The 57,671-nt window shown below is 64.7% G+C and carries 48 protein-coding genes, 1 tRNA gene and 8 pseudogenes (2 of these 57 only partly in view); 18 read left to right on the top strand and 39 right to left on the bottom strand.

Going from position 1 to position 57,671, the window contains the following annotated elements:
* The 4 genes in view from motB to IPK20_12590 are tightly spaced (at most 2 nt apart) and all read left to right on the top strand, a layout consistent with a single transcriptional unit that may run on beyond the window.
* Positions 1-207: the end of a flagellar motor protein MotB gene (gene motB / locus IPK20_12575; GenBank protein ID MBK8017458.1), read on the top strand. 792 nt of this gene lie to the left of the window's left edge; 207 of the gene's 999 nt are visible here — the last part of the coding sequence; its start codon lies off the left edge, out of view; the stop codon is at positions 205-207.
* Complete coding sequence (locus IPK20_12580) at positions 179-976, top strand: class I SAM-dependent methyltransferase (protein MBK8017459.1); 798 nt, start codon at positions 179-181, stop codon at positions 974-976. The genes motB and IPK20_12580 overlap by 29 nt, the downstream gene beginning before the upstream one ends.
* 2 nt (positions 977-978) lie before the next feature.
* Positions 979-2,406: an HDOD domain-containing protein gene (locus IPK20_12585; protein ID MBK8017460.1), complete on the top strand. Its 1,428-nt coding sequence runs from the start codon at positions 979-981 to the stop codon at positions 2,404-2,406.
* Positions 2,403-2,972, top strand: coding sequence for a hypothetical protein (locus IPK20_12590; protein MBK8017461.1), 570 nt, complete (start codon positions 2,403-2,405; stop codon positions 2,970-2,972). Before IPK20_12585 ends, IPK20_12590 begins: the two co-directional genes overlap by 4 nt.
* A 22-nt stretch (positions 2,973-2,994) precedes the next feature.
* On the opposite strand, the gene IPK20_12595 is transcribed toward IPK20_12590, so the two are convergent.
* From IPK20_12595 to IPK20_12660, 14 genes and pseudogenes are all read right to left on the bottom strand, one after another.
* Positions 2,995-3,789, bottom strand: a complete 795-nt coding sequence (locus tag IPK20_12595) for an RNA methyltransferase (protein MBK8017462.1) — start codon at positions 3,787-3,789, stop codon at positions 2,995-2,997.
* Positions 3,790-3,891: 102 nt separating this feature from the next.
* Complete coding sequence (locus tag IPK20_12600) at positions 3,892-4,665, bottom strand: TatD family hydrolase (protein MBK8017463.1); 774 nt, start codon at positions 4,663-4,665, stop codon at positions 3,892-3,894.
* A gap of 4 nt (positions 4,666-4,669) precedes the next feature.
* Positions 4,670-4,948 (bottom strand): PilZ domain-containing protein, encoded by a 279-nt coding sequence (locus IPK20_12605; GenBank protein ID MBK8017464.1) that lies wholly within the window; start codon positions 4,946-4,948, stop codon positions 4,670-4,672.
* 96 nt (positions 4,949-5,044) lie between these two features.
* Positions 5,045-6,079: a hypothetical protein gene (locus tag IPK20_12610; protein MBK8017465.1), complete on the bottom strand. Its 1,035-nt coding sequence runs from the start codon at positions 6,077-6,079 to the stop codon at positions 5,045-5,047.
* Positions 6,080-6,088: 9 nt separating this feature from the next.
* Entirely contained in the window at positions 6,089-6,712 is a 624-nt protein-coding gene (locus IPK20_12615; GenBank protein MBK8017466.1) for a dTMP kinase, read from the bottom strand.
* The gene (gene mltG / locus IPK20_12620) at positions 6,709-7,710 is read right to left on the bottom strand and encodes an endolytic transglycosylase MltG (protein MBK8017467.1); all 1,002 of its coding nucleotides are present in this window, start codon (positions 7,708-7,710) and stop codon (positions 6,709-6,711) included. The genes IPK20_12615 and mltG overlap by 4 nt, the downstream gene beginning before the upstream one ends.
* A gap of 104 nt (positions 7,711-7,814) precedes the next feature.
* Positions 7,815-9,052: pseudogene (gene fabF, locus IPK20_12625) on the bottom strand (beta-ketoacyl-ACP synthase II).
* A gap of 42 nt (positions 9,053-9,094) precedes the next feature.
* Positions 9,095-9,331, bottom strand: coding sequence for an acyl carrier protein (acpP, locus tag IPK20_12630; GenBank protein ID MBK8017468.1), 237 nt, complete (start codon positions 9,329-9,331; stop codon positions 9,095-9,097).
* 213 nt (positions 9,332-9,544) lie between these two features.
* A complete protein-coding gene (gene fabG / locus IPK20_12635; GenBank protein MBK8017469.1) occupies positions 9,545-10,282 on the bottom strand; it encodes a 3-oxoacyl-ACP reductase FabG in 738 nt (245 codons plus the stop codon).
* A complete protein-coding gene (gene fabD, locus IPK20_12640) occupies positions 10,279-11,226 on the bottom strand; it encodes an ACP S-malonyltransferase (protein ID MBK8017470.1) in 948 nt (315 codons plus the stop codon). Before fabD ends, fabG begins: the two co-directional genes overlap by 4 nt.
* A 21-nt stretch (positions 11,227-11,247) precedes the next feature.
* Positions 11,248-12,207 (bottom strand): ketoacyl-ACP synthase III, encoded by a 960-nt coding sequence (locus IPK20_12645; GenBank protein ID MBK8017471.1) that lies wholly within the window; start codon positions 12,205-12,207, stop codon positions 11,248-11,250.
* Positions 12,204-13,225 (bottom strand): annotated as a pseudogene (plsX, locus tag IPK20_12650) (phosphate acyltransferase PlsX). Before plsX ends, IPK20_12645 begins: the two are co-directional and overlap by 4 nt.
* A gap of 141 nt (positions 13,226-13,366) precedes the next feature.
* Positions 13,367-13,546: a 50S ribosomal protein L32 gene (rpmF, locus tag IPK20_12655; protein ID MBK8017472.1), complete on the bottom strand. Its 180-nt coding sequence runs from the start codon at positions 13,544-13,546 to the stop codon at positions 13,367-13,369.
* Positions 13,547-13,621: 75 nt separating this feature from the next.
* Positions 13,622-13,996, bottom strand: coding sequence for a DUF177 domain-containing protein (locus IPK20_12660; GenBank protein ID MBK8017473.1), 375 nt, complete (start codon positions 13,994-13,996; stop codon positions 13,622-13,624).
* Between the two features lie 119 nt (positions 13,997-14,115).
* Between IPK20_12660 and maf the strand changes: the two genes are divergently transcribed.
* Both maf and IPK20_12670 read left to right on the top strand, forming a co-directional pair.
* A complete protein-coding gene (gene maf, locus IPK20_12665) occupies positions 14,116-14,697 on the top strand; it encodes a septum formation protein Maf (protein ID MBK8017474.1) in 582 nt (193 codons plus the stop codon).
* 70 nt (positions 14,698-14,767) lie between these two features.
* Positions 14,768-15,475, top strand: coding sequence for an SAM-dependent methyltransferase (locus tag IPK20_12670; GenBank protein ID MBK8017475.1), 708 nt, complete (start codon positions 14,768-14,770; stop codon positions 15,473-15,475).
* Here the strand turns inward: IPK20_12670 and IPK20_12675 are convergent.
* From IPK20_12675 to IPK20_12690, 4 genes are read right to left on the bottom strand one after another with little or no spacing between them, the layout of a single operon-like run.
* Positions 15,444-16,397: a S49 family peptidase gene (locus IPK20_12675; GenBank protein ID MBK8017476.1), complete on the bottom strand. Its 954-nt coding sequence runs from the start codon at positions 16,395-16,397 to the stop codon at positions 15,444-15,446. The two genes, IPK20_12670 and IPK20_12675, sit on opposite strands and share 32 nt — an antisense overlap.
* Entirely contained in the window at positions 16,390-16,758 is a 369-nt protein-coding gene (locus IPK20_12680; GenBank protein ID MBK8017477.1) for a Rieske (2Fe-2S) protein, read from the bottom strand. Before IPK20_12680 ends, IPK20_12675 begins: the two co-directional genes overlap by 8 nt.
* A complete protein-coding gene (locus tag IPK20_12685) occupies positions 16,731-17,384 on the bottom strand; it encodes an HAD-IA family hydrolase (GenBank protein ID MBK8017478.1) in 654 nt (217 codons plus the stop codon). Before IPK20_12685 ends, IPK20_12680 begins: the two co-directional genes overlap by 28 nt.
* A complete protein-coding gene (locus IPK20_12690; protein ID MBK8017479.1) occupies positions 17,381-18,343 on the bottom strand; it encodes an RluA family pseudouridine synthase in 963 nt (320 codons plus the stop codon). Before IPK20_12690 ends, IPK20_12685 begins: the two co-directional genes overlap by 4 nt.
* A gap of 353 nt (positions 18,344-18,696) precedes the next feature.
* Here IPK20_12690 and IPK20_12695 point away from each other — a divergent pair.
* Positions 18,697-19,284: pseudogene (locus IPK20_12695) on the top strand (ribonuclease E/G).
* Positions 19,285-21,719: 2,435 nt separating this feature from the next.
* Here the strand turns inward: IPK20_12695 and IPK20_12700 are convergent.
* Both IPK20_12700 and uvrB read right to left on the bottom strand, forming a co-directional pair.
* Positions 21,720-22,226 (bottom strand): low molecular weight phosphotyrosine protein phosphatase, encoded by a 507-nt coding sequence (locus IPK20_12700; GenBank protein ID MBK8017480.1) that lies wholly within the window; start codon positions 22,224-22,226, stop codon positions 21,720-21,722.
* Complete coding sequence (gene uvrB, locus IPK20_12705) at positions 22,226-24,310, bottom strand: excinuclease ABC subunit UvrB (GenBank protein ID MBK8017481.1); 2,085 nt, start codon at positions 24,308-24,310, stop codon at positions 22,226-22,228. Before uvrB ends, IPK20_12700 begins: the two co-directional genes overlap by 1 nt.
* 127 nt (positions 24,311-24,437) lie before the next feature.
* On the opposite strand from uvrB, the gene IPK20_12710 reads away from it, so the two are divergent.
* The 4 genes from IPK20_12710 (at position 24,438) to IPK20_12725 (ending at position 29,326) form a co-directional block, all read left to right on the top strand.
* On the top strand, positions 24,438-25,634 hold the full coding sequence (locus tag IPK20_12710) for an aspartate/tyrosine/aromatic aminotransferase (protein ID MBK8017482.1): 1,197 nt from the start codon (positions 24,438-24,440) through the stop codon (positions 25,632-25,634).
* An 88-nt stretch (positions 25,635-25,722) separates the two neighbouring features.
* A tRNA-Asn gene (locus IPK20_12715) sits at positions 25,723-25,798 on the top strand.
* A gap of 122 nt (positions 25,799-25,920) precedes the next feature.
* Positions 25,921-26,715 (top strand): type I methionyl aminopeptidase, encoded by a 795-nt coding sequence (gene map, locus IPK20_12720; protein MBK8017483.1) that lies wholly within the window; start codon positions 25,921-25,923, stop codon positions 26,713-26,715.
* A 31-nt stretch (positions 26,716-26,746) separates the two neighbouring features.
* Positions 26,747-29,326 (top strand): [protein-PII] uridylyltransferase, encoded by a 2,580-nt coding sequence (locus IPK20_12725; GenBank protein MBK8017484.1) that lies wholly within the window; start codon positions 26,747-26,749, stop codon positions 29,324-29,326.
* On the opposite strand, the gene IPK20_12730 is transcribed toward IPK20_12725, so the two are convergent.
* The 12 genes and pseudogenes from IPK20_12730 to IPK20_12785 all read right to left on the bottom strand — a co-directional run bounded on the left by IPK20_12730 (position 29,283) and on the right by IPK20_12785 (position 42,576).
* Positions 29,283-29,588, bottom strand: a complete 306-nt coding sequence (locus IPK20_12730; GenBank protein ID MBK8017485.1) for an EscU/YscU/HrcU family type III secretion system export apparatus switch protein — start codon at positions 29,586-29,588, stop codon at positions 29,283-29,285. The genes IPK20_12725 and IPK20_12730 overlap by 44 nt on opposite strands.
* Positions 29,578-30,630, bottom strand: coding sequence for a flagellar hook-length control protein FliK (locus tag IPK20_12735; GenBank protein ID MBK8017486.1), 1,053 nt, complete (start codon positions 30,628-30,630; stop codon positions 29,578-29,580). The genes IPK20_12730 and IPK20_12735 overlap by 11 nt, the downstream gene beginning before the upstream one ends.
* A 21-nt stretch (positions 30,631-30,651) precedes the next feature.
* On the bottom strand, positions 30,652-31,035 hold the full coding sequence (locus IPK20_12740) for a DUF2802 domain-containing protein (protein ID MBK8017487.1): 384 nt from the start codon (positions 31,033-31,035) through the stop codon (positions 30,652-30,654).
* Between the two features lie 99 nt (positions 31,036-31,134).
* Positions 31,135-31,461 carry a flagellar protein FliT gene (locus IPK20_12745; protein ID MBK8017488.1) on the bottom strand — a complete coding sequence of 109 codons (327 nt, stop codon included), beginning with the start codon at positions 31,459-31,461 and terminating at the stop codon, positions 31,135-31,137.
* 40 nt (positions 31,462-31,501) lie between these two features.
* Positions 31,502-31,963 carry a flagellar export chaperone FliS gene (gene fliS / locus IPK20_12750; GenBank protein ID MBK8017489.1) on the bottom strand — a complete coding sequence of 154 codons (462 nt, stop codon included), beginning with the start codon at positions 31,961-31,963 and terminating at the stop codon, positions 31,502-31,504.
* Positions 31,964-32,050: 87 nt separating this feature from the next.
* Positions 32,051-34,045: a flagellar filament capping protein FliD gene (fliD, locus tag IPK20_12755; protein ID MBK8017490.1), complete on the bottom strand. Its 1,995-nt coding sequence runs from the start codon at positions 34,043-34,045 to the stop codon at positions 32,051-32,053.
* A 71-nt stretch (positions 34,046-34,116) separates the two neighbouring features.
* Positions 34,117-34,479 (bottom strand): flagellar protein FlaG, encoded by a 363-nt coding sequence (locus IPK20_12760; GenBank protein MBK8017491.1) that lies wholly within the window; start codon positions 34,477-34,479, stop codon positions 34,117-34,119.
* A gap of 84 nt (positions 34,480-34,563) precedes the next feature.
* Positions 34,564-36,006 carry a flagellin gene (locus IPK20_12765; protein MBK8017492.1) on the bottom strand — a complete coding sequence of 481 codons (1,443 nt, stop codon included), beginning with the start codon at positions 36,004-36,006 and terminating at the stop codon, positions 34,564-34,566.
* A gap of 374 nt (positions 36,007-36,380) precedes the next feature.
* A complete protein-coding gene (locus tag IPK20_12770) occupies positions 36,381-37,799 on the bottom strand; it encodes a beta-lactamase family protein (GenBank protein MBK8017493.1) in 1,419 nt (472 codons plus the stop codon).
* Positions 37,800-37,857: 58 nt separating this feature from the next.
* A pseudogene (locus IPK20_12775) lies at positions 37,858-38,912 on the bottom strand (2-oxoacid:ferredoxin oxidoreductase subunit beta).
* A gap of 1 nt (position 38,913) precedes the next feature.
* Positions 38,914-40,786 (bottom strand): annotated as a pseudogene (locus IPK20_12780) (2-oxoacid:acceptor oxidoreductase subunit alpha).
* A complete protein-coding gene (locus IPK20_12785; GenBank protein MBK8017494.1) occupies positions 40,750-42,576 on the bottom strand; it encodes an FAD-dependent oxidoreductase in 1,827 nt (608 codons plus the stop codon). The pseudogene IPK20_12780 and the gene IPK20_12785 overlap by 37 nt, the downstream one beginning before the upstream one ends.
* A 282-nt stretch (positions 42,577-42,858) precedes the next feature.
* On the opposite strand from IPK20_12785, the pseudogene IPK20_12790 reads away from it, so the two are divergent.
* The 4 genes and pseudogenes from IPK20_12790 to IPK20_12805 all read left to right on the top strand — a co-directional run bounded on the left by IPK20_12790 (position 42,859) and on the right by IPK20_12805 (position 47,021).
* Positions 42,859-43,917, top strand: a pseudogene (locus IPK20_12790) (aldo/keto reductase).
* Between the two features lie 106 nt (positions 43,918-44,023).
* Positions 44,024-45,568, top strand: coding sequence for an EAL domain-containing protein (locus IPK20_12795; protein MBK8017495.1), 1,545 nt, complete (start codon positions 44,024-44,026; stop codon positions 45,566-45,568).
* A gap of 420 nt (positions 45,569-45,988) precedes the next feature.
* A complete protein-coding gene (locus IPK20_12800) occupies positions 45,989-46,429 on the top strand; it encodes a (2Fe-2S)-binding protein (protein MBK8017496.1) in 441 nt (146 codons plus the stop codon).
* Between the two features lie 61 nt (positions 46,430-46,490).
* Positions 46,491-47,021 (top strand): annotated as a pseudogene (locus IPK20_12805) (molybdopterin-dependent oxidoreductase).
* 140 nt (positions 47,022-47,161) lie between these two features.
* Here IPK20_12805 and IPK20_12810 read toward each other — a convergent pair.
* Positions 47,162-47,329, bottom strand: a complete 168-nt coding sequence (locus IPK20_12810) for a hypothetical protein (GenBank protein MBK8017497.1) — start codon at positions 47,327-47,329, stop codon at positions 47,162-47,164.
* A gap of 71 nt (positions 47,330-47,400) precedes the next feature.
* On the opposite strand from IPK20_12810, the gene IPK20_12815 reads away from it, so the two are divergent.
* The gene (locus IPK20_12815; GenBank protein MBK8017498.1) at positions 47,401-48,735 is read left to right on the top strand and encodes a xanthine dehydrogenase family protein molybdopterin-binding subunit; all 1,335 of its coding nucleotides are present in this window, start codon (positions 47,401-47,403) and stop codon (positions 48,733-48,735) included.
* 63 nt (positions 48,736-48,798) lie between these two features.
* Here IPK20_12815 and IPK20_12820 read toward each other — a convergent pair whose 3' ends face one another.
* From IPK20_12820 to IPK20_12830, 3 genes and pseudogenes are all read right to left on the bottom strand, one after another.
* Complete coding sequence (locus IPK20_12820) at positions 48,799-49,029, bottom strand: hypothetical protein (protein MBK8017499.1); 231 nt, start codon at positions 49,027-49,029, stop codon at positions 48,799-48,801.
* 220 nt (positions 49,030-49,249) lie between these two features.
* Positions 49,250-50,903, bottom strand: a pseudogene (locus IPK20_12825) (ATP-binding domain-containing protein).
* A gap of 15 nt (positions 50,904-50,918) precedes the next feature.
* Positions 50,919-52,160 carry an ExeM/NucH family extracellular endonuclease gene (locus tag IPK20_12830; GenBank protein ID MBK8017500.1) on the bottom strand — a complete coding sequence of 414 codons (1,242 nt, stop codon included), beginning with the start codon at positions 52,158-52,160 and terminating at the stop codon, positions 50,919-50,921.
* An 894-nt stretch (positions 52,161-53,054) separates the two neighbouring features.
* Here IPK20_12830 and IPK20_12835 point away from each other — a divergent pair.
* Together IPK20_12835 and IPK20_12840 are read left to right on the top strand one after the other, a co-directional pair.
* A complete protein-coding gene (locus IPK20_12835; GenBank protein ID MBK8017501.1) occupies positions 53,055-53,969 on the top strand; it encodes an SMP-30/gluconolactonase/LRE family protein in 915 nt (304 codons plus the stop codon).
* Positions 53,970-53,982: 13 nt separating this feature from the next.
* A complete protein-coding gene (locus tag IPK20_12840; GenBank protein MBK8017502.1) occupies positions 53,983-54,654 on the top strand; it encodes an RraA family protein in 672 nt (223 codons plus the stop codon).
* Between the two features lie 668 nt (positions 54,655-55,322).
* Here IPK20_12840 and IPK20_12845 read toward each other — a convergent pair.
* The 3 genes from IPK20_12845 to IPK20_12855 form a co-directional block, all read right to left on the bottom strand.
* Complete coding sequence (locus tag IPK20_12845; protein ID MBK8017503.1) at positions 55,323-56,057, bottom strand: enoyl-CoA hydratase/isomerase family protein; 735 nt, start codon at positions 56,055-56,057, stop codon at positions 55,323-55,325.
* 36 nt (positions 56,058-56,093) lie between these two features.
* Positions 56,094-56,876, bottom strand: a complete 783-nt coding sequence (locus IPK20_12850) for a SapC family protein (GenBank protein ID MBK8017504.1) — start codon at positions 56,874-56,876, stop codon at positions 56,094-56,096.
* A 176-nt stretch (positions 56,877-57,052) separates the two neighbouring features.
* A protein-coding gene (locus IPK20_12855; GenBank protein ID MBK8017505.1) for a 2-oxo acid dehydrogenase subunit E2 crosses the window boundary here: on the bottom strand, positions 57,053-57,671 show its 3' portion. The gene runs 530 nt beyond the window's last position; 619 of the gene's 1,149 nt are visible here — the last part of the coding sequence; its start codon lies off the right edge, out of view; its stop codon occupies positions 57,053-57,055.

The raw sequence follows: 57,671 nt of genomic DNA on the forward strand, positions 1-57,671 counted from the left end.
TTCAACCCGACCAACCGGCGGGTGAGCATCATCGTCATGAACCGGCGCGCGGAGGAAGCTGCATTGAAGGATGGCGGCACCATCGAAGTCGACGAACTCGCGAACAAGAGCGCGGAGGGCGCTCCGGCATCTCCCGAGTCAAAACCCACACATTCCGAGCCCGCCAAGGAGGCGGTCCATGACGACGGGAGCGCAAAGCACCACTGACCTGCCGCTGCCGCCCGGCCGCATGCGCGTTCCTCCCGTTGTGAGAGCCGGCGCAGCGCAGTTGGGCGCGTGGCTGATCGTCTCCTCGGTCCTGCCGGCCGGCGCACTGCACGGCGGGCTCGTGCTGCTCCTGCAAGGCTTGCTCGCCGCCGGATCCGGCCGTGCGCTTCGCCTGGCACCGTGGTGGGCGATCGTGAATCTCGTCTTTCCGCTGGCCGTGTCCTTCGCACAGACGATAGCGGTGCCTCCGACCGTCTATCTGGTGACGTTCTTGGTGCTGGCCGGCATCTATGGTTCGACCTTCCGCACGCAGGTTCCGCTCTATCTTTCCAATGCTCGCGCGCTGGATGCGCTGGAGACGTTGCTCCCGTCCGACCGGCCTTACCGTTTGCTGGACATCGGATGTGGCATGGGGACAGTGTTGCTCCGTCTGGCGCGAAAATTTCATGCCGCCCACTTTCATGGAGTGGAACTGGCCCTGGTTCCCTTCGTCATTGCCCGCCTCAGAGCCCGGCTCCGATCTGATCGAATCCACGTCGAACGAAGCGACTACTGGAAGGAAGACCTCGCGAACTACGACGTGGTGTACGCCTTCCTGTCGCCTGTCCCCATGGTGGATCTCTGGCGCAAGGTGAGTTCGGAAATGCGGGCGGGAACCCTGTTCGTCAGCAACACCTTCGAGGTACCCGGAGTCAAACCCGACTTCACGATCCACGTCGGCCCCGGCACCCGGTCACTGCACGTCTGGCGAATCGGAGAGCGCGCCTGACCATGGACATGAACGATCTCGTCCAGGCGCTCGGCCAGAAGGAGACGCCGGTGCTCGCGAGCACGGCGGAAGCCATGTCGGCGCTTCGCCGCGATGAGGACAAGATCAGCGCGCGCGACATCTCGCGCGTGGTACTGCGCGACCCGCTCATGACGCTGCGAGTGCTGCGCTTCGCCGAAGCCAAGCGGGGAGCCAAGCAGCTCGCCGACATCACGACAGTGGAGCACGCGGTGATGATGCACGGCATCACCACCTTCATGCGCGCGCACGCACAGACCACGCCCCTCGAGGTCTCACTTGCGAAGGACCGCCTGGCGCTCGACGGTGCCTTGCGGGTGATCAGCCGAGCTCAGCACGCCAGCGCATTTGCTCGTGCCATCGCATTCCAGCGTCACGACATCGAATCGGACGAGGTGATCATCAGCGCGCTCCTGCACGATCTAGCAGAGTTGCTGCTGTGGTGCCACATGCCACGGGAAGAAAGCGAGATCCGCTACATCGTGGACAACGCGCGCGGCGTTCGAAGCACCTCTGCGCAGCGCCTGATCCTGGGTTTCACGCACACGGATCTGCAGCTTGCCCTGGCGCGCATGTGGAATCTGCCCGAACTGCTGTGCCGTCTCATGGACGACGATCATGCGGATCATCCGCGAGTGATCAATGTGGTCACGGCGGCAGCGCTGGCAAGGCATCTCGACCACGGTTGGAACGACCCGGCGTTGCCCGACGACTACGCCAGGGTGCAGAAGATGTGCGGAATGTCCTTGGACGCATCCCAGCGACTGGTGACCTCCGCGGCGCTGACCGCAGCACGTCACTGGCGCAGCACCAGAATCGTGCCGGTCGCGACCTGGCTGCCGCTCGAGCAGGGCAGCGTGCCTCCGGTCAATCTGGGCATGAAGCCTCCGGAGGCGATCGATCTCAACGCCCTGAAGCGTGGTTTGCACGTGCTGCAGCACGCTCCGGCAAGTCTCGACGAAGACGTGCTCGTGGCGTGGACACTGTACTGCCTGAAATTCGGCCTAGGCCTGCATCGCGTGATGTATGCAGCGGTGTCGCCCGGTGGAAAGAATCTCTCGGTGCGTTTCGTCCTCGATGGCGAAATCGGGGCGGTGTCACGACTGGAAAGCATGCCGATGCCGTTGGGCGGCACGGATTTCTTTCCGCGGCTGATGACGAAGCCGCAAGGAATCTGGGCCGGCGGCGGGAATCGCGCCAAGATCGCCGGACTCCTACTTCCCGAGCAGCGGGCGGCTCTGGGGGAGGGCGAATTCCTTCTGATGTCGGTCTTCGCCGGCACTTCTCCAAAGGGCCTCGTCTACGCGGACTTCAATGGGCAGCACCGCCCCATACCGGACAGCCTCTACGCGCCGTTCAAGGCGTTGTGCCTGACGCTGTCGCAACGGCTCTCCGCACAGGCGGCGGCATGAGCGAACCGGAACAGGTCCCCGGTGCCGAGAGGGCGGAACGATCCTTTGCCCTGTATCTGCGGCAGGACGGAGAGGTATCCGGACCTTACCCGCGGGGGCTGCTCGAACGCTACCTCGAACTGGGACGGATTCGTCCGGACGACGAACTGAGCGCGGACGGTGTCGAGTGGCAGACAGCGGAAATGCATCTGCCAGGGATTTCCGCTCTGGAACAGCTGCTGCGGACGCACTCGGCACAGGAGGACTCGGACGAACGCAATTGGGCGCACGAGCGGCATCGCGCCCGGCTTCGATGGATCAACGAACGAGACTCCGAGGATCGACGCCGTGCACAAGGGACCAGCGCGCTCGAGAATCAGCGCTCCGGACGGGACCGTCGCGAAGTCCCATTGCCGGTGGATGGACGCCCGCATTTCATTCCTGCCGGTCCCGAGGAAAGGCCCTGGGTCCACACCTGCGGCGTGAGCATCGTCGCCATCCTGATCCTCGCCATCCTCGGGGTGGGAGTGTGTCTGTGGATGTTCGTGCCGCGATTCGTGCCTCACATCCGCTTGCTGGGCGGTTAGAACCGACGATGACGCATCTGGCCTATTTCGATGGGCCGACAGGCGTCCGACGGCGCCACTCGTAGAACAACATCGTCGCGGCGGCCGTCACATTCAACGATTCGATGCCGCGAGCCATGGGAATGCGTACGACCACATGGGCGCAGGAGCGCAGGGCAGGGGAAACACCTCGCCCTTCCGCTCCGATCACGAACGCGCAATGACGCGGCAGTTCGGCGTCGAAGAGACATGTGTCGCCATCGGCATCCGCCACGACCACGGCACCGGAGAATTCTCGAGCTTGCTGAACGAGATCGACATCTTCCCCAATCCGGATCACAAACTGCCCTCCCATGCCCCCTCTGAGGGAACGAGGAGACCAGGGATCCGCGCACCCGGACGACAGAACCACTTCATGACCGCCCGCCGCTGCGGCCGATCGGATCAGGGCGCCGAGATTGCCGGGATCCTGAAGACCATCTGCCAGCACCGAGAAGCCCGATGACCCCTCCGTGACCGGAATCGAAGGAATGGGTGCAAAGGCGAGCAGACCCGAAGGCGTTGTGACCGGAGAAAGCGCGTCGAACAGGTTCTGGCTGAAGATCACCGGGGCTTCGTCCCAACCGCGCTCCAGCCAGCCCATGGTGACCGGGCGGTTTTCCATACCCTCCCGAACGATCAGTTCCATCCCGCCGGGACCAAACGCGGTGAAGTAGGCTTCGATCAAATGCTCTCCGTCGAGCACTATTGTGCCGTGTTCGCGCCGGTATCTCGGCGAGTCGGCCAGCTTGCTCAAGTGCCGGAAAAGGGGATTGTCGCGGGACAGGATGCGCTTCATCGAAGCGCCAGAGGGCTCAGGAGATGCGCAGGGAACAGTAATTCAAGTCCCCACCACACATTTAACATAATATGCATTATGCGTATTCATGAAAGTGCGCCATCAGGCAACGGCCGTGCTGAAGAGCGCAAAGAAATTGGCAGTCGTCGCCTCGGCCAGCGCGTCCGGACTCATTCCTCGCACTTCCGCAATGCATGCTGCCACGTGTTGGACGAATGCAGGTTCGTTCGTCTTTCCGCGATGGGGAACCGGGGCCAGATAAGGCGAGTCGGTTTCGACGAGCAATCTGTCGAGAGGCACCTTCTGCGCGACGTCCCGCAGATCCTGCGCATTCCTGAATGTGACGATTCCCGAGAACGAGATGTGGAACCCCAGATCAAGCGCCCCCTTGGCGACGTCCCAGGTCTCAGTAAAACAATGCATCACCCCTCCTGGCTCGGCGGCTCGTTCGCTTCGCATCAATTCAAGGGTGTCGGCCGCGGCAGCACGCGTGTGAACGATGAGGGGCTTGTTCGTCGCTCGAGCTGCAGCGATGTGGGTCGCGAATCTCTCACGCTGGACGTCCCGGCGCTCCGGATGCCGGTAGTAGTCCAGGCCGGTTTCACCGATCGCTACGACTCTTGGATGCCGGGATGCGGACACGAGGTCGTCCAACGACGGTTCGGCACCCTCTTCATGATCGGGATGAACGCCCACCGATGCGAAGACGTTGGGAAACCGCTCGGCGACGCTCAGTACTCGCGGAAAGTCTTCCATGTTCACGCAGACACACAAGGCGTGCGAAACGCCTGCCGCCGGCAGCGCGCCCACAACATCATCGATTCGGGCCAGGAGTTCCGGAAAATCGATATGGCAGTGCGAGTCGACCAGCGCCATGCGGTTACATCGTGTGCGTGGGCTGGTTCGCCTTGCCGTACCCGGCGAGCAGCGCTTCGATCCGGTCCTTGGCCTGTCGCCCTGTGTCGTCTTCCTTGAACTGGACGCCGACGCCGTGAGCCTTGTTGCCTTGGGCCCCCGGTGGGGTTACCCACACCACCTTGCCGGCTACAGGCAGGCGGGCGGCATCGCCAGGCAACGCAATGAGCATGAAGATCTCGTCACCGAGGCGATAGGGCTTGTTCGTGGGAATGAACATCCCACCGTGCCGAATGTAAGGCATATAGGCCGCATGAAGGATCGCCAAGTCCTTGATGTTCAGGGACAATGCCGTCGTTCGTGCACCAGCTTCCGCCTTGTCGGGGGTTTGGCTCAAACCTCATCCTCGGTCGAACATGGAAAAGTAGCCAAGAAGAAGTTCTTCAACGGCCAACTTTGGATTCATCGGGTGATCCAGACGTCTCCTTGAGGTCTTCAGGCAGTCCATGTACGCATGAAGCGCCATCGAGTCCACCCGAGCCCCACACCGGGCAATGTCCTTCCGGTAATCCGGATGATACCGAACCGGTTCCCTCCAGCAGCTTCCGGCCATATCGATGCACCAGGTTTGCAGGAGGTGCACCACATGCGGAAGCTCCGGCGCTTCCGCACTGTCCAGCCAAGCGCTCCGGTTTCCCCTTGCCCCCGCCGCACTGGCGAGCTTTGGCAGCAACCTTTCTCTCGCCTGCCAGTATGCTGCCGGCAAATCGCGGGCGGCAAGCGGTGCGTATCCTGTCTGGGCCAGGGCAAGGTCGGGCTGTTCGATCCCTTCTTCCCTTGCCCACTCGACCGACTGTTCCGTTGACGGCGAAGAGAGGCGAACCTGGCTGCAGCGGCTGCGGACGGTCGCCGGCAACCGCGATGGCGACCTCGCGACCAGAATCAAATGCGAACGCGCGGGCGGCTCTTCCAGCAGCTTCAGCAGCGCATTGGAGGCCGCAAGATTCATGGCGTCGGCGGGCTGCAGCATGGCGACCCGTGCGCGCTCACGGTTGGGCGTCACTTGCATGAACCCGATCAGTCTTCGCACGTCATCGACCGAGATCCTGATCTTTTCACCGGCCCGTTCCTCCTTGGGAGCGTCGGACGCAGCCGTGTCTTCGTCCGGTTCGGGCGCGTCGGCGCCCAGGACCATGAGATCGGGATGGCGCATTCCGATGGACCACTCGCATTCCTTGCAGACACCGCAGGCGAATCCGGTCGGATCAGGCTGCGCACACAGGGCTCGCAATGCAATCGCCCATCCGAACTCGCGCAGGCCTGCACCCACCGCTCCGGAAATCAGTAAGGACTGTGGCACGGCGGTACCGAACCCCGCCTGTCGCCACGCCTGGTCGTGCCACGGAAACGAATGGTGCGAAATCTCGAGCGGCATCCTCGGCATTCAGCGCAGGAGTTCTTCCAGGACAGGCCTCAATCGCTCCTGCACCTCTTCGACCGATGCCGTCGAATCCACGATCCGTATGCGGGCAGGTGAACGCGCCGCCAGTTCCAGATACGCCCCCCTGACACGTTCGTGAAACTGCCTCGCCTCCCGTTCGAATCTGTCCGCTTCGCCTCCCCTGCCCTCCAGGCGCTTCGAAGCTATGCCGGGGTCGACATCCACGAGAACCGTGAGATCGGGTTCCAGACCCTGCTGCACCCAGTCGCGCAGAGTATCGAGCCGATCGAACGCAATGCCGCGTCCTCCACCCTGATACGCGTAGGTCGCATCCGTGAATCGATCACAGAGAACCCAGGACGCCTGCGATAGCGCGGGACGTACCACAACCTCCAGATGTTCCGCCCTTGCCGCAAACATCAACAGCGCCTCCGTATCTGCGCAGATCCGCGTGTTCTTGTCGAGCAGCAACCGCCGGATGGCTTCCCCCGCTGCGGTACCTCCCGGCTCGCGTGTCGTGACGAGGGATAGCCCTCGCTCTTGCAACCACGCCCGGACGAATTCGAGGCAGGTGCTCTTCCCTGCGCCATCGATACCTTCGAACGTGATGAATCGGCCCCTCGTCACGGTGAGCGCCTCTGGAATCTGTCGACGGCACGATTGTGATCGGAAAGCGACTCGGAGAATTCGGAGGATCCGTCGCCTCGCGCGACAAAGTACAGCGCCCGTGATGCGGGAGGGCGCATCACTGCCTCCAATGCCGCGGCACCCGGCGACGCTATGGGCGTGGGGGGAAGTCCCGGCCGAATATACGTGTTGTAGGGCGTATCCTGCTCGAGATCGGCGCGCCGCAAGTTGCCGTCGAAGGATGCGCCCATGCCATAGATCACCGTGGGATCGCTCTGCAGGCGCATGCCGATGCGCAGACGATTCGAGAAGACTGCCGCGATCTGCGGACGGTCCGACGGACTGCCAGTTTCCTTTTCGACGATGGAGGCCAGAATGAGCGCCTCGTAGGGGGTGGCCACGGGGATGCCCGGCTGCCGCTCGCGCCAGGTGCGCTCGATCATGCTGCGCATCTGTGCGTAAGCCTGACGCCAAACGACCAGATCGCTCGACCCGGAGGCGAACTGGTAGGAATCCGGAAAGAACAGCCCTTCAGGCCCCTTCTCGATGGCACCGATGCGCTCGAGCAAGGCGGAAACAGTCCATTGCCGGCTGTCGTGCTTGAGTCCGGGATGGGCATCCACGGCCGCGCGGATCTGCTTGAACGTCCAACCTTCGATGAAGCGGATCTGCTCCCGGATGGAATCGCCCCGCGCCATCGCTTCCATGAAACTTCGAGCGCTCATCCCCGGCCTGATCTCGTAGACGCCGGCCTTGAGCCGGTCCGCCTTTCCATGCCACCGCGCGACGCCCACGAACAGCAGCGGGTGCGCCACGAGTCCCTGGCGATGAAGCTGACGAGCGATGGCACGAAGCCCCATGCCCTGATCGATGGTGATGCGAATCGGAGCACCCGCCTCCATGAGCGGCTGCGTCCCGAGCCAGCGCAAGCCGTAGACGCACCCACCGGCGAGGATGCCGGTTGCAGCCACAAAAAAGAGGAGCCAGCGAAGCCGCATTCGCTTTCCGAGACCCGGTGCGACAGCCCCCGGCCCGGCAAGTTACCGGCCCCGGCGCCATACAGCCCGTTCAATGCCGGCGGATACTTCTCGCCGGCAACCTTTCAAAGTGCGCGAAACACCAGGGACCCGTTGGTGCCGCCGAAACCGAAGGAATTCGACAGCGCAGCCCGGATCTTCATGTTCCGTGCAGCATTCGGGACATAATCCAGATCGCACTCCGGACTGGGGCGATGCAGATTGATGGTCGGCGGCGCAGTCTGATCGCGAATGGCGAGCACAATGAACACGGCCTCCACACCCCCCGCAGCACCCAGCAGGTGACCGGTCGCGGACTTGGTGGAACTCACTGCAACCTTGGCTGCGTGATCGCCCATGCAACGCTTCACCGCCACAGTTTCGGCGATGTCCCCCAGGGGAGTCGACGTCCCGTGGGCGTTGATGTAATCGATCTCGTCAGGATTCATGCGCGCGGCACGCAAAGCATTGCGCATGCACCGTACCGCACCGTCACCATCTTCACAGGGAGCCGTCATGTGATGTGCGTCGGCACTCATGCCGTATCCCGCGAGTTCACAATAGATGCGGGCACCGCGAGCCTTGGCGAACTCGTACTCCTCCAGCACCAGCACGCCAGCCCCTCTCCCAGCACGAAACCATCCTGATCGGCATCCCAGGGTCGGCTCGCCGCCTCGGGGTCGTCGTTGCGGGTCGACAGTGCACGCATTGCGGAAAAGCCGCCGACGCCCAAGGGACTGATCGCGCCTTCGGCACCGCCGGCGACGACGACATCGGCATCACCGTACTCGATCAACCGTCCCGCCTCGCCGATGCAGTGTGTCGACGTCGTGCAGGCGGTGACAATTGCGAGATTGGGACCCTTGAAGCCGTGATTGATCGACAGAGTGCCGGCAATCATGTTGATGATGCTGCCAGGAATGAAGAAGGGAGAGATCTTCTTTGCGCCACCATCCATCAAGGCACGATGCGTGTCCTCGATCAACGGCAGCCCCCCGATTCCCGAGCCGATCACGACACCGATCCGTTCCGCCGTCTCCGGCGTGGACACGATACCGGCATCGCGAATCGCTTCGTTGGCCGCCACCAATCCGAAATGGATGAAGGTGTCCAGACGCCTGGCTTCCTTTGCCGGCAGATGCTGCGTCACATCGAAGTTCCTCACTTCACCTGCGATCTGGGAAGCGAACGGCGACGCATCGAAGCGCGTAATCCTGCCGATCCCGGAGTGGCCAGCCACAATGTTGGCCCACGCGTCCGGCACACCAACACCGGTCGGGCACACGATGCCCAGCCCGGTCACTACGACCCTGCGCTTGCTCAATGCAACTCCAGAAGATTTGGCAGCGCGGCGGCCCGCGCCGACTTAATTGAGATGAGCGTTGACGTAGTCGATGGCCTGCTGCACCGACGTGATCTTCTCTGCTTCTTCATCGGGGATGTCGCACTCGAACTCTTCTTCCAGTGCCATCACCAGTTCGACCGTGTCCAGAGAATCGGCGCCCAGGTCGTCCACGAAGGTGGATTCGTTCTTGATGTCCCCTTCGTTCACGCCCAGCTGTTCGGCAACGATCCGCTTGACGCGTTGTTCAACGCTTTCCATTTTGTACCCTTCCCTTCAGTTGAATCCGGTATCAACGAGAGCGCGTCTTCCGTTTCGAAGGCGACGCGGATACACCCCCCCTCGCGACTCGCTTTGCTGCAAGCCGGGGCGGCATTCTACCAAAACAACGTCCTATTGGAGACTGCCGCCACGGCTTTCGCCAGGACGTTCTCACGCCACAGGCATGGTCCATCGCCAACGCCGGCCGATGTCCTAATCCATCAGCATCCCGCCATTCACGTGAATCGTGCTACCGGTGACGTAACCTGCATGATCCGAGGCGAGAAAGGCAACGGCGGCAGCCACTTCCTCGACGAGACCGAATCGGCCGAGGGGGACCTGCCCGATCAGCGCGGTTCGCTGTGCTTCGTTGAGTGTCCGAGTCATGTCAGTGTCGATGAAACCGGGGGCAACGCAGTTGACCGTGATGTTTCGACTTCCCACCTCGCGGGCCAGTGATTTCGCGAAGCCCGTCAATCCAGCCTTCGCAGCCGCATAGTTCGTCTGACCTCCGTTGCCGGAGTGTCCCACGACGGACGTCACGTTGATGATCCGGCCCCAGCGCGCTTTCATCATGGGCCGGATTGCCAGCTTGGAAAGCTGAAAGACCGAGCGGAGATTGGTGTTCATCACCGAATCCCAGTCGTCGTCCTTCAAGCGCAAGAGAAGGTTGTCCCGGGTGATGCCCGCATTGTTCACGAGGACCGAAATCTCGCCCTGCTCCTTCTGGATGCGCTCGAAGACATCATCGATCATCACGGAACTGGACACATCCAGTTCGTAGCCCTGACCGGAAAGACCATCCGTTGCGAAGCTGGCGGTGATGCCCTGGGCACCCGCTGCCGTGGTCGCGGTGCCCGCCACACTGAAACCTGCGGCCCCAAGGGCGCGCGCAATGGCCTGACCAATTCCCCGGGATGCGCCCGTCACAAGCGCCACCTTGCCCGTCATTTCGCCCCCTCCTGGGTCAATGTCGTCACAGTATCCGAGATCGCCTGCGAGGACGACAGCGAAAACGAGGCCGCCTGACTGACGATGCGACGCACCATTCCGTGCAACACCTTGCCGGGACCGCACTCCACGATGTGAGTCGCGCCTTCCCTGACTTCCAACACACGCACGGACTCGATCCAGCGCACGGGGCTGTAGAGCTGGCGCACAAGTGCGGATCGGATGCCCTCGGGAGAGACAGCGACGGTCACATCGACGTTATGAATGACAGGGATGCAGGGCGACGCGATGTCGCATTGCGACAACGCCTGCGAAAGCACCTCTGACGCCGGTCGCATCAGTTCGCAGTGAGCGGGAACGCTCATCGGCAACATCACGGCGCGCTTCGCTCCACGCTGCTTGCAGGCTTCGATTGCACGTTCCACTGCTGCTCGAGCGCCCGAGATCACGATCTGCCCAGGGGCATTGAGATTCGCCGCTGCCACGACCTGGCCCTGGGCAGCCTCGAGGCAGGCGGCCTCGATCTGGTCTGATTCCAGCCCCAGGATGGCGGCAATTCCGCCTTCCCCTGCCGGTACAGCGGCCTGCATCGCCTCGCCGCGCGCACGAACGATTCGCATGGCGTCCCCGAATTGCAGAGCGCCTGCGACCACCAGAGCCGCGTACTCGCCCAGGCTGTGTCCCGCCACCACCGAGGGAGCCTGGCCGCCTGCATCCAGCCAGGCCCGATAGACGGCGACGTCGGCCGCAAGCATGACCGGTTGGGTGTTCGCGGTCTGATTGAGATCGGTTTCCGGACCGTTGTCGATCAGGCTCCACAGATCCTGATCGAGGCTAGCCGAGGCCTCGTCTATCGTCGCGCGCACCACGGCATGATTGCCGTAGTCACGCAGCATGCCCACCGATTGCGATCCCTGACCGGGAAAGACGAACGCTGCTTTCATTTGGCTCCGAATATCGAAGAACTACCAGCGCAGCAAGGCCGCGCCCCAGGTGAAGCCCCCGCCCACCCCTTCCAGCAGGACATGCTGGCCGGGAAGGATGCGGCCGGCTCGCACCGCCTCGTCCAATGCGAGAGGCACCGATGCGGCCGAGGTATTGCCGTGTCGATCCACCGTCGAAATCACGCGCTCCATGGGAAGACCCAGTTTCCTGGCCGTGGCTTCGATGATTCGAATGTTGGCCTGATGCGGAATGAACCAGTCAATGGCGGTCGACGGCAGCCCCGCGGCACACAACACTTCGTCCGCGACATCCGCCAGCGCCCGCACAGCCAATTTGAAGACGGTGTTGCCGTCCATTCGCACGAACGGATGGCCGGTCGCCTTGCCGTCCGCCACGGTTCCCGGGACGCAAAGGACGCCCGCGTGCGTTCCGTCCGCATGCAGGCGCGTCGCAAGGATCCCGGGCTGATCCGACGCCTTCAGAACCACTGCTCCCGCGCCGTCACCGAACAGCACGCAGGTGGACCGGTCGGACCAGTCGAGGAGCCGCGAGAACACCTCCGCACCGACGACCAGGGCCGACTTTGCCTGACCGTCCCGGATGAACAGGTCGGCCATCGAAAGCGCGTAGACGAAGCCGCTGCAAACGGCCTGCACGTCGAAGGCGGGAAAGCCGCCGACGCCGAGCTTTCCCTGCAGGATGCACGCCGTGCTGGGAAACACCATGTCCGGTGTGGTGGTCGCGACGACGATCAGATCCAGGTCTCCCGGCTCGAGCCCGGCCGCCTCCAGCGCCCTCCGTGAAGCCTCCAGGGCAAGATCGCTCGCAGTCTGCTCGGGAGCCGCGATATGCCGTTGCCGGATGCCTGTCCGACTGAAGATCCACTCGTCCGAAGTATCGATCGTGCGGGCAAGATCGTCATTCGTGACCACCTTCTCCGGCAGGCTCGAGCCTGTCCCGGCGATGCGGGCATGAATCACGAAACCCCAGCCTCGGAGACGGATGTACCCATGCGGGCCGAAATCAGGTCGAGCAGTCCATTGCGCACCTCGTGGTACGCACGCTCGATGGCAAAGCCGAAGGCGAACGCATCCGCCGATCCATGGCTCTTGACAACGATGCCGCGCAATCCCAGAAGACTCGCACCGTTGTAACGACGGTGATCGACCCGGGACTTGAACCGGTTGATGACCGGCATGGCCAGCACCGCGGCAAACTTGGTGAAGAAACTGCGTTTGAATTCTTCGCGCAAATACGCAGCCAGCATCTGGGCCAGACCCTCGGATGTCTTGAGCGCCACGTTGCCTACGAATCCGTCGCACACCACGATGTCGGTCGTGCCCTTGTAGATATCGTCGCCTTCCACGTTACCGTAGAAATTCAAACCACTCCCGCGTAGCAGGTCGGCGGCGATCTCTCGTCACCTCATTGCCCTTGATGTCTTCCTCCCCGATGTTCAGCAGGCCCACGCTTGGACGCTCGGTCCGGTCGATGGCACCGACCAGAGCGCTGCCCATGAACGCAAACTGGAGCAGATGCTCCGGTGTGCAGTTGACGTTGGCCCCCAGGTCCAGCATGACGGTGCGTCCCCGCTGACTTGGAAGGAAGGAAGCGATCGCCGGACGTTCGACACCCGGCAGCATCTTGAGTACGAACCGTGACATCGCCATGAGCGCCCCGGTGTTTCCGGCGCTCACGCAGCAGTCTGCTTCACCAGCTTTCACGAGATCGATGGCGACGCGCATCGATGAATCCCGTTTGTTGCGAAGCGCGTTTGCGGGCGGCTCGTCCATGTGGACGACCTCAGGGGCGTGCCGGATCTGCAATCGCGGGAAGCACCCGTCCGCAAGCAGCCAGTTCAGCCTGGACGGCCTCCTCACGCCCCACCAGAAGCATCGTCGCCTCGGGAAAGCGATCGAGGAACTCTATGGCGGCGGGCACGGTGACGTGCGGACCGTGGTCACCGCCCATGCAGTCGATGGCAATACGAACGGTCAAGTTCGGCAACCCTCAGGGGCAGGACCCGCCGGAGATCCGCCTGCCGCCAGACGCCGGCAGGCATTCACGGGACCGGAGTTTTTCACCCGGACCATCCCTGACGCGCCTGCAGCGCGGCAGTCGGCCCGGAATGCTGGAAACTCAGTCGGTCTTGGTCTTGAGCACCTTGCGGCCACGATAGTAGCCTGAGGGGCTGATGTGGTGACGCAAGTGCACCTCGCCGGTAGTGGGCTCGACGGCCAGCGGCGGGTTGGTGAGGAAGTCGTGCGAGCGGTGCATGCCGCGCTTCGACGGGGACTTCTTGTTCTGCTGAACTGCCATCTCGTTCTCCTTAGCATCCCGAAGGGACGCACATCATTGCCTGTCTGTTCAATCTGGCCGGCCCGCTCCCTGGCGCTACGCTCCCGGAGTCGCGACCGGACATTCGTCCTCGGCGTGCCGTGGCGACATGGGAAGCGCCAGCAGCACTTCCTCTTCCACCAGACTGTGAGCTTCCACCACCTCGTCCAGAGGAAGATAATCCGCGTCGTCTTCCTCGTCGTCGAACGAAGTCAGACGGCCCGGCGCAACGAACACGAGTTCCCTATGCGCATCGACCGAAACGGTCAGAGGCCCCAGACACCGCTGACAGACCAAGGTCACCGTGCCACGTACCGACAGGGAAATCGCCGGTTTCTCGTCCTTTCGCACGTACCCGCTCAGCCGATATTCGAGTTGCCCTTCGTCCCCCCCCAGAAAGGAGCCAAGGCGCTCGAACGCCGCAGGCACCACGCTCGCACGGACCTCTTTTTCCAGCCGCGCGAATTCGGTAGCCTTGAAGCTCTCTGTGCCGCACATAAGCCCGCCATGTTACGACGATTTCCCTGCACGGTCAAAAGGCTACCGCATTCATGAGCAGTCTGCGCCTCGTCCTGGCTTCCACCTCGGCGTATCGCCGGGAATTGCTTTCGCGCCTGGGCATTCCCTTCGACGTCCAATCCCCCGGAGTCGACGAAACGCCACACCCCGGCGAGCCGCCCGTGGAAATTGCCACCCGGCTGGCGATCGCCAAGGCTCGCGCAGTATGGATCGCGGAGCCAGCAGTCATCATTGGCTCGGACCAGGTCGCCATGCTGGACGGCAGAATGCTCGGAAAACCCGGAAATCGGGAAACTGCGGTCCATCAGCTGACTGCCGCAAGTGGCCGGACAGTGGAGTTCCACACTGCTCTATGTGTACGTTCCACTGTGGATGAGCGGGAATCTGTTGCACTCGACACCACGCGGGTCACCTTCCGGCCCCTGAACCGCGACACCATCGAGCGATACGTCGATATCGAGAAACCCTTCGACTGCGCCGGGAGTGCGAAATCCGAAGGGCTCGGCATCACCCTTGTGACAGCCATCGAAACAACGGATCCGACCGGGCTCGTCGGGTTGCCGCTCATCCTGCTTACCGATCTGTTGGCCCAACACGGCATTCGCGTCCCGTGACACCTCCAGTGAACGCCGGTGTCCGCTCCCCTCGGGGCCGCCTGTTTCTTGTTCCCATGCCACTGGGGACATGTCGCCCGGCCATTGTCTGCCCCGGGCCACATTGGACGTGATCGCCTCGCTCGACCGCTTCATTGCGGAAAACGCCAGGACTGCCCGGCGCTTCCTCGCCCAAGTCCGCCTGTCGCGGCCGCTGCAGGAACTGAAGATCGATGAACTGAACGAGCACTCGGGGGAAACGGATCTCCCCCGACTGCTGGAGCCGTTGCTTGCCGGGCAGGACGTCGGACTCGTTTCCGAAGCAGGGTGTCCCGTCGTTGCCGATCCTGGCGCAGGACTGGTGACACTCGCTCATCGCCAAGACGTTCCGGTCGTTGCACTGGTGGGGCCAAGCGCTCCCCTTCTGGCCCTGATTGCCTCTGGCTTCAACGGCCAGTCGTTCAGCTTCGTGGGCTACTTGCCGCAGCAGGCGCAGGCTCGAGTGGACGCCATACGCCGACTGGACCGCGAAGTCCGCTCGTCGGGCACCACCCAGATCCTCATCGAGACGCCTTACCGCAACGCCGCAATGCTCGATGCCTTGATCTCCACCTGCGAGGACACGACCCTCGTTGCTGTCACTGTGGATCTCACGTTGCCCACGGAACTGGTGCTGGTGAAGCCTGCGTCCGAGTGGCGCACCACCCCTCGACCCCTCCTGGATCGGCGACCCGCCGTGTTCCTACTGGGGCGAAGCCCATCGGCGGCTAGCGCACGCGCCCGGCGCCGGCGACCTTGACCATCGCCTCTCCCAGCGCCGCGCCGAAGCGCTTCGCGAATCTCTCCGCCAGATTCTCCCTCGGAGTGAAATCGACGATGTTCTCTGCCTTGACCACTTCGCGAGCGACATAGGCGGCATCCCCGATCGCATCCACCAGTCCCATCTCGAGACTGCGATCGCCTGTCCAGAAAAGCCCGGAGAAGGTTTCGCCGGTCTCCTTGAGCCGCTGACCCCGCCCCTCGCGCACGACCTCGATGAACTGCTTGTGGATATCGTTGAGCATTGCCTGGGCGAATTCCCGTTGTTTCGGCTCCAGGGGAGAGAATGGATCCAGAAAACCCTTGTTTTCTCCGGCCGTCAGCAGCCGTCTCTCCACACCGAGCTTCTGCATCGCGCCGGTGAACCCGAAACCATCCATCAGCACGCCAATGGAGCCGATGAGGCTTCCACGGCTCGCGTAGATCTCGTCCGCGGCCACCGCCACGTAGTAGCCACCCGATGCACAGATGTCATCGACCACGGCGTACAACGGAATCCCCGGAAACTTGCCCCGCAGCCGCCTGATCTCGCGATTGATCTGATGGGCCTGGACGGGGCTGCCGCCCGGGCTGTTGATGCGCAGGATCACCCCCTGCGTGTTCTTGTCTTCGAACGCGTCGTTGAGCCCCGCCGTGACAACGTCGGCGCTCGCCATGGAATCCGCCTCGATCACCCCCGACAGATCCACCAGCGCCGTGTGCTTGCCGAGCGATCCCTCCCGTCCACCGATCCACCCCGCGGCAAGTACGAGCACGACGAACAGATAGAGCAGGGTCAGCGACTTGAAGAAGATGCCCCAGCGACGCGCGCGGCGCTGCTCGGTGAGTGCCGATTCGGCGAGCTTGCGCAGGACATCGCGCTCCCAGCGATCGCCGTCCTCAGGGGATGGAAATTCAGACATGTGAGGAAGATTCCTGCAGAAGAAAGACCGAGCCGTCACGCTCCATGACCGGCACCCGGGTCAAGGCGGCACCCTTGCAGGGTCCGGCGACACAACGGCCGGACTCAGGCAGGTAGGTGGCGCCGTGCGTCGCACATATCAAGTATAGCCCCGCCGAATCGAAGAACTGCCCCTCCATCCAGTCGAGTTGCACCGGAACGTGTGCACAGCGGTTTTCATAGGCGCGCACCTCCCCGTCGAAGCGAACGACGAAGGCGTGCACCTGCTCGCTCCCGCGACGGATCTCGAACCTGACACCGGCGCCCCCTTCCTCGATATCCGAGGAGGCACAGATCACTCCGAACGGGTCAACCACTGCCATAAGCGGGCTGGTTCGTCATACGTGTAGGTTGGTCTCGAGCGGGCAAGTTTCCCCGCATCGTGCGCGCCGAACGTCACGGCGGCGACGTCCATCCGCGCGCCGTGAGCCATCTCCACGTCGTGGGTGGTATCGCCGACCATCAAGGCGCGATCCGGCGCGACCCCCAGATAGTCAAGCAGATACTCCAGCATGTCCGGATGTGGCTTGCTGAAGCCCTCGTCGGCACACCGTGACGCATCGAAATACGGGCCGAGGCCGGTCGACCCGAAAGCGCGCGTCAGTCCGACCCGGCTCTTGCCGGTGGCCACCGCCAGCATCCGGCCCTGCCGCTTCAGAAGTCCTATTCCGGCCTCCACCCCTGCGAACAAGGTCACGCGCTCTTCTCCCGCCAGGTAGTGGACCCGATAGCGTTCCGTCAGGTCCCCGTAACGGGCCCGCGGCAGCGCGGGAAACAGGTATTCCATGGCGTCCAGCAACCCCAGACCGATGATGTGCCTCGAGCGTTCATCCGAGGGGATCTCGAGCCCGATGTCACCGGCGGCGGACTGAATGCTGTGAACGATGTGGGCCGCGGAGTCCACCAGGGTCCCGTCCCAGTCGAAGACGATGAGGTCGTACTCCTTCATGTCCGGACCTCTTTCGCGGCAGGTTCCAGGCGCTCGAGGAAACGCGCCAGCTCTTCCGGGAGCGGAGCCTCGATGTCGCTTCTTTCGCGGGTCAGGGGGTGTTCGAAGCGGAATCGGGCCGCGTGCAGGAACATGCGCTTCAAGCCTGTCCGGGCAAGATCCTTGTTCAAGGTGAAATCGCCATACTTGTCGTCGCCGCAGATCGGCATGCCCAGATGGGCAAGATGAACGCGGATCTGGTGCGTGCGCCCGGTGAGAAGGCGCGCCTCCACCAGGCTGTAGTCCTGAAACACGCGGACCGGCTTGATCACCGTGCGGGAGGGTTGGCCGCCGGCTTCTACCAAGACCCTCCTGTCCCCCCCCTCCAACACATGCTTTGTCAGGGGTTGATCGATGGTCCTCGCCCCCCCCCGCCACTGCCCTCTCACCAACGCGAGGTACCGTTTGTCCGTTCGTCCATCGCGAATCTGGGCATGCAAATCTACCAGGGCGCTGCGCTTACGCGCGAGAAGCAGGACACCGCTCGTCTCGCGGTCCAGCCGGTGCACCAGTTCGAGGAACCGCTCGCCCGGGCGCTCCGCCCGGAGCCGCTCGATGACACCGTGAGAGAGCCCGCTTCCGCCGTGAACAGCCAGGCCCGACGGCTTGTCGAGGGCAAGAATGCTGTCGTCCTCGTGTATGACCGTCATGACCTTGCCGGCCGGCCCGACCGGAACGGGACCCTTCGGCCGGCTTGCCACCCGGATTGGGGGGATCCGCAGACGATCGCCTTCCTGGAGCCGGGTCGAGGCGTCCGCACGGCGGCTGTTCACCCTGACCTCCCCACTCCTGAGGATGCGGTAGAGGTGGCTCTTGGGTACCCCCTTGAGGATACGCGCCAGATAGTTGTCGATCCGCTGATCCTGAGCCTCCGGGCCAATCTCGACCCAGTTGACCACGTCTTTGCTTAACCCATTCATTTTTCTTATACTCCGGCGACGTCAACGGCCACAGCAGCGGGCTGCGAATCTCCGCTCCCGGTCATGACGCCTCGCCGGTGCGCCCCACGAGGGCCACCCATCAGGTTAATGTCGCTCACCTTTTGAAGTAGCGAATGTTGAAATTGCGCGCTCGTTCCAAGGTTCTCAGGATTCCCGCGCTGCCGCGCCATACACTTGCGGCATCGCGGTTTCGCACACTTATGCCATCACGTTTGTTCGCCCGGATGCATCGCATGAGTTCGATCCCGCTCGAATGATAATCGGTCGGTGCGGCGTCTGCCGTCTCCGAGTGTGCCCCTCCCCGTTGAACACGAGCGCGGGAGAGTACTGCAATGAAACGCATGCTGTTCAACGCGACGCACCCCGAAGAGGTCCGCGTCGCGATCGTCGATGGCCAGAAGCTCATCGACCTCGACATCGAAACGCTCGGCAAGGAGCAACGCAAGGGCAACATCTACAAGGGCATCGTGACCCGTGTGGAACCCAGCCTGGAAGCGGCCTTTGTCGATTACAGCACCGACCGCCACGGATTTCTCCCGTTCAAGGAGGTCTGCCGCCAGTATTTCGGTGACGGCATCGATCCCGGCCGGGCGCGCATCCAGGATGTCCTGAAGGAAGGCCAGGAAGTCATCGTCCAGGTCGAAAAGGACGAACGCGGCAACAAGGGAGCTGCGCTCACCACCTTCATCAGCCTCGCTGGCCGGTATGTGGTGCTGATGCCCAACAATCCTCGCGGGGGCGGCGTCTCGCGTCGCGTGGAAGGCGAGGAGCGCAACGAACTCCGCGACACCATTGCGCAGCTCGAGGTTCCGCACGGCATGAGCATCATTGCCCGCACAGCCGGCATCGGCCGCACGGTCGAGGAGCTCAACTGGGACCTGAACTACCTGCTGCAACTCTGGCATGCGATCGAGGATGCCGGCGCACCGCAGTACGAATACACCGAACAGTCCGAAGTCGAGGAAGACGGGCGCAAGCGCACGGTTTCCCGGACGGTCGCCACGAGCGAAGCGACGCGGCCCGACGGCTCGCCCAACCGGCGCGTCGCGGCCTCTCCCTTCCTGATCTTCGAGGAATCGAGTCTCGTCATCCGCGCCATCAGGGATTACTTCCAGCCGGACATCGGCGAGATCCTGATCGACAACCAGGCCATATACGACCACGTGAAGGCATTCATGGGGTACGTGATGCCGGCCAACGTCGCCCGGGTGAAGATCTACACGGACGACATTCCGCTGTTCTCCCGGTTCCAGATCGAACATCAGATCGAAACGGCCTACGCCCGGCAGGTACCGCTTGCCTCCGGGGGGGCCATCGTCATCGATCACACGGAGGCCCTGGTCTCCGTGGACGTCAACTCCGCTCGTGCAACCAAGGGTCAGGACATCGAGGCGACCGCCTTCAACACCAACCTGGAGGCGGCGGACGAGATCGCGCGGCAACTCCGGTTGCGTGACTTGGGCGGTCTGGTCGTGATCGATTTCATCGACATGGAGTCCGCGAAGAACCAGCGTGACGTGGAGAATCGCCTCCGCGATGCCCTCCACTACGACCGCGCGCGTGTGCAGATGGGCAAGATCTCCCGCTTCGGGCTGATGGAGCTCTCCCGCCAGCGTCTCCAGACCTCGCTGGGAGAGACGAGCCACATTCCTTGTCCGCGCTGCCACGGCGTGGGACACATCCGCGGCACGGAATCCACCGCCCTGCACATCCTGCGCATCATCCAGGAAGAGGCGATGAAGGAGAACAGCGCCGCCGTGCATGCCCAGGTCCCGGTGGAGGTCGCCACCTACCTGCTCAACGAGAAGCGCAGCGAGTTCCAGGCGCTGGAAGCCCGGCTCAAGGTGAGCATCATGCTCATCCCGAACATCCACCTGGAAACGCCCAACTACACCGTCACCCGCCTTCGGCACGACGAGTTGAACCAGACCGGCCCGCTGCCGCCCAGCTATCAGATGATGGAGCAGCCCGCCGAGACGGAAACGGCGACACCGGGCGCCGGCCCGGAACGTCCCGCTCGCACCGAAGCGGTGGTGAAGGGAATCACGCCAGCTCAACCCGCGCCATTGCCGGTCGAATCGGCAGCACCGGCCCCGGCGCCGTCCGCCCCCGCGACGTCCAGAGAGCCATCGATCCTGCAGAAGATCTTCAGCTGGTTCGCTCCGCGTCCCGAGCCCGCGCCGGCAGCCGTCGCTGCACCGACCGGTACCTCGTCGCGATCCCCGGAAGAACCGCGGCGGCAAAGGGAACACCGCCGCGATCGCCCGGGCGAGGGTCCACGTCGCGGACGCAGCGAGCGCGGCGACAGGCCGGAGCGCGGCGAACGCACCGGGGACCGCCAGGAAAGGGGGGAGAAAGCCGAACGTCCGGCGCGTCCGCCACGGCAGGATCGCCAGGAACGTGCAGATCGTCCCCCTCGGGACAACGAACGCCGACGCACAGCCGCCGACGGCCAGGCCGCACCGACCAGACAGGCTGCTCCTCTTCCCGCCTCCGAGGAAGGTTCCGCGGAAGAACAGGCACCACGCAGCCGCCGCCAGCGCGCGCCGCGCAACCGCGAGGACAATCGCAATCGCGCTCCAGCCTCGGAGACCCCGGTCCCGGCGGTAGATGCTCAGGAAGAAGCGGGAGACCGTCAGGGAACTCAGACCTCGCGTGCGCCGCGACCTGCCCTGGAAGGTCAGGAAGGCGCACCGGCTGAGGGCCGCAGCCGCCGCCGACGCGGCCGTCGCGGCGAACGCAACCGACCGGAAGAATCCTCGTCTGTCAGCGATGAGGACGGCAATCGCATGGAATCCGCAGTCGTGGCGGAATCGGGGTTTCAGGAGACGCCCGAATCTGCGGCTCCCGAGGTCGTTTCCTCGTCTTTCGCGGCAACGGAGCCACTTTCGTCCCCCGTGGAAATGGTGGCCAACCAACCCACGGAGACCTTGCCGCCCGAGACTCCCTCGAGCCTCGCGTTCGCGGAACCGGAATCGATGGAACCTGCCTCGCCAGAGCCGGAACCAGCCCGCGCAGACCCGTTTCCCGCACCGATGGTCGGGGAAACTGTGGCCGAACCGGCGACTGTCAGCGAGGTCCCGCCGTCCCCGCCTGCCCTTCCGTCCACGTTCTCGCCGGGAGAACTGATCGAACGGGCAGTCAGCCGCGCAGAAGCGGTCGCACCGGCGCCCGAACCGTTGAAACTGCCCGAAGGCATGGTGCAGATCGAGACGCGTTCTGCCGCACCAAGTCAGTCGGCACCCGAGGAACCGCTGGTCAAGCTTGGCCGTCAGCGCCCGGCGGCGTCCCCGAATCCGGATGACGCCGCGCCGATGATGCAGGTCGAGACGAAGCAGTGACCGCTGAACGGACTTCAGGGCCGGCCGACCCGGCCCTGAAGCTCCTTCACCAGTCCGGCCATCGCCGACTCGGCAAGATCCAGCACCAGTTCGAATCCTTCCGGGCCGCCGTAATACGGATCAGGCACTTCCCGATGGCTCGCCCCGGGTGCGAAATCCAGCAGCAATCCCACGTGCCCGGGGTGTTCTGCGGGCCGTAACGCCTGAATGGCGTCGAGGTTGTGCCGGTCCATCGCCAGCACGTAGTGGAAGTCGGAAAAATCTCTCTCGACGAACTGGCGGGAACGGATCTTCTTCAGATCGTAGTTGCGCCTTGCCGCGGCGCGCAAGGCTCGCGCATCCGCTGGTTCGTTCAGCAGACGGGCATGCGTACCCGCAGAATCGATGCGCAGCAGCCTGTCGATTCCGGCGTCCCGCGCATGCCGCCGAAACACGCCTTCGACCGTGGGCGATCTGCAGACATTGCCCATGCAGACGAACAACACGCCGACCTTTGGCCGTCTGTCGAAGAATCTGAACATCACCCGCGCGAGGCCCGGCGCTTCGTTGCTGCGGGCGGCGACACCTCCGGTGCATCCGGCCCACCCTCGGCTATTCCGAACAGCCGTTCCTTGAGCCGCCTCAACTCGTCCCGGCTCGCGGCTGCCTGTTCGAATTCCAGATTGCGAGCGTGTTCGAGCATCTGTTTCTCGACGCGCTTGATCTCTCGCGCGAGGTCCTTCTCGCTCAGGGTCGAGGCCATCGCGTCATTGCGCGCGGTCCTGATCTCCCGCTTGCTCTCGCCGGCATCGTAGACTCCATCGATCAGGTCCTTGATGCGCTTGGTGACCCCCCGTGGAACGATCCCCGTGGCCGTGTTGTGGGACACCTGCTTCTGGCGCCTGCGATCGGTCTCGTCGATGGCACGCCGCATGGATTCCGTGACCCGGTCGGCATACATGATCGCGGTGCCTCTCATATGCCGTGCCGCACGGCCGATGGTCTGGATGAGCGACCGCTCGGATCGCAGGAAGCCTTCCTTGTCCGCATCGAGGATCGCCACGAGCGAGACTTCCGGCAGATCCAGTCCTTCCCGCAGGAGGTTGATGCCCACGAGCACATCGAATTGACCCAGGCGCAGATCGCGAATGATCTCGACCCGTTCCACCGTGTCGACGTCGGAGTGGAGATACCGCACCTTCACGCCGTGCTCGGCCAGATACTCGGTGAGATCCTCCGCCATGCGCTTGGTGAGCGTGGTGACCAGCACGCGTTCATCGCGCTTCACCCGTTCGGTGATCTCCGACATGAGGTCATCGACCTGGGTGGATGCCGGACGCACCTGGATCTCCGGGTCCACCAGCCCTGTCGGTCGGACGACCTGCTCCACGACTTTCTGCTGGTGTTCCTTTTCGTACTCGGCCGGAGTGGCCGACACGAAGACCGTCTGTGGCATGAGCCGCTCGAACTCGTCGAAACGCAGCGGCCGGTTGTCGAGCGCGGACGGCAGGCGGAATCCGTATTCGACCAGGTTCTCCTTGCGCGACCTGTCCCCCTTGTACATACCCCCGATCTGGGGCACGGTCACGTGGCTCTCGTCGATGATCATCACTGCATCGGCGGGTAGATAGTCGATCAGCGTCGGCGGCGGTTCGCCCGCCTGACGGCCCGACAGATGCCGGGAGTAGTTCTCGATCCCCTTGCAGAATCCCATCTCGTGCAGCATCTCGAGATCGAATCGCGTGCGCTGCTCGATCCGCTGAGCCTCCACAAGCTTGCCGGAGGACTGGAACTGCTCGATGCGCTCCCGCAACTCCGCCTTGATGGCTTCGGCAGCGCGAAGGGTCGTGCTGCGGGGGGTGACGTAATGGCTCGACGGATACACGGTGAAGCGGCCCACGCGGCTCTGGATGTGTCCGGTCAGAGGATCGAACAGCGACAGCGACTCGATCTCGTCGTCGAAAAGTGACACCCGCAGTGCGGTCTCCGAACTTTCCGCAGGAAAGATGTCGAGGACATCCCCGCGCACCCGGAAAGTGCCCCGGCGAAACTCGAAGTCCGACCGCTCGTACTGCATTTCGGCCAGCCGCTGGATGGCCATCCGCTGATCGATGCGTTCCTTCTCGCGAAGATGAAGAATCATCGAATGGTAGTCGACAGGGTCGCCGATACCGTAGATCGCGGACACCGTGGCCACGATCACCGTGTCGCGCCGCTCGAGCAACGACTTGGTCGCCGACAGCCGCATCTGCTCGATGTGATCGTTGATGCTCGAGTCCTTCTCGATGTACAGGTCGCGCGAAGGCACATAGGCTTCCGGCTGGTAGTAATCGTAGTAGGAGACGAAGTACTCGACCGCGTTCTCGGGCAGGAACTCCCGCATCTCCGCATAGAGCTGGGCCGCCAGCGTCTTGTTCGGCGCCATGATGATCGCCGGCCGGCCCAGCCGCGCCACCACGTTGGCCATGGTGTACGTCTTGCCCGATCCGGTGACGCCCAGCAGCGTCTGGAACTTCAACCCGGCCTCCAATCCCTCCGCCAGTGCCTCGATGGCCTGAGGCTGGTCCCCGGCGGGGGCAAACGGCTGATGCAGCCGGTATGGACTGTTGGGGAAGGTAACGATCACGGGTAGAATCGCACTGCTTGCGACGGGCGTTCGAGTCTAGCACGCAGCCCCCCGGGCCACTCGCCCCAGACCGGCGTCTCGCACGTTTCTCTCACCCCTGAACTCCTTCCCGCACATGTCCTCAGTCCTGTTCCAGCACGTGGAAATGGCTCCGCGTGACCCCATCCTCGGCGTCACCGAAACCTTCGTGGCCGACACCAATCCCCGCAAAGTGAATCTTGGCGTGGGGATCTACTACAACGATGAGGGCAAGGTACCTCTGCTTCAATGCGTCGCCCAGGCAGAAAAACGCCTGGTGGAGGCGGGCCAGCCACGAGCCTACCTGCCCATCGACGGACTGGCGGCCTACGACAAGTCGGTGCAAACGCTGGTTTTCGGGGCGAACTCGGACGTCGTCACGAGCAAGCGTGCGGTGACCGTGCAGGCGCTGGGAGGTACCGGTGGATTGAAGATCGGCGCCGATTTCCTGCGACGCCTGTCACCGAAGGCGGAGGTCTGGATCTCGGATCCAAGCTGGGAGAACCACCGCGCCCTCTTCGAGTACGCCGGTTTTAAGGTCAACAGCTACCGCTACTACTCTCCTGCCCTCAACGGTCTGGACGCGGATGCCTTCTTCGAATCGCTGCAGAGCATTCCGGCCGGAGACGTCGTGGTACTGCACGCCTGCTGTCACAATCCCACGGGCTCGGACCTCACTGCGGATCAGTGGCAGCGGGTCATGGCGATCGTCGCGGAACGCGGGCTCATCCCCTTCCTCGATCTCGCCTACCAGGGGTTCGGTGACGGCATCGAGGCCGATGCCTTCGCGGTTCGCGCTTTTGCCGATACGGGTCGTCCCCTGTTCGTGTCGAGCTCGTTCTCCAAGAGCTTTTCGCTCTACGGCGAGCGCATCGGCGCCCTCAGCATCGTGGCGACCGAGCCTGAAGAGGCCGCCCGCATCCTGAGCCAGGTCAAGCGGATCGTCCGCACCAACTATTCGAACCCGCCATCTCATGGCGGCAAGATCGTCTCCATGGTCCTGGACACGCCGGAACTGCGCGCGCAGTGGGAACAGGAACTCGGCGGCATGCGCGACCGCATCCGGGCGATGCGCAGCGAACTCGTGAAGCAACTCAAGACGCGGGTACCGTCGGCCAACTACGATTTCGTGCTGGCCCAGAGAGGCATGTTCTCGTATTCCGGCCTCACCAAGCCGCAGGTCGAACGTCTGGCCAAGGACTTCTCCGTGTACGCGATCGACACCGGGCGCATCTGTGTGGCGGCCCTCAACAGCCGCAACATCGAGTACGTGGCGCAAGCGATCGCCACCGTGCTCGAACGCTGACCGTATCGACGCGTTTGCATCCGCGAGCGGACCGCACGGCAGTCGTTGACCGGGCGTACCCTCGCGGCTAGAATGCGCGGCCTTCGGTTCCCCGATAGCTCAGTCGGTAGAGCGACGGACTGTTAATCCGCAGGTCCCTGGTTCGAGCCCAGGTCGGGGAGCCACTCTTCACCACCCGCTGCGTCTTCGCGCGTTTGCTGCGCTTCCGGCACATCCTCCTGCCCGGGAGAGGGTCTTTCCGGATCAGCAGCGGGCGCCACTCGCTGGCGCACTTCCGGATTCGAGCATGTCGGTCACACTCAAGTCCCCCGAGGACATCTCGAAGATGCGCGCGGCAGGCCGTCTCGCTGCCGAGGTGCTGGACTATATCGCGCCCTGCGTCCAGCCTGGCGTGACCACCAACGAGCTGGACCGCCTCTGCCACGACTACATGGTGGGCGTTCAGCACACCATTCCCGCCCCGCTCAACTACGCGCCGCCGGGCTACTCGCCCTACCCGAAGAGCATCTGCACATCGGTCAATCACGTCATCTGCCACGGCGTGCCCAGCGACAAGAAGTTGAAGGCCGGCGACATCGTCAATCTGGACATCACCGTCATCCACGAGGGCTTTCACGGCGACACGAGCCGGATGTTCTACGTGGGCGAGCCCTCGATCCAGGCGCGCCGTCTGTGCGAGGTGACCTTCGAGTGCATGTGGCGCGGCATCCGCATCGTCCGGCCCGGAGCGTTCCTGGGAGACATCGGCCATGCGATCCAGACGCATGCGGAGGGCCAGGGTTACAGCGTGGTGCGCGAGTTCTGCGGGCACGGCATCGGCCGGCGCTTTCACGAGGAGCCCCAGGTGCTCCACTATGGCCGTCCGCATACTGGTCTCAAGCTCCAGTCTGGCATGACCTTCACCATCGAACCCATGATCAATGCCGGAAAGGCCGCGATCCGCCAGTTGGCCGATGGTTGGACAGTCGTCACCAAGGATCACAGCCTGTCCGCACAGTGGGAGCACACGGTGCTCGTCACGGACGATGGATTCGAGGTGCTGACGACCTCCGACGGAGCGCCGCCTCCTCCGGCCGTCTGAGAATGCCGTGACGGCGCCTGCGGTGGTTTCGATGTCCGGCGACTTCGATGCCCGCCAATTCGTGGCGGGCGCCCGCGCCGCCCTCCGCGAGCGCCGTGATTCCCTGGCCGCGAGATTCCGCGAAGGCGGGCACGTCCATCAGACCCTCGTCCGGCAAAGCCATTTCATCGACCGGCTGCTGGTTCAGGCGTGGGATGGAATGGAGATGCCCGCTTGCGCGGCGCTCGTCGCCGTGGGCGGCTATGGCCGCGGAACGCTGTTTCCCTTCTCCGACGTCGACCTCCTGATCCTTCTGGATCGTCCTGCGCACCCCGAAGAAGAGCGCCTGATAGAGCGATTCGTGGGGTGCCTGTGGGACTGCGGGCTGGAGATCGGCATGAGCACGCGCACGCTGGACGAGTGCATCGAGCAATCGCTGCGCGACATCACCATCCAGACGAATCTTCTCGAGGCTCGGCGCATCTGCGGTACGGCGGACCTGTTCGAACGATTCGAACAACGTTACCGGGAAAGCCTCGATCCACGTTCCTTCTGCGAAGCCAAGCTCCTCGAGCGCCAGCAGCGCCACACGCGATACAACGACATCGCATACAGCCTGGAACCCAACCTCAAGGAGAACCCGGGCGGGCTGCGCGACCTGCAGGTGATCATCTGGATCGCACGCGCCAGCGGCATCGGTTCTTCCTGGCAGGACCTCACCGAGCACGGCATCCTGACTCGGCAGGAAGCCTCCCGCTTCTCTCGCCACGAGGGGGTGCTCCAGTCGCTTCGCACCCGGCTGCACTACCGCGTCAACCGCCGCGAGGACCGCCTGCTGTTCGATCTGCAAGGGCGCATCGCCGAAGAACTGGGTCTTTCGGACACGCCCGCGCGACGGGCGAGCGAACAGCTCATGCAGCGCCTGTACCGCACGACGAAGGCTGTGCTGCAACTGAGCGAGATCGTGCTGGCGAACCTGCGCGCACGGCTGTTTCCAATGCCGGACACGGCCCCTATCGCGGTCAACGAGCATTTCCAGATCCGCAATGAACTCCTGGAACTGCACGACGAGACGCTCTATGACCGCCAGCCCGGCGCGATTCTCGAGACCTTCCTGAGGTGGCAGGAGCATCCGGAGGTCAAGGGTCTCGCAGCCTCCACGCAGAGAGCGCTTTGGCACGCCCGCAAGCACGTCAACACCGTGTTCCGCCACGATCCGGCCAACCGGAAATCCTTTCTCGACATCCTCCGCAGCCCCGCCGGCATCACGCACACCCTGCGCCGCCTGAACCGCCTGGGGCTGCTTGGCCTGTACATTCCCGCCTTCGGACGGATCGTCGGACGCATGCAGCACGACCTCTTCCACGTCTACACCGTGGACGAGCACATCCTGATGGTGGTGCGCAACCTGCGGCGCTTCGCGATTCCGGAGATGTCGCACGAATACCCGCTCTGTTCGCAACTCATGAGCGAGTTCGAGCGCCCCGAGGTGTTATATCTCGCGGGCCTGTTCCACGACATCGCCAAGGGACGCGGAGGTGATCATTCGGTGCTGGGCAAGTCAGACGCGGTGCGATTCTGCAAGGCGCACGGACTGTCTCCCGAAGACGTGGAACTGGTGGGCTGGCTGGTGGAACACCACCTCACCATGTCGTCCACCGCGCAAAAGAAGGATCTTTCGGACCCGGAGGTCATACGCCAGTTCGCTTCCCTGGTCGGAAACGAGCGCCGGCTCGTGGCCGTGTATCTCCTGACAGTCGCCGACATTCGCGGTACCAGCCCCAAGGTGTGGAACGCCTGGAAAGCGAAGCTGCTGGAGGATCTTTACCGATACACCCGCAATCTGCTGAGTGGTGCTGCTGCCCCCACGGCCGGAACGTTGAAGCAGCTGAAGGACGAAGTGAGAGCCAGATTGCGGGCCTATGCGCTGCCGGATGGCGTCGAGGAGAATCTCTGGACGCGGCTTGGCGACGGCTACTTCCTGCGCCACGATGCCAACGAGATCGCCTGGCACACGCGCCAGCTCTGCACGCGTGCGGAGGCCCAGAATCCCATCGTCCGTGCCCGCCTCTCGCCCATCGGCGAAGGCCTGGAAGTGATGATCTACGTGCGCGACCAGCCCCTGCTGTTCGCCCGCATCTGCGGATTCTTCGAACGAGTGGGCTACAACATCGTGGAAGCGCGTATCTACACGACGAGGCACGGGTACGCGCTGGACAGCTTCGTCGTGATGGAACCCGGCGGCGCGGCGAGATCCCACTACCGGGACGTGATCAGCTACGTGGAACACGAACTGGGGCAGCGCCTTTCGACGGGGGGGCCGCTCGATCCCCCCACGCGGGGCAGGCTGTCACGGCAGTTGAAGGCCTTTCCGCTCTCGCCGGAGGTCACGATCCGGCCGGACGAACGCGGCGCCTATTTCTATCTGTCGCTCATCGCGGGAGACCGTCCCGGTCTGCTTTCCTCGGTCGCCCGTACGCTGGCAGAACGCGGAATCGATGTGCAGACGGCCAAGATCAACACGCTGGGTGCCCGCGCGGAGGATGTCTTCCTGCTCAAAGGCGACACCCTGAGGGATCCGAAACAGGTCATCCGCCTGGAAGCGGACCTGATCCACCAACTGGAAGCCTGACGGACTCGCCCCGCTCGATCCGGTAGACCCAAGCGAGCAGTTCCGCGACCGCGACGTAGAGTGCCGGCGGGATGCGGGCATCGAGATCCACCTGCATGAGCATCGCCACGAGCTCCGGCGATTCGTGCACGAAAACGCCCGCTTCCCGGGCTCTCGCCACGATCGTCCTGGCAAGTTCGCCCCGGCCCTTGGCCACTACCCGCGGCGCTCCCTCCGAGGCTTCGTACGCGAGCGCGACCGCCGTTCCGAGATCAGCCTCCACGCCCGCCGACCTCGGCTCCCTGCAATTGCAATCCGCGCGCCTCGAGTGCCTCGCGCAACTCGGGCAATGCGTCGGCGATGTCCTGCCGTTGCTCTGGCGGCACGACCAGGCTGATCCGGACGGCGCTGCCGGTGAGGCGTAGAACCGCCTCGATCGTTCCGACCCGCGGAAGATCGAGCTTGAGCCGCGAGGACCAGGCCGTCTCGTCCTCTCCTTCCCTGCCGCCGGCCGTTTCCTCTTCCACGGTCCACTCCATCCGCTGTCCGGGCCACAGCGATCCGGCCCATTGGATCTGGTTGGAGCCGACGAACTGCAGCTGGCGGTCCACGAGGGTCGCAACCGCAGGAGAAAGCGGTGCGCCCGCATCGTTCGACGTGACCGCGGCTGCCGCCTGCGTTGCAGCAGATGCGCTTCCTGGCGTCACCGCGATGGAGGCGGCTCCTTCCTCGGCGGGAGCGACGGCTCCGGAGCCGGGAAGCGGCCGCGCCTGAGGTTCGGCCAGCAGGGCGGAGAGGTCGCGCTTGCCTGCGACCCATTCGGCTTGATGGGATTCGTAAAAGAGCCCGCTGGTTTCCAGCGCGGTCCGCAAAGGGGCGTCGAGAGCCGAACCCTGGGTGGTCGGCGCAGGCAGTACGGGCTCTCCCGGCGCCACCGGTCCGGTCTGCGAGGCCGCCGTCTGGGCGATGCTGCGCAGCTGTGCCGCGAGGGCGCCGACGTCCACCTTGACCGACGGCAACGCGGAGGCGTCCCTCTGGGCGGCCAGACCGAACGTCGGAGGGACGCCGGCATCGATCACGGTCAGCGAAAGGCGGCCGCCCGGGCCCGTCTGCACCGATGCCGGAATCCGCGCCTGGTACAGAGTGCCTTCCACGTCGACGAGACTGCGTCCATCCGGCAAGGTCTCCACGATGCGCGCATCCACTCGCGCGCCGGCACGCAAGGCGGTGCCGGAGTGGGATTCACCGCCCTCCGGAAGATCCGGGACCGACGACTGGAAAAGCCGGAGGAACGTTGCCAGACGAGTCTGCTGCAGAGCGTCCACGGAACGGGCAGCGAAACGGGGTCAGCGCTTGCGGTAAAGCGCGGTGATGAGTTCGGCTTCGCCGCGCGAGATGCCGCACGACGAGGAGATATCGGGCGCTGCCCCGCCTCCCCTTGCCATCTGGATGGCCTGCGCGTAGGGCGTGGGCTGCTCGGCGGGAGTCTGGGCACGCTGAGCCTCCATCTGGGCGCGAAGCTCGGCGATCTGGAGCTTCAGCTCGGCAATCTCCTGCCTGAGCGGACCGATGGCGAGAGACGGCTCGGAGGACTTCCGCACCCCGCGCCACAGACGCAAGGCAGGCGAGCGGCCATGGCGCAGCAGAAGCAGGACTTCCGCGATGTACACGCCGAGAATGACGATGGCAGCGATCAGCAGTTCGCGCCAGGTAAGGACGATGGAATCCATTGGACGGCTCACATGATCCGGCAGAGCCAGTGTGACGCCGGCATCCGCCAGCGTCAATGCCGTCACGGGAAGACGGCCCGGCGGGATGGCCAGGTCGGATCAGCGCTGCGTGTACGTCTTCTGCAGGCGCTGGACATTGTTCGCGTTCTCGAGGATGTCGCGCAGTTCGCGCATCCAGTCCTGGGTCAGCGCCCGGATCTCCTCGTCCCGCTCCAGTATCTGCTGCAGCAGTTCGCGCTTGCGTGCCTGGATGTCGCCGGCCTGGGGGGGCTCCGCATCCAGTACGCGTGCCTGCTCGATCAGACGGTCGCGCGCCTGCTCGAGCTTGACGAGGCCATCCCAGTCGCTCGCGCGGGCGGCATCGAACATGCGCCCCGTGAGTTCGAGCGCCTCGCTGTAGATCTCGACGATTCGATTCTGCGACACCGCGTGCTGCCTCTTGCCGTTGCTCAGACCTTGCCGTTGCTCAGACCTTCCCGTAGCTCACCGGATTGCCGCGATCCCGCGGCAACGACGTGATCCCGCCTGCCTCGCTCTGCTTCTTCACGAGCGCCTGCCACGCCTCGCGAAGTTCGGACAACAGCAACCGCACTTCCTCCAGCAACGCTGGATCGTTGCGCAGATTGGCGAGCATCAGCCGGTCTCCCATGTACTCGTACAGCGCCGCGAGATTCTCGGCAAGTTCGCCGCCGGCCTGGGTATCCAGGGCGCAGGACAGGCCTTCTTCGAGGATCCGGAGCGCCTTCGTGATCTGCGCTCCCTTGGCGGCGATCTCGCCACGCTGCATCTCCACGAGGGCAGTCGAGACGGCACGAATCGCTCCGTCGTACAGCATGACGATCAGCATCTCCGGGGTCGCACCGGCCACTCCCGTCTCGACGTCCAGTCGGGCGTACGTCTTCAGGGCACTGTCGAATACCGCATTCATGTTCAATTTCCCGTGAAAAGTCACGAACGCGCGCGCATCCGGACCGATGGTTCAGGCGACCGGAACAGCGTCGGATCGCCGGCTGGGTCACCCCTTCGAATTGTTCAAGGCCGAAAGCTGCTGTGTCAGGTAATTGCTGGTCTGAAGCATGTTGGTCATCATCACGTCCAGGGCCGTGAACTGCGCCCTGTATCGCGTTTCCGTATCCTGCAATCGGCGGTTCAGCGTATCCCGCAGCCGGTCGATGTCGTCGATGGAGCGGTTCACTCCCTCGGTCCGGCTCGCCAGCGTTCCGTCGCCATCCAGAAAGCCGTCGATGAGGCTGCTCAGTCGGGCTGCGAAACCGGAGCCCACCGTGACGTTACCGCGTGCTCCCACGCTGCCTCCCGTGATTTCCAGTTCCAGCCCCTGCGTCACACTGCCATCGGCGCCCGTGAGCAGACGCCCTGAACCCGTGGCTTCCACGCCGCCGATCGTTCCCGCCACATCCACCCCTTGCGAGGAGAGCGGAAAATCTCCGAGCAGATCCAGGGCGCCGTTGCCCCCCAGTCCGACGGACGAGTCGGCGCCGTACCGGTTCGACAGGATGGTGAAGATGCCTGCGTCCTGAGTCACGGTCACGCCGCGGGATGCAGCCGAGAATGCCGATGCGCCGTTGATGGCCGACTGCACCATGGCGGCCAGCGAGGCCGCCGTATAGGTACCGGCCGTCAGCTTCACGGATGCGGTCAGATCGTCCAGAGCCACGTTCAGCGTGTCGTTCGTGCCTTCCTCGATGGTCAGGTTGGCCGCTGCGCTGCCTTCGATCCTGCCCTGCGTACCGAGCGCCGTGACGGTGAGCTCATAGGTGCCGGCCTGCGTGCGGGATGTCTGTTTCGACACGGAGACGAAACTGTCCGTGCTGCGGCCACTCTCGGCGAATAGCGCGCTGACGTCGTCCGCATTGGATTCGAGCGCGTCCGACAGTTTGCCCGTGTCCAGCTGGAGCGTGCCGTCGCGCTGGAAACCGATGCCGATCTGCGAGAGCGTGTTGAGCGCGAAATTGGAACCGAGCGATCCGCTCAGCGCGGCACGAAGCTGCGACTGGATGGTCCGGACGGCGCTGTCGCCGTTCAGCGCCGCCTTGGTCCCGGCCTTGACGTCGGCCGCGCTCACGCCCGTCAGAGTCTTGCTCAGTTCGTTGTAGGCGTCCACGAAATCCTGGACCGCGCTCTGGACGCCGGAAGTGTCCCGGCTCACCGTGACGGTCGTCGTCCCGGCCTTCAGCAGCGACACCGTAGCCCCTTCGATGGCATCGGAAAGGCTGTTGGAACTGCTGGCAATGGCCAACCCGTTGATGGTGAGTTCGGCGTCCTGGGCCTCGACCGTCTGGGTCAGGTTCTGCGTGCCCGCGGGGTCGTAGGAAAGCAGCGATTCCAGGGCGCTGTCTCCCGAGACGGAAATCTTCATGCTCCCGGCGGCGCCGGAACTGGCCGACTGGAGGACCAGGCGGTACGGGTTCGCGCTGCCGTCCCCGACGATGCTCGCGCGAACGCCGATGCCGGCCGCGTTGATCGCGTCCTTGATGCCGGACAGGGAGTTGTTGGTCGGATCGATCGTGACCACGCCGGTCGTCGACTGGGCGTTGGACGCGAAGCTCGCGCCGGAGTAGACGCCCGAAGTCAGCGTGCCGCCGGAGATGGTCCCGAACTCGAACCGCAATTCGGTACTGACGCCCGAGCCGATGGCATCGGTGGAGTTGGCCTGGCCGGCGGCCGCGAGGACGTGAGACTGGGCGAGCTGGGAGACGTCCAGACTGTACGTTCCGGTCTGGGCATTCGATTTTGCGGAGGCAGTGGCGACGGCCGTATCCGTACTCGTCGCCGAGCGGGTGACGAACTTCGTCCCTGTCGCGAGCGAGTCGACGGCGTCCTGAAACGTGGAGAGCGCCGAGCGCACGCCTCCATAGGCCGACAGTTTCGCCTGATAGCTGGCTTCCTTGACATCCAGGCGGTCGAGCGGCTGCCGCTCGATCGCCATCAACTGCGAAACGATGCTGTTGACGTCGAGGTTAGAGCCGATGCCTGGAGTGGAGATAGCCATGACGTCCGCGTGCCAGATTGACGATAACCGTGTTTACGGCATGCCTGGCGGGCGCCTTGAGCCGGTCCGCGTCAGACTTTCTGGTTGAAGAGCATCCCTTCCAGCTTGTCCATGTTCTTGGCAAGCGCCACCAGTTCTTCCGAGGGAATCTGGCGAATCACCTCGTTCGTCGTGGAGTCGACCACCTTGATGATCGTCTTCCCGATATCCTTGTCGATGGAGAACTGCAGCTTGGCGCCAGCGGCCGAAGCCACGTCCTGCGCATCCTGCACGGTCCTCGCGAGATCCGCGGCCTCGACGGCTTCCGCAGATTCCTGCGCGCGCGGCTTGTTGGGCGTCACGGGCTTCGCAGCCTGTGCCGCAGGTGTGGCCGCAGCCGGGTTCGCTGCGCTGGAGCCCGCTTCGCCCACTCGGGGCTTGAGAGCCGACAACATCGTCGCCTGAACAACCATGATCTGAATCCTCAAGACATTGCAGCGTTCGGCCGGCGGCGATTACCGCCGGCCTTCATGGAACGCTTACTGCAGCAGCGACAGCACGTTCTGCGGGATCGCGTTCGCCTGCGCCAGGACGGCGGTGCCGGCCTGTTGCAGGATCTGCGAGCGCGTCAGCGCTGCGGTTTCGGCCGCGAAGTCCGCATCACGGATGCGCGAGCGGGACGCCGTCAGGTTCTCGGACGTCGTCTGCAGGTTCGCCACGGTGTTCTCGAAGCGGGACTGCAGAGCGCCGAACCGGGCACGTTGACCGTTCACCGCAGCGAGTGCTGCATCCACGATCGCCAGAGCGCTGTTGGCACCGGCCACGTTGGAGACGTCGATCGTCGAAACGGATTGCAGCGTTGCCGAACCGTCGGCCACGTTGGTGCCGCCGCTGTTCGCGATGGCGAAACCGCGATCGGAGGCGAACTCGAGGTAGCCCACGACCTGCAGACCGGCGCCGGCCGCAGCCGCCACACCCGTCTCGTAGTTGTCGTTCGTCGCGTCGTAGTTGCCCAATGTGATCCCGCCGCCCGAAGACGCGCCGTTGTCCACGCGGATGTTCTCGCCGGAGGCGTTCTCCAGGATGATGCCGTCCTGGGTGTCGTTGAGCTTGGCAGTGACGCCCGTCTTCGACGCGGCGTCGTTGATGGACGAAACCGCGCTCGCCAGGCCTTCTGCCGTGTCCACCGCGCCGACGGAGAACGTCACGTTCACGGCCGTTGTGTTGTTGGACGTGAAGGACAGCGTGTAGCTCTCATCGGCGGTGTCGAACGCCAGTTGCGACTTGGTGCGGCCCGTCGCCGTCACGCCCGTGACGTCGGACTGGGAATTGACCTTGTTGGCCAGTGTGCGAGCCGTATCGGTCGCCACGGCGCTGATGGTCGCCGACTCCAGACCCTGGATGTCGAAGTCCTCGGCGGTGAACGCGGCGGTGTCGCTCGCCGTGATGATCGCGCTCTTGTAGTTGTTGTTGCCGTAGACCGTGGTGCGGAAATCGCCGGTCTGCGCCGTGATGATCTGGTTGGCGTTCGCGCCGACCTGGAATGCCGCGGAACCGAACGAGCCGTCGAGCAGCTTCAGTCCGTTGAATTCCGTGTTGTTCGCAATCCGGTCCAGTTCCGCGACCAGCTGGCCCACTTCCGCCTGCAGCGCCTTGCGGTCACCGGCAGAATTCGATGCGTTGGCCGACTGGACGGACAGTTCGCGAATACGCTGGAGAATGTCGCCGGACGACTGGAGCGCGCCTTCTGCAGTCTGCGACAGCGAGATACCGTCATTGGCGTTGCGGCGAGCCTGTTCGAGGCCGCGGATCTGCGAAGTGAAACGCTCGGAAATCGCGAGGCCGGCAGCGTCGTCCTTGGCGGAGTTGATACGCAGCCCCGACGACAGCCGCTGCAGGGCGGTTGCGAGCGATCCTTGCGAGGTGCTGAGGTTACGCTGCGCGTTGAGCGAAGCGACGTTGGTGCCGATTACTTGAGACATGAATTCCTCTCGACGATAGTCAAAGTTGCGTGATTCCTAACCCGACTGTGGTTACCCTCGCCATCAAAGGCCTTCAAACCGCTGTCACAAAGGATTTACGGCTGACACCTCAAAATCTTGAGTACCGGGAGATTTGCGCCTTTCCAGTTTATGTGGTAGGCGCAAATCCCGCGTCCGAAGCCGAATCCCGGGCATGTCTCGCCTTAACGGCCGGACCCTCGAAGTCTTCAGCCGTTCGCCGGGATTTCTTCCGCGAACAAGGGTCGACCCCCCTTCCCGGTCAACTTCGCCCCTGCCGGGACCGGCCGACCGGGATGTCCCGCCCCTTGGATTCGCCCTCTTCCACAGGATTCGGCGCGCCCGTGCCCTGCCGGTTACGGGACGCAGCCGCCCGCATCCGGTAGTCCGGTCTCGCGCCGGAGATTCCCCATGTCGCCCTGGAGGATCAGACGCCCGTCGAGGTCCCGCACAATGGCGCTGGTCGCGACGGTTTCGTCCGTGCGCCGGAAGTGGCTCGGGGTGACGGGCCAGAGGTCGCCTTCGGCCCCCGAGGCGGAGACCGTGACCAGATGATCGCCTCGCACCCGGACGGTCAGTGACTCCTCGTCGCCGCTGTCCTGCCACGTAAACCTGCGCGTGACCGTCCGATAGCATCCGGCCATCGCGCCCAGTTCGGATGACTCCAACGCCATCACGGGGGGCGGTTCCGGCCGGGAGAACCCTCCTTCCAGCGCGGTCTCGACCGCATCCTGCATTTCGCGCAGGGCCCGGGGCTTGAAGGCGTTGATGACGAGAAAGTAACCGACGCCCGCCTCTCGCCGATAGCCGAGGCGGGACAGATACCCGTCCGCGTCTCCGCCATGTCCCATCCAGACGAATCCGTCATGGACGTATTGGTACACCCCCTTCGCGTAGCCATAGCGCAGCCCCGATCGGGCCGCCAGCGTGGTGTCGGGCGTTTCCAGCCGGCTCATCTCCGCCGAAGACAGCACCGCCGCCCGGGACGGCTCGAGGAGCCACTGTAGAAATCGCGCCATGTCCCGGCCGTCTGCATTGAGACCGCCGAATGCGCGATACAACACGTGCCAGTAAGGCAGGGGTTTCACTCCGTCGGAGTCGTAGCCCTGCGCCAGGCGCGCCGCCGCGCTGCTGTCCAGCCGGAATCCGGCAGAACTCATGCCCAGAGGGCGCAGGATCCGGGATGCAACGAAGGACTCGTACTCTTCGCCGCTCAGGCGTTCGATGACGAGCGCCGCCATCCCCGCGCCCACGTTGGAGTAGGACGAGTACCTTCCCGGCGGCCAGCGCAACAGACGGGACGATGGATCGAGACGAAAGGCTTCATCGAGGGAGAGCGGCTTCGGGTCGGTCGAATCGAATTCGATGCGGCTCAGGTCCGACAGCCCGGCGGTATGCTCCAGCAAATGCCCCACCCGCACCGGATCGCTCTTCTCCCACGGATTGACGAACGGCGCCTCCGGAATGATCGTCCGCAAGGGGCTGTCGAGACCTTGGTCGACGTTCCGGAGCGCGATCAGGGTCGCGATTCCCGTAAAGACCTTGGTGACCGATCCGATGCGCCACAGGGTGTCGCCGTCGACGGCCCTTCCAATCTGCCTGTCTGCGGTTCCACCGCCCCCCACGTAGACAGGCTGTCCATCCTTGACGACCGCCAGGCCGAACCCGGCCACCGCATGACGCGCACGCAGCGATTCGAGAGTGCTCAGGAGGCCGGGGAGATCCAATGCGAGCGAGGGACCGGCAGGAACCAGGGCGGCGATGAAGCATGCCATGCCGACGATCGCACCGGCTCCGCTCCGGTACAGGAGGCCGAACCGGATGCCGGGGCCGTCAGCGGAGCGAGGCGTTGATCTTCTCCAGCACGGCGCTGCCGGGACACAGTTCCTTCGCCCCAGCGTGTTGAGCGGAGCCTCCACGGTCTTGAGATGCCGGTGGAGATCTTCCGCCCGTGGATCGGCATACAGCAGTCCGGTCACGACCTCGCCTTTCGCCTGGTGCTCCTGGATGTAATTGAGCGCGGCCACCTTGTCGGTCGGATCGTGATCCTCGTCGATCTTGCGCAGACGCAGCACCGTTCCGTCGTGCTGGGTGATCTCGACCACCTCCCCTTCCTCGTAGTCGGCCGTGATGGGAGAGCGGCCTTCGATGAAGTCGATGCGGTTCACGGCATCGTTGTGCTCGCGCACGTAGTCGTAGCTCTTGGTGCTGCCTGCGTGATTGTTGAAGGCGACGCAGGGGCTGATCACGTCGATGAAGGCCGCGCCCTGGTGGTGGATTGCCGCCTTGATGAGCGGAACGAGTTGCCGCTTGTCGCCCGAGAATCCGCGTGCCACGAAAGTCGCACCCATGATGAGTGCCAGCGACGCCGTGTCGATCGGCGAATCCATGTTGACCACACCCCGCTTGGAGCGCGAACCCTCGTCCGCAGTCGCCGAGAACTGCCCCTTGGTCAACCCGTAGACGCCGTTGTTCTCGAGGACGTACACCATGTTGACACCGCGGCGCATCACGTGCGCGAACTGGCCGAGGCCGATGGAGGCCGAATCTCCGTCACCGGAGACGCCCAGATACAGCAATTGCCGGTTCGCGAGATTGGCGCCGGTAAGCACCGAGGGCATGCGCCCGTGCACGGTGTTGAATCCGTGCGAGTTGCCGAGGAAGTAGTCCGGCGTCTTCGACGAACACCCGATGCCGGAGAGCTTGGCGACACGGTGCGGCTCGACGTTCATCTCCCAGCAGGCCTGGATGATCGCGGCCGATATCGAGTCATGACCGCACCCGGCGCAGAGCGTCGAAATCTTGCCTTCGTAATCCCGCCTCGTGTAGCCGACCCGGTTGGTCGGCAGCGTGGGGTGATGCAGCTTGGGCTTGGCGATGTAGGTCATGTCAGGCCACCTTGTCCTTGCGCAGCGGTTCGATGTTCAGCACGCGGATCCGGCTTTCGATTTCGTCGATGATGAACCGTGCGGTGATGGGCGTGCCGTCGTAGTGCAAGACGGGCATGACACGGGCAGGATCGAGATTGAGTTCGTTCACGAGCATGGTGCGCAACTGCGCGTCACGGTTCTGCTCGACCACGAAGACGAGATCGTGCTCCAGCACGAACTCGCTCACGGCATCGCTGAACGGAAATGCCCGGATGCGCATGGTGTCGACGTGGGTGCCCTCTTCCTCGAGCGTCACTGCCGCCTCCGCCATCGCCGGACTCGTCGATCCGTAGAAGATCACCCCGAATCGGGTTTTCTGCTTGCATCGGGTGATGACGGGCTGCGGCACCAGCCCCTTCGCCGTTTCCAGCTTCTGCAGCAGGCGCTGGACGTTGTAGGTGTAGTCGTCGCCCTTCTCCGAGTAGGCAGCGTAGGGATTGCGCGTGGTGTTCCGGGTGAAATAACCGCCCTTGGTGGGATGCGTGCCCGGATAGGTGCGATAGGGAACGCCGTCGCCGTCGACGTCGAGATAGCGCCCGAAGGTCACACCCGCGTCGAGCATCTCGCGGGTCATCACCTTGCCGCGGTCGTACTCCCGCGAGTCGTCCCAGCGGAAAGGCTCGCACAAGCGCTGGTTCATCCCGATGTCCAAGTCCGTCATCACGAAGACAGGGGTCTGAAGCCGGTCGGCCAGGTCCAGCGCCGCAGCGGAGTGCTCGAAACACTCGTACGGATCCTCGGGAAAGAGCAGCACGTGCTTGGTGTCGCCATGGGAGGCGTAGGCACATGCCAGGATGTCCGCCTGCTGCGTGCGTGTCGGCATGCCGGTGGACGGTCCGCCTCTTTGCACGTTGATGAGAGTCACCGGAATCTCGGCGAAATACGCGAGGCCGATGAACTCGGTCATGAGCGAGATGCCCGGACCGGAGGTCGCAGTGAACGATCTCGCCCCGTTCCAGCCCGCGCCGACGCACATGCCGATGGACGCGAGCTCGTCTTCGGCCTGCACGATGGCGTAGCGGTTCTCTCCGGTTTCCGGATCGACGCGCAACTTGGCGCAATAGCGCTGAAAGGCCTCGGCCAGCGAGGACGAGGGCGTGATCGGATACCAGGCGCACACCGTGGCACCGCCGTACACGCAGCCGAGCGCGGCCGCGCTGTTGCCGTCGATGAAGATCTTGTTGCCGACGTTGTCCGCCCGCCGGACCCGGAGGCCAATGGGATGCTGGAGATGCTTCCGGGCGTACTCGCGTCCCATGGCGAGGGCGTTGAGGTTGGGCTGCAGCAGCTTCTCCTTGCCCTTGTACTGCTCACCGATGAGGGAGGCGATGGCTTCCGGGTCCATGTCCAGCAGAACCGACAGCGCGCCGATGTAGATGATGTTCTTGAAGAGCTGCCGCTGCCGCGGATCGCTGTAGGCCGCATTGCACAGCTCGGTGAGCGGCATGCCGATCACGTTCACGTCGTCGCGGAATTTCGACGGGGGCAGAGGCTTGGAACTGTCGTAGAACAGATAGCCGCCCGGCTCGATCTCCTTGATGTCGGCGTCCCAGGTCTGTGGATTCATGGCCACCATGAGATCCACGCCACCACGCCGTCCGAGCCAACCCTTCTCGTTCACCCGGACCTCGTACCACGTGGGCAGACCCTGGATGTTGGAAGGAAAGATGTTGCGGGCTGACCGGCACGCCCATCCGCAGGATGGATTTGGCGAACAGCTCGTTGGCCGACGCCGACCCCGAACCGTTGACGTTGGCGAACTTGACGACGAAATCGTTGGTCGCAGCGAGTGCTTTCACGCAGCGCTCCTCTCCGTGCTCCGGGTCTGGCATCCCGGTCCCGCATGTGTCATTTCCAGCAAGAACTTCTGCATGTCCCAGGCGCCCGTCGGGCAGCGCTCGGCGCACAGGCCGCAATGCAGGCAGACGTCCTCGTCCTTGACCATGATGCGTCCGGTCTTGAGTGCCGGCGATACGTAGAGGTCCTGTTCCGCATTGAGCGCCGGCGCGTTGAGACGCTGGCGCAGGTCGGCCTCTTCGCCATTGGCGGTAAAGGTGATGCAGTCCATGGGACAGATGTCCGCGCAGGCGTCGCACTCGATGCATAGGTCACGTCCGAACACCGTCTGTACGTCGCAGTTCAGGCAGCGCTCGGCCTCCTTGTACGCCGTGGCCGCGTCGAATCCCAGTTCGACCTCCACCTTGATGCTGCGCAGGGCGCGCTCGGCGACCGCCCAGGGAACGCTGTGGCGCTTGTCCCCGGACACGTCGTTGTCGTAGCTCCACTCGTGGATGCCCATCTTCTGCGAGGTGAGCCGGGTGCGCGGATCGGGTCGCTGCCGGATGTCCTCGCCCAGACAGAACTTGTGGATGGACACGGCGGCTTCGTGACCGTGGGCCACGGCCGTGATGATGTTCTTGGGACCGAAAGCGGCATCCCCGCCGAAAAAGACGTTGGGAATCGTCGACTGGTGCGTGGAAGCGTCCAGGACAGGCAGCCCCCAGCGGTCGAACTCCATGCCAAGATCGCGCTCGATCCAGGGAAAGGCGTTTTCCTGGCCGACCGCAATCAGCACCTCGTCACACTCGAAGCTCTGATCCGGTTCGCCGGTGGGCAGGAGCTGGCGCCGGCCCTTCTCGTCGTACACCGCGTGCACCTTCTCGAAGGTCATGCCGGTGAGACGTCCCGCGCTGTGCTCGAAGCTCTTGGGCACCAGGTAGTTGAGGATGGGAATGCCTTCGTGGATCGCGTCCTCCTTCTCCCAGGGAGACGCCTTCATCTCCTCGAATCCGGAACGGACGATCACCTTGACGTCCTCGCCCCCCAGACGGCGCGCCGACCGGCAGCAGTCCATGGCCGTGTTGCCGCCGCCCAGCACGATCACGCGCTTGCCGACCTTGTCCACATGGCCGAAGGACACGGAAGCGAGCCAATCGATGCCGATGTGGATATGGCCGGCAGCCTCCTTGCGTCCGGGAACGTCGAGATCGCGGCCCCGGGGCGCGCCCGTGCCGACGAAGACCGCGTCGTAGCCCTGCCCCAGGAGGGCGCGCAGCGAATCGATGCGGCTGCCCCCGCGGAACGTCACACCCATGTCGAGGATGTAACCGGTTTCCTCGTCGATCACCTCTTCCGGCAACCGGAAACGCGGAACCTGGGTTCGCATGAAGCCGCCCGGCTTGGGATCGCCCTCGAACACGGTCACGTCGTACCCGAGCGGCGCGAGATCGCGGGCCACGGTCAGCGAGGCCGGCCCTCCCCCGACACAGGCGATCCGGCGGCCATTGCCGGTCGCGGGTGGACGGGGCATGCGGGATCGCACGTCGCCCTTGTGATCGGCCGCGACTCGCTTCAGGCGGCAGATCGCGACGGGTTCGGGCTTCTCGAGGTTGGCCTCCTCGACGCGGCCGCGGCGGCAGGCGGGCTCGCAGGGGCGGTCGCAGGTGCGGCCGAGGATGCCGGGGAAGACGTTGGACTGCCAGTTGACGAGGTACGCATCGGCATACCTGCCTGCTGCGATCAATCGAATGTATTCGGGAACCGGAGTGTGGGCCGGACAGGCCCACTGACAATCCACCACCTTGTGGAAGTACTGGGGACTACGGATATCGGTTGGCTGCAACGCCTCCTCCGCGTGTCTTGATTTTTCCTTGTACGACCGGTCTGTCTGGGGCCGCCGTCCGTGTACGGTCACGCCCCGCTCCCGCTTGCCAACGCGTGGAGAGGTCGTCCGGCAGTGTAATGCCTCGTTACAGAAACGGGAAGTTCGAACGGCCCGTTGACCGCAAGTGCTTGTCCATGGGCAAAGGCTTTGCCCTCGGGCACCGATCGCTGTACCTTCCGGGCCCAATCGGCCGCCAGAACGACCGCGGACGATCCTTCGACCATCGGGAGAGACGAGATGTTGCAGAAGCGCGTGCTGGGCCGTTCCGGCCTGGAGGTGTCCCCCCTCGCACTGGGCGGCAATGTGTTCGGCTGGACGATCGACGAGGCGGCCTCCTTCGCGATGCTCGATGGCTTTGCGGCAGCCGGGGGCAACTTCATCGACACGGCGGACATGTACTCCCGCTGGGTTCCCGGCCACGCGGGCGGCGAATCCGAAAACATCATCGGCCGCTGGATGAAAAGCCGCGGCAATCGGGACCGGATGGTCATCGCGACCAAGGTCGGCATGGAGATGGGCCCGGACGCCAAGGGACTGGCGCCCGATTACATTGCAAGGTCGGTGGAAGGCTCGCTCAAGCGGCTGCAGACGGACTGCATCGACCTCTACCAGTCGCACATGGACGATGCCTCGATCCCCTGGAAGAGACGCTCGGCGCCTACGCCCGGCTGATCGAACAGGGCAAGGTCCGCGCGATCGGGGCCTCAAACCACGCGGCCGACAGGCTGGAAAGCGCGATCGAGGCGAGCGCGAGCCGCGGCCTTCCCTCTTACACCGTCCTGCAGCCGCTGTACAACCTCATGGAACGCCAAGGCTACGAAGGCGCGCTGGCCGACGTGTGCAGCCGTCATGGCGTGGGCGTGATCCCCTATTTTTCCCTCGCGTCCGGATTCCTCACTGGGAAGTACCGGTCGCAGGCCGACCTGGGAAAGAGCCCGCGCGGGGCCTGGATCGCCAAGTACCTCGACGAACGCGGAATGCGGGTGCTGGCCGCGCTGGACCAGGTCGCCGAGGCCCGCAACACGCAACCAGGATCGGTCGCACTCGCGTGGCTTCTCACCCGCCCGAACATTTTCCGCGCCCATCGCGAGCGCCACCTCTGCAAACCAGTTGCAGTCGCTGCTCGACGGCGTGTCGCTCGCGTTGACGGCGGACGAGGCCGATCTTCTCACTCAGGCCTCGAGCCGTGTGATCGAACCCGGGACGGGAGCAAAGGCGCGGACCCGCCCGCCGATTGCGAAACGAACTCAATCGGCGGGACCTGCCTGCAAGCAAGAACGCCGGCCGATCGGCAAGTAACCTTCCCCGCAATGTTCGGTCGTTACTTTCGGCGTTCCATGCGTTCCGCTCCGCAGGCTATGACAGCCGGAACCGGCCGGCCGGGCGCCCCTCGATCCGGACCCTCGTGCAGGAAGGCGCCCTCCACTGCGTCTTCCAGCCGCTCCTGAGCTTGGCGGATGGATCCGTCTTCGGATTTGAAGGACTGCTGCGGGGGCCGGGGCGGAACGGACAGCAGTCTCCGCTGGCGTTGTTCGAGTCGGCAACAAGGGAAGGTTGCGTCGAGGAGTTGGAAGTCGCGGCTCGAAGGCTCGTTGCGGAACGGTATCTGAGTCTTGGGTTGGAAGGAAAGCTGTTCGTCAACTTCTCGCCGTCCCTGCTGGCGAACCAGCCACTTCGACCGTCGCGCGCCGACCCTCCTGCCGGACTGGAAGGGATCCCGCCACAGAACGTCGTGATCGAACTGACGGAAGGCAGCCAGGCGACGGACTTCGACCGGCTCGTACAAGTCCTGGACCGCTACCGGTCGCAGGGCTACCACATCGCCATCGACGACCTCGGCGAGGGCTTTGCGAGCCTGAAGCTCTGGTCCAAGGTGCGGCCGGAGATGGTCAAGGTCGACCGGCACTTCATCAACGAGATTTCGTCGGACGGGCTGAAGCTCCGCTTCGTGCAGGCGATTCAGCACATCGCCGAGAGCTCCGGGGCCGCCATCGTGGCCGAGGGCGTGGAAACCGAAGCCGAATTGCGCGTGCTGCGGGATCTCGGGATCCCCTATGTCCAGGGGTTTCTCACTGCCCGGCCTGCGGCCAAGCCTGCCGTCCGCCTCTCATCCGCCGTGCAACAGATGCTGTCCAGCCAGACGATATCGGTCTACCCCGAGAGCGTCAGGTCGTACCGGCGCTCTCCCGCCGCCTCGAAACTGCTTCGCCACATCGTTCCGGTGGAGGCTCAGGCGCGGAACGACAGCGTGTTCGCCCGCTTCGAGGCCGATCCCGAACTGGAGAGCCTTCCTGTCGTGAGGTCGAACCGGCCCCTGGGACTCATCAACCGGCACGAATTCTTCGATCGCTTCGCACGGCCGTATCAGCGCGAACTGTTCGGCCGCAAGCCTTGCACGACCTTCATGGACGATGCCCCGCTGGTCGTTCCGGCTACCCTGCCGATCCAGGAATTGAGCCTTGCGCTCGCGCGGGGCGAGCGGCGTCACCTCTCCGACGGTTTCATCCTCACGGACCCGGCGGGACTCTATCTCGGAATGGGCACAGGCCACGACCTGATGCGCGAGATCACGCAACTGCAGATCACGGCCGCGCGCTACGCCAACCCGCTAACCCTCCTGCCCGGCAACGTTCCCATCTCCGAACACATGGACCGGCTCGTGGCCGCCCGCGCGCCCTTTGTGGTCGGACATGCGGATCTGGATCATTTCAAACCGCTGAACGATGCCCTCGGGTATCGCAAAGGTGACGAGGTGATCCAGTTGCTCGGCCGGACGCTGGGCGAATGGGTCGATTCCGAATGCGACTTTCTCGGTCATGTCGGCGGAGATGACTTCATGCTGCTCATGCAGAGTTCCGACTGGGAGTCGCGACTTCGTTCCGCACTCGCCGGATTCCAGCGCCACGTTCCGGACCTGCTCGACGAAACAACGCGGGCGCGAGGGGCTTGAAGCCGAAGACCGCCGCGGTGAACGGCACTTCTACCCGCTGCCATCCCTTTCCATAGGCGCAGTGGTCATTCCTGCAGGTCTGGGCCTGTCCGCCACGGAAATCTCCGCCCTCGCGGCCGAGGCAAAACGGCAAGCGAAACGCCTCGGCGGCAATAGTCTTTTGTGGAACGGCGGCGCCTTACCGGCTAAGACCGGCGCCCCCGTTCCCCTGTCAATTTCCTGCTCGTTCCGGTCCCCATCAAGCGGTCCGTCAACGGTTTCGTCACAGCCTTTGTGTGATTTTGTCACACACATATCTCCAACGCGTGGTATCTTTTCCCGCGTTGCGTACCTGACCAAGACTTCTCGATGCCGCCGCGGGTGCCAACAGCCGTGCCTCAGCATGGCTTCTCCTTCACCCTCTTCAGGACCAATCGGCAAATGGCAACTCTCAAACTCAACGTCAACGGCAAGGACCACACGGTCAACGTCCGCAACCCCGACATGCCTCTGCTCTGGGTGCTGCGCGACCTCCTCAACCTGACCGGGACCAAGTACGGCTGCGGCATCGAAGTCTGCGGCGCGTGCACGGTCCTCATCGACGGACAACGGGAACACGCCTGCGTGTTCGACGCGTCCTCCGCAGTGGGCAAGAAGGTGGTGACGATCGAAGGCCTGTCGCCCGACAACAGCCACCCCGCCCAGAAAGCGTGGATAGAGCATCAGGTTCCGCAGTGCGGCTACTGCCAGCCAGGAATGCTCATGACCGTCGCGGGGGCCATGAATGCGGGCCACCATGGAAACGAGATCCAGTCGGAGCTGAAGAACCTCTGCGTATGCGGAACCTATCAGCGCATCCGGAAAGCTCTCTCGGCCCTTTGATTTGTCGCCCCGGTCTGCGGGCGCCGATGGCGTCCTTCGACCGCTCACTCGGAGATACGACATGGATGCACCCAACTCGATGACGCCGTCCCGCCGCACGTTTCTCGGCACGGCCGCAGGCGGCCTGATCCTCGGTTTTCGCCCTCCCGGATCATTCCTGATTGGCCGCGACGCGGCAGCTGCCGCGGGCCAGGTCAACGCCTGGCTCACGGTCGGCTCGGACAACAGCGTCACCCTCTCCATCGGTGCTGCGGAGATGGGTCAGGGCACCTTCTCGACACTTGCCCAGATCATGGCCGAGGACCTGATGGTGGACTACCACCGCATCAGGACGACACAAGGCGTGCCGACAATGGCCAGCCCGGCCCCCGTCGGTGCCGCGATCAATACCGTCGGCAGCAGCGTGACACGGCGAAACTTCTGGGCGCTGCGCGATGCGGCAGCGAGTGCACGCGAGATGCTTGTGCAGGCGGCCATGACCCGCCACGGCGATTCCGCGCGATCTCACTACACGGTGACGGACGGCGTGATCACCCATTCGCCTTCCGGTAAGACCTACACGTACGGCGCGGTGGCGGACGCTGCATCCCTGCTGTCTCCGCCGGCGAACGCGCCTCTGGTGCCCGACCTTCAGTTTCGAGCCATCGGAAAGAGCCTGCGGCGGCTCGACATCCCCGCCAAGACGAACGGCAGCGCGGTCTACGGCATCGACGTCCGTCTTCCGGGCATGGTCTACGCGGTCGTCAAGCACTGCCCCACCTTCGGCGGCCGGCTCGCCGCCTTGCCGGCCACACCCGCGGGAATGATCGCCGTGGTCGCGCTGTCTGTCTCCGCCGGAACCGGACGCGGCACCGAATCGACGGGACTGCAGAACGCCGTCGCCGTGGTGGGCAGCAACACCTGGGACGCCTGGCAGGCTGCGAAGTCTCTCCGAGTCTCATGGTCCCTCCCGGCCAGCGCAACGGCACTCAATGACGCGCAGATTCTTGCCACGGCTGTCGCTTTCCCAGACTGCGCCACCTTACGTTGCCGGCGCGGCCAACCCGCCTGGCACGCTCTACACCGTCGAGAAGAGCGCACAGGACCCGAACACCGAGATGGCATCGGCCGCCAAGGTCGTGGAAGCCGTCTACACCCTGCCGTACGTGGCCCACGCCTGCATGGAAGTCCTCAACTGCACGGTGGACTACGTCCCCGGGGTGAAGTGCGACGTCTACGCGCCCACGCAGTCGGCCCGTTCCGCACTGTCACTCGTGATGACGCTGACCGGACTGCCCGAATCGAAGGTGAAGATCAACGGCACCTATCTGGGAGGGGGCCTGGGCCGCAAGTCCGAAACCGACTTCATCGGCCAGGCGGTCCAGGTCGCGATGGCGCTGCAACGCCCGGTCCAGCTCTTCTGGCCGCGCGAGGAGGACTTCTCCCGGGACCAGTATCGCCCCATGGCCGTGGTGCGGACCAGGGCGGGACTGGACCGAGCGGGCAACGTGGCCGCCTGGACGTACCGCAACGTATCGCCCTCCATCCTGGGGCAACGCGGTTCGGTGCTGGGGGCGCGCGGCGACAGTCAGGGCTACGAGGCATCGCAGGATCTGCCCTATGCGTTCGGCAGCCGCCTGACCGAGTGGGTATCACACCCTTCGCCCATTCCCGTGGGATTCTGGCGTTCGGTCGGCGCGTCCATCAACACGTTCGCGGTCGAATCGATGATCGACGAACTCGCGGCGGCGGCAGGGCGAGATCCCTACGAGTACCGTCGATCGCTCATCACCGATCCCCGATGGCTGGCGGTTCTCGACGCAGCCGCGGAACTGGGTGGCTGGAACTCGCCATTGCCCAAAGGACGGGCGCGCGGCATCGCCATCGGCTCGGCATTCGGCAGCATCGTCGCGGAGGTCGTGGAGCTGTCCGGCGCGACGTCGACCGGATTGTCGATCGCGCGGGTTTCAGTGGTGATCGACTGCTACCTGGCGGTCAATCCGGATTCCATCGAGGCACAGCTGGTGGGGGGCGTGGTGCACGGCCTGAACGCGGCCCTTTACGGACGCCAGAGCTTCGCCAACGGCGTTCCGCAGAACCGCAATTTCAACCGCAACCGCATGATCCGCGGCCGTGAGGCGCCCCAGGTCAACGTGCGCACCATGCCCAACCCGGACACCTCCGACCGGACCGTCGCCATCGGCGGTGTAGGCGAACTCGGCGTGCCCACGTTGGCGCCCGCATTGGCCAATGCGTACTTCCGCCTGACGGGCAAACGGCAACGGTCCCTCCCGTTCTTCCCTGTTGCCACGATGGGCGGGCTCTGAGCGAAAGGACCGGTCCGGACTCGCGTCGTCAGCGAAGTCCGGACCGCGTCCGGCTCCGCTCACTCATCTGAGATTGCAATCGAATCCGGCGCTCAGGAGGAACGCGACGGCGCCCGTCCCTTCCGCCGTGTAGCCCCGATCCGAACCCGGCTTTCCGAAGATCTGGAACCGTCCGTCGAGGAGAAGCGCCGTGCGGTCAGTCATCCGTACTTCGACGCCCGCGCCCAGTTCCAGGTAGTCGCGCAAAGTGCGCTTCCAGTATGGAGAGGGCCCGTTCCCCGTGTCGACGGTCACGGCGTCCAGCCGCGTCAATCCGAAATTGCCGACGAGGTACGGCCGGAAGGAGTTGCCATCGCGGAATCTCCACCTTGCCCCGCCGTAGAAGGCCGTAGCGCCGAAGTCGCCGAACTGCGCACCCCCAGGGAATTCCCCACCCTTGAAGTCCGCAACAATGGTCCGAGGCCATCCGGGAACGCGGCCGCTTCGATGACCCGTGGACGGCCGCGACGAAAACCTACCGGCCGTCTGCCACGGAGGTGTCCGAGGACAGGAGCCTTGCGGCCCGCGCCGACATCACCATGATCAGCTTCATGCTGGCCCGTGTGGCGCCCACGAACAGTTTGCGCAGCACGCGCTCGTCGAGGTCGGCGAAGTCGATCTCGGTGAACACGATGCAAGGCGCCGCCCTGCCCTTGAACCGATAGACCGAGTCGATGAGCACCTCCCCGTCGCTGTACTCCGGGTTCCCCAGCAGGTCATAGCGGCCGGTGGCGGCCCGCAGACGGTGAGGGCCGAGTTGGGTAACCGCGGCGAGCCTTGAATTCTCGCGGCCGCGGTAGGTGACCACCCCGATCATCGACCGCTTGAAACCCAGCCCCACGGCCAGCGTGATGGCCCGCTTGGTCGCGTCCTCCAGTTCGTCGGCCCGGTCGTAGCGCACCACCTGCACCGACGAGTCCGATAGCGGGCTGCCCTCCGTCACCGCCGGATCCAGGCAGGCTCTTTCCCGCAGCCACTGCAGGATGTCCCGCAGGGCTGCGGTAGTTGGTGTCGGCCCGGAGACGCACCCACCCCGGAAGCTCGACCGCGGGCCGGTCGTACAGATTCTGCTGCGGATCCTCGAGCCACCAGGCGCGCCCCTCCGCCCGCACCCAGCGCAGCAAGGGGTCGCGCCAGGCTGGGTCGAAATCCTGTCCTTCGTCCACGATCAGCTCGTCGAACTGCTCCGCTTGCCCGGGTCCCACCGCCGCGAAGGCGTTCTCCAGCCGGGCAAACACGCCGGGGCTCGCGAAGTCCGGCGATATGCCGTGACGCCTCGCCGTCCGCTCGCAGAGCTGGTGGTACGTCGCGACTTCGGCGTTTTCCGGGACCAGACGGCTCATGTGGTCGGCCAGCGGCCGGTTGTAGCAGACATACAGGGCCCGCCGGCCGGCGGCTGCGGCATCCCGGATCACGGCCAGGGCGAGTTGGGTCTTTCCTGAGCCTGCGGTGCCGGTCACGCGGAGCCTGAAGGGCGAGAACTCCAGGGCTCGGGCCCAGTGGGTGAGTCCGCCCGACAGCCGGGTGTAGAGGCCGTCCACTTGCTCGGCAATGGCGCCGATCTCGGGAGTGAGCTCGAGCAGGTCCCGGAGGAAGCGATGGACCTTGACGGCGACCGGCGAGGCGGCCTCGTCGAACGGCAAGGCCTCCTGGATTGCACGAGCGAACTGGGCACGCCGGCTCGCATCGACGATGCGGCTCGGCTCGATGCCCGCCGCCGCCGGCTGGCGAACGACATAGTCGGGACAGAACAGCAGCGTTTCCACGGCGAGCGCTTCCCCCTTCCAGGCCGCCGCGAACCTGCCCTGCAAGGCATCCGCGCTGCGTGCCAGACGAGCCGCGATCTGGACCGGACCCGCGGGCAGTGCCTTCACCAGCCCGGCGGGCGTCTCGGAGAGGAAGCCTGTCTTCTGTTCGATGAGCAGCACCCGGCCCGACGGGGACACCACCGCGAAATCGATCTCGCCATAGAGCGAGTGGCCGTTCTCCAGGCGTGTCCAGTGCACCCCGTGATAGACGGTGTAGTCGTCGGACAATCCCTCGTCGAGCCTGCGGAGCGTCTCGATGCGGCGCTGCGCCGGCCCCGCCGCTTCGAGCGTCTTCCAGCCATGCGGGACGATTCGAGCCATGTATCGGTGTGCTCCTCAGCGATGGAAAGCGCCGAGCATAGACGGGGTCCGCCCGCGCTCGTTCGCCGCCGCCGCGGTGTCGCATCGCGGCACCGGCAGTCCCAGCGACGTGCCCGAGGCCGGAGACGGTGAATTCCTCACATCGACCACGAGCGGATCGTGATCGGAAGACCGCCAGGGGCCGGCCTCTTCGTCCGTGCCGGGGGCGGGATGCCGGTAGTCGAGCAGCGCCGGCTCGTCCGCATTGATGTGCCAGTGTTGCGCCGCGACGATGCGATCGGCCAGCGTAGCGGACGCAAATCCGTGGTCCAGGGTTCCCGCCCTCGCATCGTGCACGTGCGAATAGTTCGCTGCCCTCTGGTCGAGCGGCAAGGCATCGCGCAGTTCCGCCATTCTCAGACGCTCGAGCGCACGCTCGCACGCGTAGGCGTTGAAATCCCCCAGCGCCAGCACCGACCCGCCGGGCGTCCGAGGGACCAGCCCGGCGACGAAACGCAACAGCGCGCCCGCCTGCCGTTCCCTGCGGTCCGCGTAACAGCCCTGCCCGTCGCCCGCGTCGACATCGGACGGCCCGGCGCCTTCACACAGCTTCGACTTGAAGTGCACACCGACGATCGTGAACGAAAATCCTGCAGTCGTCCGGAATGTCTGGGCCACGGGTGCCCGATGGTGAACCGGATCCGAGTCGGACAATGCCGGCCCGACCGGATCCAGGCTCACCAGACGGTAGATCAGGGCGACTTCGATCGCATCGGTGCCCGTCCCCGCTTCCGGCGGGTTCCGGGCGGCGTAGCGCAGTTCTCCCACGTGACGATTGAGGGCGGCAGCGAGATGGCGCACCGAGGCTCCGCCGTTGCGCTGCATCTCCTGCAGCACGAACACATCCGCATCGAGTTCGGCGAGCGCCCGGACAAGCTTCGCCGTCTGCCGCTCGAACTGCTCCTGACTACGTGCGCCGCGGCAATCCGACCGCCGGTCCGACGGCAGGCATGGATGACGAGGCCACCCGGCCGCGCTGCCGTCCGGAAACGAGGTGAAGTAGTTGTAAGCGTTGAACGAGACGACCCGCACCGCCCGTGACGAACGTGCGGGTGCCGCGGGACGGGGGTTGGACCGCGTGATCTGCAGCGGCCGCACGAACTGCAGCCGGTACGTTTGCACCGCGACCGGACCGCGCGCTGGACGAACGCTTCCATAGTCGACGATACCGACCGGGTCGCTGACCGTGTCACCCAGCCGCACTGCCTGCAGTGCCACGCCGTCGTCGGGGACGGCGTACCCTCCTCCCTCACCTCTCCTGAGATGCCGCTGTCCAGGACCAGAAAGCCCGGGGCGCGCCATGGAGAGTTTTCGGCGAGACCGGCCGCAGGCGGAGACATCTGGACACGCTGAACCAGCCGGCCACGCGTGGAAAGGAGCCACTGCCCCCGCACATCCGGCACGGCGCGATCTGCCACCGTGAAAGTGCCGCGAATCCGGACGAGCATGCCTTCCAGGCGCTCCGGTTCCGCGGCGGCCAGTTCGGCAGCATCGACGTCGAGAGGATCGACCGTCCCCGATCCCAGTCGGGCAGTCACTTCGGGCTCGGCGATCTCGGTCAGCGTCATCGGGGCGCCCCGCGGCAGATATTCGCGCACGACGCCGGTCAGCCTCACCCGTTCGCCGGCCTGTACCGTGACGGGATCCCGCCCGACGTAGACGAAGACGCCATCGGACGAGCGGGGATCGCCGTCGCCGTGCTCGTCCTGGAGAGCGAAACCGCGCAGCCCCGGCAGCACTGCCGTGACGATGCCTTCCGTGGTGACTCGCTCGCCCGAGAAGGGACTCACCGGGCCGGTCCCCTGAATGACGAAAATCGGCACGGCGCGCTGGGGCGCGAACGACTGCGAGGCCGCCGGAAGAATCGCACAGGTCAGAAGAGCGGCAAGGACCGCTGGTCGAACCGCGGCCAATACACGTTCACGCGGGAGCATATCCGCCTGTCCGAATGGACACGAAAAGGGACACGGAAAGGATTCTTGAGCTCATCGGACCAGTGTGGCGGACCGCGCGGATTTGCGCCATATTCGACTGCGCCGGCACCCCAGCGAGAGCCGGTCCATCACAGGAGGAGTCGCAGTGACGACAAGGTTGGAACTCTCGGGCCGGACGATGGCCACGGGATTGCAGTTTCCGGAAGGCCCCGTCGCTATGGCGGACGGGTCGGTCATCGTGGTCGAGATCGCCCGGGGCACCCTCACGCGGGTCCTGCCCGACGGCCGCACCGTCGTGGTGGCGGAACCAGGCGGAGGCCCGAATGGCGCGGCCGTGGACGCCGACGGCAAGTTCTACGTCTGCAACAACGGCGGCTTCAACTGGACGCGGGAATCCGACGGCCTGCTGCGGCCGCACGGGCGAGCGGATGCCTACGTCGGGGGCCGTATCCAGCGCATCGACGTCGAAACCGGCAAGGTGGAGGATCTGTACACCGAATGCGACGGTGTCCCGCTCAAGGGTCCGAACGACATCGTTCTGGACGGCAAGGGAGGCATGTGGTTCACCGACCTCGGCAAGGTCTACGGCCGGTTGATGGACCGCGGTGCCGTCTACTATGCGAGGACCGACGGCAGCCTCATCCGCGAGGCCATCTTCCCGCTGGTAACCCCCAATGGCATCGGTCTGTCGCCCGATGGCGGTACCGTCTACGTCGCCGAGACAGAACCCGCGCGGCTGTGGGCCTTCCGCATCACCGGTGAAGGCACGGTGCACAAGGACCCGTTCCCTTCCCCGCACGGTGGCCGTCTGGTGGCGGGGCTCCCCGGCTACCAGCGTTTCGATTCCCTCAAGACCGAGGCCGGGGGCAACATCTGCGTCGCCACGCTCATCTCCGGCGGCATCAGCGTGATCAGTCCTGAAGGTGAGTGGCTCGAGTTCCACAAGGCTCCCGAGGTCTACTGCACCAACATCGCGTTCGGCGGACGCGGTCTGCGCAAGGCCTTCATCACGTTGTCCGGCTTCGGCACCCTGCTGGAAGTGGACTGGCCTCGCCCCGGTCTGCGGCTGCACGGCCAAACCGTCCCCGTCTGAGGAGGACCTTGCGATGACATCCGCCGAGGAACTGTTGCGGCAGCGCTTCCTGAAGGTCGACACCACCACCGTGTCCGATGTCCTGGAAAAGGTCGGCCTCTACGATCAGGCGCTCTCCACTGCGCTTGTCCCGATCTCGTCCGGCCAGCCGAAGGTCGCGGGGCACGCCTATACGGTACGGGGACAGATGATGCCGTACACCGGTCCGGGCGACCCGGACAAGATGCAAGCGATCGACGGGATGACGCCCGGCGTGGTCTCGGTGTGGGCGGGGGACGCCGAGGGCATGGCCTGCTTCGGCGAGCTGCTCGCGCTCGGAATGAAGGTGCGCGGCTGCGTGGGGATCGTCGTGAACGGCGGCGTGCGCGATGCGGACTGGATCGCGCGGCATGGCGTGCCCGTCTACGCGAAGTACCGGTCTCCCGTGCAGTCGATCGGACGTTGGAAGGTGACCGGCTGCCAGGTCCCCGTGTCCATGCCGGGCGCGACGAGCAAGCGCGTTGCAGTCGCGCCCGGCGATTTCATCCTCGGCGACGGCGATGGGGTCGTGGTCGTCCCTGCAGCCCACATCCCGTTCGTGCTCGACGAGGCAGAGAAAATCACGGAGCGCGAAACACGCATCCGGACCGAGATCGACCGGGGCGCATCGCTGGACATCGTGCTGGGACGCTACGGCAGCGTTTGAGTCCCTCGTGACGGGTCCGCCTCCGCGCAGGGCCGGCCGTCGCCCTTCTCCCTTTCCCGTCCCCTGCAGCACCTGGGCCGCGCTGCGATCCGCGCATCGCAGGCGGGTTGCGTGACCGGCCCACTTTTCCGCGGGCACCGTCCGTTCGCGGCCGGTCACCGGTGTCATCACGCTGCCCGGCCGTATCCAGAGAGGAGGCTTCCATGAAACACGCCCGCTTGCCGCGGCCACCGGGCGTTCCCGCGAAGCGCGGGGCTCTCGCCCCATCACCATCTTCAACGGCACGCTCCTCGCGGGCCGAACCGCATTCCGCAGGAACGCTGGACGCACGCTTCACCGCGCATCGAGACGGCTTCTCCGGCCTCACCGGCACCACGACCGCCGCCCACATCCACTGCTGCACCGCGTCCGCGAACAGCGGCTCCGCAGGCGTCGCGACGACGCTGCCTTCGTTCCCGGATTTTCCCGCCGGCGTGACCTCGGGCGACTACGACCGGACGTTCGACATGACCGAGGCCACCAGCTGGAACACGGCCTTCGTCAACGCGAACGGCGGCACCCTGGGCACGGCGTTCTCTGCCTTGGCAACCGCCTTCGAACAGGAGCGCGCCTATCTCAACATTCACACGTCGTATCCGGGGGAGGGGGGGGGGTGCGGAACCGGAGACCTACGCGCTCTTCATGACGGGGTGGCCTGCTGCGGTGGCGCCCGCAGGCTGACCGGACTTTTGCGCCGGGCTTCGCGCCCGGCGCCCGGAAGGCGTCCATCCCTTCCCGGAAGTCGTCGCTGGCCGCGCTGCAGGAACGCGGCCCGTTGGCATCGTGTCCGATCGAACGATTCGCGCATCAGCCGCTTGAGGTTGCCCAGCGCGGCTGACCAGGCCCAGCCGCAGTGCTTCCTGGGCGTCGAAAGTGTCGCTCAGCAGCGCGATCTCGAGCGCCTTGCGCGTCCCCACGATCCGCGGCAATGCCCAGGAATTTCCGCAGTCGCAACTCGTGCCGATGTTGGCGTAAGCCAGATTGAACCGCGTGCCTTCGGCCGCGATGGCGAGATCCGCGGACAGCGCGATTCCCAATCCGCCGCCCGCCACCACCCCGTGCAGACTCGCCACGACAGGCGCCTGCAGTCCCGCCAGCAGCCGGAGCGCCTCGTGCGCCAGGTCGATGAGCTCACCGGCGTTGGCGACGGGGTCCTCTCGCATGACGGCGATGTCGCCCCCCGCCACGAACGCCCTCCCCGCTCCGCTCATCACGACAACCCGGACGTCCGGGTCCGCTGCGATGGACCTGCAGGCATCCCGCAGGCCTCGCGCCATTTCCGTGTCGAGCGCATTGAGGACATCCGGCCGCTGGAAGACCAGCCTCGCCACGGAACCGTCGCGCGTGAAACTCAGCGGTGCCATGCAGGCTCCTTCCTCGCCGACAAGAGCGCCGTCACCTCAATGCACGCTCGCCGGGGCTTCCGCCTGTTCCGCGGCCGGCGATTCCTTGGCAGCGGCACCGGTCGACGACAGCCGTTCGATCATCGTGCCGAAGTTGCGCATCGACTGCAGGTGGAGATAGACGAGTTCGAGTTCGTCGGTCTTCGCAAGTTCGGCCAGGACGTCCGGTGCCAGCGCCTTGAGGCGGTCGCGGTTGACCACCTGAAAGCCGCTGAGGGAGAGCTTGTCGCCGGCGTTGGTGGTGATCTGGGCCTGCATGGGATCGAGCAGGTTGTGCTGTTTCAGCTTGCGGCAGAACTCCTGGGTACGCACGAACTGGGTCTGATATTCCTGCAGGAACTGGAGGACATTCTGGGTATAGGCGCTGGGCTTGCCTTCGGTGTCGAACAAGGCGGAACCGCGCTTGTCGCGATTGAATCCCTTGAAGGCTTCGTCGATGCACAGCGTGAACGTCTTGCCATCCTCGCTGCTGGAGAAGATGAACGGATAGCGTCGCGCGAAAGCGGGAACATACTTGGCGCTCCAGCCCTTTCCCTCGCTCACGAACAGGTTTTCCTTGGCGCGCAGACCCAGGATCACCGCCGGCATCACGGCTTCCTCGGTCCCGGCGAAGATGATGCTGTACTCCACGGCGGCCGGCGGGAACTCCACGGCCATCAGGGGCATGGAATTGACGTGCTTGCTGAACGCGTAGTCGGAGCCGACTTCGACGAAGCAGCCTCCATGGCGGGCATTGGATACCGGAACGGCGCTTTCGTAGATCAGCTGTTGCGTGGTCATCGTGACTCCCTTTTGTAGATTCGGCCCCGGAAACAGGGCCGCGCAAACACCAGCATAGCCCATGCCATTGGACAGACTGATTACGACTTTCGTCAGACCGGCGACGGGCAGCCAGTGGCAGACGGGATTGCAGGGGGCCGCGAGGCGATTCCGCTGCGGCTTCTGCGGATCTCCTCCTACGCGCGCGGATCGGGCGCGTGCAGCAGTTCGTCGAGGGTGTTCAGGAAGCGCGCGCCATGGCGGCCGTCGCTTACCCGCAGATCGGCGGACAACGTCGCCTGCAGGACCTGGGCCGGGACGATCCTGCCGTCGTCCACCCAGGGCCGCAGCATCGTCTTGCCCAGACCGACCACGGCCACCTGCGGCGGAACGATCACGCCATAGACCGTCTGCACGCCAATCTCGCCGAACTGCGTCACGGTGATCGTCGGACTGGCCAGTTCGGCACTGCGCAACTGTCCCTCGCGGGCACGGCTCAGGAGATCCCTGAGCCGTGCCATGAGTGCGGGCAACCCCAGGCGATCGGCGTCGCGGATCGCGGGTGCCACGATACCGCCCTCGCGCAGCGCGAACGCCACGCCGACGTGAATCCCGGGAGCCTGTCGGAACGCGTTGTCGATGAAGTGTCCGTTGAGATGCGGCGACTCGCGGAGAGCCACGGCCACGGCCTTGAGGGCGAGTGCCGGGAAGACGATGTGCCTCGACAGTCCCTCCCGAGCATTGTGCGATTCGAGCCAGGCCATCGCGCGGTCGATCCGGATCTCCTGCCCCAGATAGTAGTGGGGGATCTCCCGC

The sequence above is a fragment of the Betaproteobacteria bacterium genome (assembly GCA_016713305.1).
Taxonomy (GTDB): domain Bacteria; phylum Pseudomonadota; class Gammaproteobacteria; order Burkholderiales.

What these genes read in the sequence shown, in the direction of transcription:
- IPK20_12610 (MBK8017465.1), bottom strand. Translation starts at nt 6,079, where the DNA reads ATGCCGCTCGAGATTTCGCACCATTCGTTTCCGTGGCACGACCAGGCG.
- mltG (MBK8017467.1), bottom strand. Translation starts at nt 7,710, where the DNA reads ATGCGGCTTCGCTGGCTCCTCTTTTTTGTGGCTGCAACCGGCATCCTC.
- map (MBK8017483.1), top strand. Translation starts at nt 25,921, where the DNA reads ATGTCGGTCACACTCAAGTCCCCCGAGGACATCTCGAAGATGCGCGCG.
- fliD (MBK8017490.1), bottom strand. Translation starts at nt 34,045, where the DNA reads ATGGCTATCTCCACTCCAGGCATCGGCTCTAACCTCGACGTCAACAGC.
- IPK20_12845 (MBK8017503.1), bottom strand. Translation starts at nt 56,057, where the DNA reads ATGGCACCGCTGAGTTTCACGCGCGACGGTTCCGTGGCGAGGCTGGTC.
- IPK20_12675 (MBK8017476.1), bottom strand. Translation starts at nt 16,397, where the DNA reads ATGTCTGAATTTCCATCCCCTGAGGACGGCGATCGCTGGGAGCGCGAT.
- IPK20_12800 (MBK8017496.1), top strand. Translation starts at nt 45,989, where the DNA reads ATGGCAACTCTCAAACTCAACGTCAACGGCAAGGACCACACGGTCAAC.
- IPK20_12690 (MBK8017479.1), bottom strand. Translation starts at nt 18,343, where the DNA reads ATGAATGGGTTAAGCAAAGACGTGGTCAACTGGGTCGAGATTGGCCCG.
- IPK20_12840 (MBK8017502.1), top strand. Translation starts at nt 53,983, where the DNA reads ATGACATCCGCCGAGGAACTGTTGCGGCAGCGCTTCCTGAAGGTCGAC.
- IPK20_12725 (MBK8017484.1), top strand. Translation starts at nt 26,747, where the DNA reads ATGTCCGGCGACTTCGATGCCCGCCAATTCGTGGCGGGCGCCCGCGCC.
- IPK20_12765 (MBK8017492.1), bottom strand. Translation starts at nt 36,006, where the DNA reads ATGTCTCAAGTAATCGGCACCAACGTCGCTTCGCTCAACGCGCAGCGT.
- IPK20_12595 (MBK8017462.1), bottom strand. Translation starts at nt 3,789, where the DNA reads ATGAAGCGCATCCTGTCCCGCGACAATCCCCTTTTCCGGCACTTGAGC.
- IPK20_12760 (MBK8017491.1), bottom strand. Translation starts at nt 34,479, where the DNA reads ATGTTGTCGGCTCTCAAGCCCCGAGTGGGCGAAGCGGGCTCCAGCGCA.
- IPK20_12590 (MBK8017461.1), top strand. Translation starts at nt 2,403, where the DNA reads ATGAGCGAACCGGAACAGGTCCCCGGTGCCGAGAGGGCGGAACGATCC.
- IPK20_12700 (MBK8017480.1), bottom strand. Translation starts at nt 22,226, where the DNA reads ATGTTCAGATTCTTCGACAGACGGCCAAAGGTCGGCGTGTTGTTCGTC.
- IPK20_12605 (MBK8017464.1), bottom strand. Translation starts at nt 4,948, where the DNA reads ATGCCTTACATTCGGCACGGTGGGATGTTCATTCCCACGAACAAGCCC.
- fliS (MBK8017489.1), bottom strand. Translation starts at nt 31,963, where the DNA reads ATGAATGCGGTATTCGACAGTGCCCTGAAGACGTACGCCCGACTGGAC.
- IPK20_12740 (MBK8017487.1), bottom strand. Translation starts at nt 31,035, where the DNA reads ATGGATTCCATCGTCCTTACCTGGCGCGAACTGCTGATCGCTGCCATC.
- IPK20_12580 (MBK8017459.1), top strand. Translation starts at nt 179, where the DNA reads ATGACGACGGGAGCGCAAAGCACCACTGACCTGCCGCTGCCGCCCGGC.
- IPK20_12600 (MBK8017463.1), bottom strand. Translation starts at nt 4,665, where the DNA reads ATGGCGCTGGTCGACTCGCACTGCCATATCGATTTTCCGGAACTCCTG.
- IPK20_12585 (MBK8017460.1), top strand. Translation starts at nt 979, where the DNA reads ATGGACATGAACGATCTCGTCCAGGCGCTCGGCCAGAAGGAGACGCCG.
- IPK20_12685 (MBK8017478.1), bottom strand. Translation starts at nt 17,384, where the DNA reads ATGAAGGAGTACGACCTCATCGTCTTCGACTGGGACGGGACCCTGGTG.
- acpP (MBK8017468.1), bottom strand. Translation starts at nt 9,331, where the DNA reads ATGGAAAGCGTTGAACAACGCGTCAAGCGGATCGTTGCCGAACAGCTG.
- IPK20_12815 (MBK8017498.1), top strand. Translation starts at nt 47,401, where the DNA reads ATGACGCGCAGATTCTTGCCACGGCTGTCGCTTTCCCAGACTGCGCCA.
- IPK20_12835 (MBK8017501.1), top strand. Translation starts at nt 53,055, where the DNA reads ATGGCCACGGGATTGCAGTTTCCGGAAGGCCCCGTCGCTATGGCGGAC.
- rpmF (MBK8017472.1), bottom strand. Translation starts at nt 13,546, where the DNA reads ATGGCAGTTCAGCAGAACAAGAAGTCCCCGTCGAAGCGCGGCATGCAC.
- maf (MBK8017474.1), top strand. Translation starts at nt 14,116, where the DNA reads ATGAGCAGTCTGCGCCTCGTCCTGGCTTCCACCTCGGCGTATCGCCGG.
- IPK20_12670 (MBK8017475.1), top strand. Translation starts at nt 14,768, where the DNA reads ATGTCGCCCGGCCATTGTCTGCCCCGGGCCACATTGGACGTGATCGCC.
- IPK20_12850 (MBK8017504.1), bottom strand. Translation starts at nt 56,876, where the DNA reads ATGACCACGCAACAGCTGATCTACGAAAGCGCCGTTCCGGTATCCAAT.
- IPK20_12770 (MBK8017493.1), bottom strand. Translation starts at nt 37,799, where the DNA reads ATGGCATGCTTCATCGCCGCCCTGGTTCCTGCCGGTCCCTCGCTCGCA.
- IPK20_12680 (MBK8017477.1), bottom strand. Translation starts at nt 16,758, where the DNA reads ATGGCAGTGGTTGACCCGTTCGGAGTGATCTGTGCCTCCTCGGATATC.
- fabG (MBK8017469.1), bottom strand. Translation starts at nt 10,282, where the DNA reads ATGACGGGCAAGGTGGCGCTTGTGACGGGCGCATCCCGGGGAATTGGT.
- fabD (MBK8017470.1), bottom strand. Translation starts at nt 11,226, where the DNA reads ATGAAAGCAGCGTTCGTCTTTCCCGGTCAGGGATCGCAATCGGTGGGC.